The 55783-nt window shown below is 54.5% G+C and carries 60 protein-coding genes and 6 pseudogenes (2 of these 66 cut by a window edge); 14 read left to right on the top strand and 52 right to left on the bottom strand.

Annotated elements, in window-relative coordinates; translation table 11 throughout:
- The 3 genes from AP057_RS03015 to AP057_RS03005 form a co-directional block, all read right to left on the bottom strand.
- On the bottom strand, nucleotides 1-284 hold the 5' portion of the coding sequence (locus AP057_RS03015) for a globin (protein WP_053532175.1). The gene continues 130 nt to the left of window position 1, outside the view; the window shows 284 of its 414 coding nt (coding positions 1-284); it begins with the start codon at nucleotides 282-284; the stop codon falls past the left edge of the window.
- Between the two features lie 102 nt (nucleotides 285-386).
- The gene (locus AP057_RS03010; protein ID WP_055358028.1) at nucleotides 387-1010 is read right to left on the bottom strand and encodes a lytic transglycosylase domain-containing protein; all 624 of its coding nucleotides are present in this window, start codon (nucleotides 1008-1010) and stop codon (nucleotides 387-389) included.
- Nucleotides 1007-1597, bottom strand: a complete 591-nt coding sequence (locus AP057_RS03005) for a CYTH domain-containing protein (protein ID WP_055358027.1) — start codon at nucleotides 1595-1597, stop codon at nucleotides 1007-1009. Before AP057_RS03005 ends, AP057_RS03010 begins: the two co-directional genes overlap by 4 nt.
- A gap of 135 nt (nucleotides 1598-1732) precedes the next feature.
- Here AP057_RS03005 and AP057_RS03000 point away from each other — a divergent pair, with 135 nt between their 5' ends.
- The 6 genes and pseudogenes from AP057_RS03000 to AP057_RS02975 form a co-directional block, all read left to right on the top strand.
- Nucleotides 1733-2110: a hypothetical protein gene (locus tag AP057_RS03000; RefSeq protein WP_055358026.1), complete on the top strand. Its 378-nt coding sequence runs from the start codon at nucleotides 1733-1735 to the stop codon at nucleotides 2108-2110.
- 144 nt (nucleotides 2111-2254) lie between these two features.
- The gene (locus AP057_RS02995; protein WP_033010443.1) at nucleotides 2255-2893 is read left to right on the top strand and encodes a GTP pyrophosphokinase family protein; all 639 of its coding nucleotides are present in this window, start codon (nucleotides 2255-2257) and stop codon (nucleotides 2891-2893) included.
- Entirely contained in the window at nucleotides 2890-3705 is an 816-nt protein-coding gene (locus AP057_RS02990) for an NAD kinase (RefSeq protein WP_033010445.1), read from the top strand. Before AP057_RS02995 ends, AP057_RS02990 begins: the two co-directional genes overlap by 4 nt.
- A 156-nt stretch (nucleotides 3706-3861) precedes the next feature.
- Nucleotides 3862-4776 (top strand): RluA family pseudouridine synthase, encoded by a 915-nt coding sequence (locus AP057_RS02985; RefSeq protein ID WP_033010446.1) that lies wholly within the window; start codon nucleotides 3862-3864, stop codon nucleotides 4774-4776.
- A gap of 383 nt (nucleotides 4777-5159) precedes the next feature.
- Nucleotides 5160-6050, top strand: a complete 891-nt coding sequence (gene galU, locus AP057_RS02980; RefSeq protein WP_055358025.1) for a UTP--glucose-1-phosphate uridylyltransferase GalU — start codon at nucleotides 5160-5162, stop codon at nucleotides 6048-6050.
- Between the two features lie 54 nt (nucleotides 6051-6104).
- Nucleotides 6105-7070: pseudogene (locus tag AP057_RS02975) on the top strand (polysaccharide biosynthesis protein); the annotation flags it as partial.
- A 68-nt stretch (nucleotides 7071-7138) separates the two neighbouring features.
- Here the strand turns inward: AP057_RS02975 and AP057_RS02970 are convergent.
- The 3 genes and pseudogenes from AP057_RS02970 to AP057_RS02950 form a co-directional block, all read right to left on the bottom strand.
- Entirely contained in the window at nucleotides 7139-8326 is a 1188-nt protein-coding gene (locus AP057_RS02970) for an IS701 family transposase (RefSeq protein ID WP_047817716.1), read from the bottom strand.
- 847 nt (nucleotides 8327-9173) lie between these two features.
- The gene (locus AP057_RS02955) at nucleotides 9174-9611 is read right to left on the bottom strand and encodes a BrxA/BrxB family bacilliredoxin (RefSeq protein ID WP_049624851.1); all 438 of its coding nucleotides are present in this window, start codon (nucleotides 9609-9611) and stop codon (nucleotides 9174-9176) included.
- A 219-nt stretch (nucleotides 9612-9830) separates the two neighbouring features.
- Nucleotides 9831-10799 (bottom strand): annotated as a pseudogene (locus AP057_RS02950) (methylmalonyl-CoA mutase family protein); the annotation flags it as partial.
- A 218-nt stretch (nucleotides 10800-11017) separates the two neighbouring features.
- Here AP057_RS02950 and AP057_RS17725 point away from each other — a divergent pair.
- Nucleotides 11018-11152, top strand: a pseudogene (locus AP057_RS17725) (type II toxin-antitoxin system HicB family antitoxin); the annotation flags it as partial.
- 94 nt (nucleotides 11153-11246) lie between these two features.
- Here AP057_RS17725 and AP057_RS02940 read toward each other — a convergent pair.
- From AP057_RS02940 to yqiS, 11 genes are all read right to left on the bottom strand, one after another.
- On the bottom strand, nucleotides 11247-11831 hold the full coding sequence (locus tag AP057_RS02940; protein ID WP_011231854.1) for a Uma2 family endonuclease: 585 nt from the start codon (nucleotides 11829-11831) through the stop codon (nucleotides 11247-11249).
- Nucleotides 11832-11897: 66 nt separating this feature from the next.
- A complete protein-coding gene (locus AP057_RS02935; RefSeq protein ID WP_055358024.1) occupies nucleotides 11898-13304 on the bottom strand; it encodes a cell wall metabolism sensor histidine kinase WalK in 1407 nt (468 codons plus the stop codon).
- 2 nt (nucleotides 13305-13306) lie between these two features.
- Nucleotides 13307-13981: a response regulator transcription factor gene (locus AP057_RS02930; RefSeq protein WP_055358023.1), complete on the bottom strand. Its 675-nt coding sequence runs from the start codon at nucleotides 13979-13981 to the stop codon at nucleotides 13307-13309.
- Complete coding sequence (locus tag AP057_RS02925) at nucleotides 13978-14955, bottom strand: YncE family protein (RefSeq protein WP_055358022.1); 978 nt, start codon at nucleotides 14953-14955, stop codon at nucleotides 13978-13980. The genes AP057_RS02930 and AP057_RS02925 overlap by 4 nt, the downstream gene beginning before the upstream one ends.
- A gap of 118 nt (nucleotides 14956-15073) precedes the next feature.
- On the bottom strand, nucleotides 15074-16417 hold the full coding sequence (locus AP057_RS02920; RefSeq protein WP_055358021.1) for a dihydrolipoamide acetyltransferase family protein: 1344 nt from the start codon (nucleotides 16415-16417) through the stop codon (nucleotides 15074-15076).
- A gap of 37 nt (nucleotides 16418-16454) precedes the next feature.
- Complete coding sequence (locus tag AP057_RS02915; RefSeq protein WP_055358020.1) at nucleotides 16455-17438, bottom strand: alpha-ketoacid dehydrogenase subunit beta; 984 nt, start codon at nucleotides 17436-17438, stop codon at nucleotides 16455-16457.
- A gap of 16 nt (nucleotides 17439-17454) precedes the next feature.
- Nucleotides 17455-18450: a thiamine pyrophosphate-dependent dehydrogenase E1 component subunit alpha gene (locus tag AP057_RS02910; RefSeq protein ID WP_055358019.1), complete on the bottom strand. Its 996-nt coding sequence runs from the start codon at nucleotides 18448-18450 to the stop codon at nucleotides 17455-17457.
- Between the two features lie 67 nt (nucleotides 18451-18517).
- On the bottom strand, nucleotides 18518-19939 hold the full coding sequence (gene lpdA / locus AP057_RS02905; RefSeq protein WP_055358093.1) for a dihydrolipoyl dehydrogenase: 1422 nt from the start codon (nucleotides 19937-19939) through the stop codon (nucleotides 18518-18520).
- A 62-nt stretch (nucleotides 19940-20001) separates the two neighbouring features.
- Nucleotides 20002-21084: a butyrate kinase gene (buk, locus tag AP057_RS02900; protein WP_055358018.1), complete on the bottom strand. Its 1083-nt coding sequence runs from the start codon at nucleotides 21082-21084 to the stop codon at nucleotides 20002-20004.
- Between the two features lie 54 nt (nucleotides 21085-21138).
- Nucleotides 21139-22242 (bottom strand): leucine dehydrogenase, encoded by a 1104-nt coding sequence (locus AP057_RS02895; protein ID WP_033009431.1) that lies wholly within the window; start codon nucleotides 22240-22242, stop codon nucleotides 21139-21141.
- Between the two features lie 20 nt (nucleotides 22243-22262).
- Nucleotides 22263-23162 (bottom strand): phosphate butyryltransferase, encoded by a 900-nt coding sequence (gene yqiS / locus AP057_RS02890; protein WP_055358017.1) that lies wholly within the window; start codon nucleotides 23160-23162, stop codon nucleotides 22263-22265.
- 134 nt (nucleotides 23163-23296) lie between these two features.
- Between yqiS and AP057_RS02885 the strand changes: the two genes are divergently transcribed.
- Entirely contained in the window at nucleotides 23297-23545 is a 249-nt protein-coding gene (locus AP057_RS02885) for a DUF2627 domain-containing protein (RefSeq protein WP_033009427.1), read from the top strand.
- Between the two features lie 58 nt (nucleotides 23546-23603).
- Here AP057_RS02885 and AP057_RS02880 read toward each other — a convergent pair whose 3' ends face one another.
- Nucleotides 23604-24332, bottom strand: a complete 729-nt coding sequence (locus AP057_RS02880; RefSeq protein WP_033009425.1) for a glycerophosphodiester phosphodiesterase — start codon at nucleotides 24330-24332, stop codon at nucleotides 23604-23606.
- Between the two features lie 110 nt (nucleotides 24333-24442).
- Between AP057_RS02880 and AP057_RS15960 the strand changes: the two genes are divergently transcribed.
- The gene (locus AP057_RS15960) at nucleotides 24443-24595 is read left to right on the top strand and encodes a YycC family protein (RefSeq protein ID WP_064502501.1); all 153 of its coding nucleotides are present in this window, start codon (nucleotides 24443-24445) and stop codon (nucleotides 24593-24595) included.
- A gap of 128 nt (nucleotides 24596-24723) precedes the next feature.
- Here the strand turns inward: AP057_RS15960 and spo0A are convergent, their stop codons facing one another.
- The 6 genes from spo0A to dxs form a co-directional block, all read right to left on the bottom strand.
- Nucleotides 24724-25503, bottom strand: a complete 780-nt coding sequence (gene spo0A, locus AP057_RS02875) for a sporulation transcription factor Spo0A (protein ID WP_049626131.1) — start codon at nucleotides 25501-25503, stop codon at nucleotides 24724-24726.
- A gap of 290 nt (nucleotides 25504-25793) precedes the next feature.
- On the bottom strand, nucleotides 25794-27089 hold the full coding sequence (spoIVB, locus tag AP057_RS02870; protein WP_081106590.1) for a SpoIVB peptidase: 1296 nt from the start codon (nucleotides 27087-27089) through the stop codon (nucleotides 25794-25796).
- Nucleotides 27090-27276: 187 nt separating this feature from the next.
- Complete coding sequence (recN, locus tag AP057_RS02865; RefSeq protein ID WP_033009423.1) at nucleotides 27277-28998, bottom strand: DNA repair protein RecN; 1722 nt, start codon at nucleotides 28996-28998, stop codon at nucleotides 27277-27279.
- Between the two features lie 141 nt (nucleotides 28999-29139).
- A complete protein-coding gene (gene ahrC, locus AP057_RS02860; RefSeq protein WP_033016443.1) occupies nucleotides 29140-29589 on the bottom strand; it encodes a transcriptional regulator AhrC/ArgR in 450 nt (149 codons plus the stop codon).
- A gap of 80 nt (nucleotides 29590-29669) precedes the next feature.
- Nucleotides 29670-30518 (bottom strand): TlyA family RNA methyltransferase, encoded by an 849-nt coding sequence (locus AP057_RS02855; RefSeq protein ID WP_033009419.1) that lies wholly within the window; start codon nucleotides 30516-30518, stop codon nucleotides 29670-29672.
- Nucleotides 30519-30522: 4 nt separating this feature from the next.
- On the bottom strand, nucleotides 30523-32415 hold the full coding sequence (dxs, locus tag AP057_RS02850; RefSeq protein WP_055358016.1) for a 1-deoxy-D-xylulose-5-phosphate synthase: 1893 nt from the start codon (nucleotides 32413-32415) through the stop codon (nucleotides 30523-30525).
- 70 nt (nucleotides 32416-32485) lie between these two features.
- Between dxs and AP057_RS17255 the strand changes: the two genes are divergently transcribed.
- The gene (locus tag AP057_RS17255) at nucleotides 32486-32641 is read left to right on the top strand and encodes a hypothetical protein (protein WP_160331341.1); all 156 of its coding nucleotides are present in this window, start codon (nucleotides 32486-32488) and stop codon (nucleotides 32639-32641) included.
- On the opposite strand, the gene AP057_RS02845 is transcribed toward AP057_RS17255, so the two are convergent.
- The 20 genes from AP057_RS02845 to AP057_RS02750 form a co-directional block, all read right to left on the bottom strand.
- Nucleotides 32638-33531 (bottom strand): polyprenyl synthetase family protein, encoded by an 894-nt coding sequence (locus AP057_RS02845; RefSeq protein ID WP_055358015.1) that lies wholly within the window; start codon nucleotides 33529-33531, stop codon nucleotides 32638-32640. The two genes, AP057_RS17255 and AP057_RS02845, sit on opposite strands and share 4 nt — an antisense overlap.
- A 3-nt stretch (nucleotides 33532-33534) precedes the next feature.
- Complete coding sequence (locus AP057_RS02840) at nucleotides 33535-33765, bottom strand: exodeoxyribonuclease VII small subunit (protein WP_033009414.1); 231 nt, start codon at nucleotides 33763-33765, stop codon at nucleotides 33535-33537.
- Entirely contained in the window at nucleotides 33762-35108 is a 1347-nt protein-coding gene (gene xseA / locus AP057_RS02835) for an exodeoxyribonuclease VII large subunit (protein WP_055358014.1), read from the bottom strand. Before xseA ends, AP057_RS02840 begins: the two co-directional genes overlap by 4 nt.
- Before the next feature lie 10 nt (nucleotides 35109-35118).
- A complete protein-coding gene (gene folD / locus AP057_RS02830) occupies nucleotides 35119-35973 on the bottom strand; it encodes a bifunctional methylenetetrahydrofolate dehydrogenase/methenyltetrahydrofolate cyclohydrolase FolD (protein WP_033009410.1) in 855 nt (284 codons plus the stop codon).
- Nucleotides 35974-36059: 86 nt separating this feature from the next.
- Nucleotides 36060-36452 (bottom strand): transcription antitermination factor NusB, encoded by a 393-nt coding sequence (gene nusB / locus AP057_RS02825; protein ID WP_033016434.1) that lies wholly within the window; start codon nucleotides 36450-36452, stop codon nucleotides 36060-36062.
- Nucleotides 36453-36653: 201 nt separating this feature from the next.
- The gene (locus AP057_RS02820) at nucleotides 36654-37058 is read right to left on the bottom strand and encodes an Asp23/Gls24 family envelope stress response protein (protein ID WP_055358013.1); all 405 of its coding nucleotides are present in this window, start codon (nucleotides 37056-37058) and stop codon (nucleotides 36654-36656) included.
- 10 nt (nucleotides 37059-37068) lie between these two features.
- Nucleotides 37069-38424 carry an acetyl-CoA carboxylase biotin carboxylase subunit gene (gene accC / locus AP057_RS02815; RefSeq protein WP_049624623.1) on the bottom strand — a complete coding sequence of 452 codons (1356 nt, stop codon included), beginning with the start codon at nucleotides 38422-38424 and terminating at the stop codon, nucleotides 37069-37071.
- A gap of 15 nt (nucleotides 38425-38439) precedes the next feature.
- Entirely contained in the window at nucleotides 38440-38964 is a 525-nt protein-coding gene (gene accB / locus AP057_RS02810; protein WP_033016432.1) for an acetyl-CoA carboxylase biotin carboxyl carrier protein, read from the bottom strand.
- Between the two features lie 140 nt (nucleotides 38965-39104).
- Nucleotides 39105-39656 carry a SpoIIIAH-like family protein gene (locus AP057_RS02805; RefSeq protein ID WP_055358012.1) on the bottom strand — a complete coding sequence of 184 codons (552 nt, stop codon included), beginning with the start codon at nucleotides 39654-39656 and terminating at the stop codon, nucleotides 39105-39107.
- Between the two features lie 26 nt (nucleotides 39657-39682).
- The gene (spoIIIAG, locus tag AP057_RS02800) at nucleotides 39683-40321 is read right to left on the bottom strand and encodes a stage III sporulation protein AG (protein ID WP_033009400.1); all 639 of its coding nucleotides are present in this window, start codon (nucleotides 40319-40321) and stop codon (nucleotides 39683-39685) included.
- A 5-nt stretch (nucleotides 40322-40326) separates the two neighbouring features.
- Nucleotides 40327-40938 (bottom strand): stage III sporulation protein AF, encoded by a 612-nt coding sequence (spoIIIAF, locus tag AP057_RS02795; protein ID WP_055358011.1) that lies wholly within the window; start codon nucleotides 40936-40938, stop codon nucleotides 40327-40329.
- Nucleotides 40939-40948: 10 nt separating this feature from the next.
- Nucleotides 40949-42112: a stage III sporulation protein AE gene (spoIIIAE, locus tag AP057_RS02790; protein WP_055358010.1), complete on the bottom strand. Its 1164-nt coding sequence runs from the start codon at nucleotides 42110-42112 to the stop codon at nucleotides 40949-40951.
- A 12-nt stretch (nucleotides 42113-42124) separates the two neighbouring features.
- Nucleotides 42125-42520, bottom strand: a complete 396-nt coding sequence (gene spoIIIAD / locus AP057_RS02785; protein WP_055358009.1) for a stage III sporulation protein AD — start codon at nucleotides 42518-42520, stop codon at nucleotides 42125-42127.
- An 11-nt stretch (nucleotides 42521-42531) separates the two neighbouring features.
- Complete coding sequence (gene spoIIIAC, locus AP057_RS02780) at nucleotides 42532-42738, bottom strand: stage III sporulation protein AC (RefSeq protein WP_020960538.1); 207 nt, start codon at nucleotides 42736-42738, stop codon at nucleotides 42532-42534.
- Between the two features lie 16 nt (nucleotides 42739-42754).
- The gene (gene spoIIIAB / locus AP057_RS02775) at nucleotides 42755-43267 is read right to left on the bottom strand and encodes a stage III sporulation protein SpoIIIAB (RefSeq protein ID WP_033009392.1); all 513 of its coding nucleotides are present in this window, start codon (nucleotides 43265-43267) and stop codon (nucleotides 42755-42757) included.
- Nucleotides 43264-44181 (bottom strand): stage III sporulation protein AA, encoded by a 918-nt coding sequence (spoIIIAA, locus tag AP057_RS02770; protein WP_033016424.1) that lies wholly within the window; start codon nucleotides 44179-44181, stop codon nucleotides 43264-43266. Before spoIIIAA ends, spoIIIAB begins: the two co-directional genes overlap by 4 nt.
- A 60-nt stretch (nucleotides 44182-44241) precedes the next feature.
- Nucleotides 44242-44523: a YqhV family protein gene (locus AP057_RS02765; RefSeq protein WP_033009388.1), complete on the bottom strand. Its 282-nt coding sequence runs from the start codon at nucleotides 44521-44523 to the stop codon at nucleotides 44242-44244.
- Nucleotides 44524-44701: 178 nt separating this feature from the next.
- A complete protein-coding gene (gene efp / locus AP057_RS02760; RefSeq protein ID WP_033016423.1) occupies nucleotides 44702-45259 on the bottom strand; it encodes an elongation factor P in 558 nt (185 codons plus the stop codon).
- A gap of 27 nt (nucleotides 45260-45286) precedes the next feature.
- Entirely contained in the window at nucleotides 45287-46348 is a 1062-nt protein-coding gene (locus AP057_RS02755) for a Xaa-Pro peptidase family protein (RefSeq protein WP_033009385.1), read from the bottom strand.
- A 163-nt stretch (nucleotides 46349-46511) separates the two neighbouring features.
- Entirely contained in the window at nucleotides 46512-47042 is a 531-nt protein-coding gene (locus AP057_RS02750) for a YqhR family membrane protein (RefSeq protein ID WP_033016421.1), read from the bottom strand.
- 187 nt (nucleotides 47043-47229) lie between these two features.
- On the opposite strand from AP057_RS02750, the gene AP057_RS02745 reads away from it, so the two are divergent.
- Both AP057_RS02745 and AP057_RS02740 read left to right on the top strand, forming a co-directional pair.
- Nucleotides 47230-48159, top strand: a complete 930-nt coding sequence (locus tag AP057_RS02745) for a DUF1385 domain-containing protein (protein ID WP_033016420.1) — start codon at nucleotides 47230-47232, stop codon at nucleotides 48157-48159.
- A gap of 20 nt (nucleotides 48160-48179) precedes the next feature.
- Nucleotides 48180-48536: an SA1362 family protein gene (locus tag AP057_RS02740; RefSeq protein WP_049624626.1), complete on the top strand. Its 357-nt coding sequence runs from the start codon at nucleotides 48180-48182 to the stop codon at nucleotides 48534-48536.
- Between the two features lie 25 nt (nucleotides 48537-48561).
- Here AP057_RS02740 and AP057_RS02735 read toward each other — a convergent pair whose 3' ends face one another.
- From AP057_RS02735 to AP057_RS02725, 3 genes and pseudogenes are all read right to left on the bottom strand, one after another.
- Nucleotides 48562-49446: a patatin-like phospholipase family protein gene (locus tag AP057_RS02735; RefSeq protein WP_055358008.1), complete on the bottom strand. Its 885-nt coding sequence runs from the start codon at nucleotides 49444-49446 to the stop codon at nucleotides 48562-48564.
- Between the two features lie 88 nt (nucleotides 49447-49534).
- The gene (gene mntR, locus AP057_RS02730; RefSeq protein WP_033016413.1) at nucleotides 49535-49960 is read right to left on the bottom strand and encodes a transcriptional regulator MntR; all 426 of its coding nucleotides are present in this window, start codon (nucleotides 49958-49960) and stop codon (nucleotides 49535-49537) included.
- A gap of 127 nt (nucleotides 49961-50087) precedes the next feature.
- Nucleotides 50088-50345, bottom strand: a pseudogene (locus AP057_RS02725) (spore photoproduct lyase family protein); the annotation flags it as partial.
- A gap of 84 nt (nucleotides 50346-50429) precedes the next feature.
- Between AP057_RS02725 and AP057_RS02720 the strand changes: the two are divergent.
- Nucleotides 50430-50849 (top strand): hypothetical protein, encoded by a 420-nt coding sequence (locus tag AP057_RS02720; protein WP_014196330.1) that lies wholly within the window; start codon nucleotides 50430-50432, stop codon nucleotides 50847-50849.
- Nucleotides 50850-50893: 44 nt separating this feature from the next.
- Here the strand turns inward: AP057_RS02720 and AP057_RS15955 are convergent.
- From AP057_RS15955 to AP057_RS02705, 4 genes and pseudogenes are all read right to left on the bottom strand, one after another.
- Nucleotides 50894-51133: pseudogene (locus AP057_RS15955) on the bottom strand (spore gernimation protein); the annotation flags it as partial.
- Between the two features lie 50 nt (nucleotides 51134-51183).
- Nucleotides 51184-51252, bottom strand: a pseudogene (locus AP057_RS17720) (LysM peptidoglycan-binding domain-containing protein); the annotation flags it as partial.
- Between the two features lie 123 nt (nucleotides 51253-51375).
- Entirely contained in the window at nucleotides 51376-53949 is a 2574-nt protein-coding gene (locus AP057_RS02710; protein WP_049624630.1) for a vitamin B12-dependent ribonucleotide reductase, read from the bottom strand.
- A 252-nt stretch (nucleotides 53950-54201) separates the two neighbouring features.
- Nucleotides 54202-55038 (bottom strand): biotin/lipoate A/B protein ligase family protein, encoded by an 837-nt coding sequence (locus AP057_RS02705; RefSeq protein WP_055358006.1) that lies wholly within the window; start codon nucleotides 55036-55038, stop codon nucleotides 54202-54204.
- Nucleotides 55039-55247: 209 nt separating this feature from the next.
- Between AP057_RS02705 and AP057_RS02700 the strand changes: the two genes are divergently transcribed.
- Complete coding sequence (locus AP057_RS02700; protein WP_011231903.1) at nucleotides 55248-55622, top strand: rhodanese-like domain-containing protein; 375 nt, start codon at nucleotides 55248-55250, stop codon at nucleotides 55620-55622.
- Nucleotides 55623-55678: 56 nt separating this feature from the next.
- Here AP057_RS02700 and AP057_RS02695 read toward each other — a convergent pair whose 3' ends face one another.
- On the bottom strand, nucleotides 55679-55783 hold the 3' end of the coding sequence (locus AP057_RS02695) for an ROK family protein (protein WP_055358005.1). The gene runs 1083 nt beyond the window's last position; 105 of the gene's 1188 nt are visible here — the last part of the coding sequence; its start codon lies off the right edge, out of view; the stop codon is at nucleotides 55679-55681.

The following is a 55783-nucleotide window of genomic DNA, read 5'->3' as shown; positions in this document are numbered from 1 at the left end:
CGCATGCAGGCAAGCCATGCTTCCGCCCGCTTCGGCGTGATTTCAAAGCGGAGATGGCGCGCCCTCAGCATGGGGTGTCCATGCTCTGCCGTGTAAAGAGGGGGGCCGCCTAAATATTGTGTTAAAAACTGTTTTTGCTTGCGGGCGGTTTCCGTCAAATCGTCAGGGAAAATGGGCCGCAAGTCCGGATGCGCGGCCACGCGACGGTAAAATGCTTCGACAAGTTTCGCAACCTTCTCCTCTCCGCCGATCGCCTCATAAAGAGTTTGCCATTGTTCACCCATCGCGGATGCTCCTTTTGTTTGAAAATCATTCGTTGTCGTTTGATTGCTATTTTATCAACAGCACGCATGGATCTCAAACAAAGTGACTCGAGCGCCGCTCGTTTATGTGCGGTAGCTTTTTAACACGCGTTCGACATACGCCCGCGTTTCGGCAAATGGCGGCACGCCCCCATAGCGATCGACGTGCCCGGGCCCGGCGTTGTAGGCGGCTAAGGCGAGAGTGATATTCCCGTTGTACCGGTCAAGGAGCTGGCGCAAATATTTTACGCCGCCGTCGATGTTTTGCGCCGGATCAAGCGGGTTGTGGACGCCGAGCATTTTTGCCGTGCTTGGCATGAGCTGCATGAGTCCAAGCGCTCCAGCCGGGCTTTTCGCATCGGGACGGAAATTTGACTCATGGCGAATGACGGCGCGGATGAGCTGCGGGTCAACGTCGTATTTTTCCGCTGCCGCCGCGATGAAAGCATCGATGGAAGAAGATGAGTTGGTTGCAGCACCCGCTTCATGTTCGAGCGGGGCGCTGCGATGGCCGGCGGGCGCCGGGGGCTGACCGCTTAGGGCAGCTTGAGGCGCCTCGGCAGAAGATTCCTCACCGCGGCTGAGCGATTCGGCCAGCAAACTTGAAAACAAGGATGGCACCGGCGATGGCAACAGGCTGGAGCGTCCGGTTGAGAACGCATGGAGCGCCTGCCATTCGATGAGCAGCTTTAATGGCGAAACGGTCATCGTCTTTCCTCCATTTCTTTCATGCGGGCGTAAAAGCGGGCGATTTTGTTTGGCGCCGGGCGGCGCGGGATGCCGAGCGCCTCAAGCAGGCGCAAAAACCGCTTTTCACCCGCTTCCACGTGATCCACTTCATACTCAAGTTCGTAATCTTCACTTTGCAAGTAGAAGTTGCGGTCAAGGAAAAGCGTACCGCCTTCGTACGGCCATTGGGCGCGTTCGGTGACAAGAGAGCCGAAATGGCGCACGTTGGATGGATCAATGCCCAGTTCCGCAAGCAAGGCCGCGATCGTTCCGTGCAGCGGCACGCCCGTGAGCAGCGCCTCCGCTTCGGAAGGGGTGAGCGGCACGTGCGTCTCGAGAAGCGCCCCATCCGCCCGCGTTTGTTTCAGCGTCAGCGTAAACCGCCCTTCTTTCGCCCGGATGCGCAGCGCTGCCGCCCGTTCTTTTAAGGCGAATGACGGAGTGTCAAAGTAATAGTTTTCCTGGCGGAAGAAAGCGCCATCATCCAACCGGAAGGCGGCGCGGACGGCCGCAAATTCCGCTGCCGTTAACAAGTTTTTTAATTCGATTTCGATTTCTTGATGCATCGTGAATCCCCTTCAGACAGGATAGTCGTCTCCTTCTATTATCAGCTGTTTTTCGGCGAATATCAATTATTTCGCCCGCATAGGCTGAATATGGTAAAATAAAGGGCGGATGGTTGGTGTGGAAGGAGAGAAAGCATGAACGAAAAATGGATCGTCGAGCGGGCAGAGCGAAAAGACGGCCGGCTCTGGCTGAAGGTTGATGATGCGCTTGTTTTGCCCGCCGGTGTTATGCCGAAGCGCCATATGCTTGTTGACTCAGATGCATTGGCGTTTGTGTATATATTGGAAACCGAGGATCGCTTTCTATATGTCATGGTTCCGAAGCCGTGGTGGCCTGAGCTAAAGGCGGCGCTTGACGCCAAGGAGCCGGTCTGGCTTCGATGTGGAGAGAGGACGCTTGAGCTTGAACAGTTTCACGATGAACTGTCTTATTTGCTTGAAAATATTCGCGGCAACGCCAACTATGGCGAGGCGCTTGAACGAGCAGTACAAGAGATGTTTTTTACCGGATGAGCCGTCCGGTTGCCTGCCTTTGGGCGTGAGGGGAGGCGGAGCGCGCCCAAGGCCGCTTACCGTCAAAGCGGCGCTGGGAAGGTGCGGATGCTTTCTCTTGGCCCAGGCTGTCAGGAAATTGAAAATAGATAGGCAGGTGGTACGATGGTAAACCATTGGGATTTGTTTTTAGCCCCGTATAAGCAGGCAGTCGAAGAGCTGAAAGTAAAGTTGCGAGGCATTCGCGCCCAGTTTGAGATGATTGAAGCGCACTCGCCGATTGAGTTTGTCACCGGACGCGTGAAGCCGGTTGCCAGCATTTTAGACAAGGCGCAAAAGAAAAACATCCCGCTCGACCGCCTCGAGGAAGAGATGCAAGATATTGCAGGACTGCGCATCATGTGCCAGTTTGTCGACGATATTAAAACGGTCGTCGAGCTGCTGCGCCAGCGCAACGATTTTACAATCGTCGAGGAGCGCGACTATGTCACGCAAAAGAAAGAAAGCGGCTATCGTTCATACCACCTCGTCATTCGGTATCCGGTGCAGACGATCCGCGGCGAGAAAAATATTTTGGCGGAAATTCAAATCCGCACGCTGGCGATGAACTTTTGGGCGACGATCGAACACTCTCTGAACTACAAATACAGCGGCCGCTTTCCGGAAGATATTAAAGCCCGGCTGCAGCGCGCGGCGGAGGCTGCCTACCGCCTCGATGAGGAAATGTCGAAAATCCGCGTTGAAATTCAAGAAGCGCAGGCCGCCTTTTCACGAAAACAAGAAGCAAAAGGGGAAGGACAATGAAACGAACTGATGCGCCGCTGGCCTTCGCCATTACGTCAAAAGGGGATGATGTGTCGAACGCCCTCGCGCAGAAGATGAAGACGTATTTGCTTGATTTTGATTTGCGCTATGATGAGGAAGCGCCGGATTTGGTCATTTCCGTCGGCGGGGATGGAACGCTGTTGTACGCGTTCCATCGCTATTGCCATCGGTTGGACAAGACGGCGTTTGTCGGCGTCCATACCGGCCATCTCGGCTTTTATGCCGATTGGGTGCCGGAAGAAATCGAAAAGCTCGTGATTGCCATCGCCAAAACACCGTATCAAGTGGTGGAGTACCCGCTGCTTGAGGTGACGATTCGTTACATTAACGGTGGGCGCGAGGCGAAGTATTTAGCGCTCAACGAATGCACGGTGAAATGTGTGAGTGGGACGCTCGTCATGGATGTTGAAATTCGCGGTGATTTGTTTGAGCGGTTCCGCGGCGACGGGCTGTGCATTTCCACGCCGACCGGGAGCACGGCCTATAATAAGGCGCTCGGCGGGGCGATTTTGCACCCGTCGCTCGAGGCGATTCAAGTGACGGAGATGGCATCCATCAACAACCGCGTGTTTCGGACAATCGGTTCGCCGCTCGTGCTGCCGGCGCACCATACGTGCTTGCTGAAGCCGGTCAACCATATCGATTTTCAAATTACGGTCGACCATTTGTCACTGTTGCATAAAGAAGTGAAGTCGATTCAATGCCGGGTGGCCGATGAAAAGGTGCGTTTCGCCCGCTTTCGGCCGTTTCCGTTTTGGCGGCGGGTGCGCGACTCGTTTATCGCCGACTGATGGAAAACCCGCCTCCTTGGTTAGGCAACGCTTCCCGTTTGCGGCGAGGTGATGGTCTTTTGGCGCGGATGCCGATTCCGTTTTAGCGGCGCCAAAGGAAAGTGGATGGAACACGATGAGCAAGACGGAGATTTTTGATCAGAAAGGTGACGAACATTGCCGCCGTTTACCATGACCTTTTCCATCGATGAACAGCACGACGGAAAGCTGCTGCGCCAGTTTTTGCAAGAGAACGGCATTTCGCGGACGGCGCTTACCGATATTAAATTCCATGGCGGGGCGCTGTTGGTTGACGGTCGGCCCGTCACCGTCCGCCATGTGCTGCGTGCCGGTGAGACGCTGTCGGTTGTGTTTCCGCCGGAGCGGACGAGCGATTGGATGGATCCGGAAGAGATGCCGCTTCATATCGTGTACGAAGATGATTACATCCTTGTCGTTGACAAACCGGCCGGGTTGGCCACGATCCCGTCGCGCCATCATCCGGGCGGAACGCTTGCCAACGGCCTGCTGCACCATTACCGAAGGCAGCGGCTCGATTCAACCGTCCATATTGTGACAAGATTGGACCGCGACACGTCCGGGCTTGTGCTCGTTGCCAAGCACCGCCACGTTCACCATTTGTTGTCCACGCTCCAGCAAAAAGGGAAGGTGGCGCGCACATATGAGGCCATTTGCCACGGCGTCATGGTTGATGACGAAGGGACGATTGATGCGCCGATCGGCCGCCGGGGAGACAGCATCATCGCCCGCGAAGTGCGGGAGGACGGCAAGCCGGCGGTCACTCATTTCCGGGTGCTCGAGCGGCTTCGCGGCTATACGCACGTGTCGCTGCAGCTTGAAACCGGACGTACGCACCAAATCCGCGTCCATTTGGCTTATGTTGGCCATCCGCTCGCTGGGGATGACCTCTATGGCGGGAGTCGGGAGATGATCGACCGCCAGGCGCTCCATAGCCGTCAGCTCTCGTTTTTCCATCCGTTTGCGCGCCGCTGGTTGACATTTGCCGCTCCGCTTCCCGGGGACATGGCGCATCTCATTGAAACGGTGCGCTCGTCAACTACCCCCACTTAGCTAACGCTTGAAGTGGGGGCTTGCAACTCCCCAGAAGTACAAGCGGACTTCGTCCTCCTTCCTTGACTTGGGGTTGCATCAGGGCAGGTTGACAACTACCCAACGACGCAGGTCATGCCTGCATCGTTACCGATTCTCTCGGTGTGTCTGTTGGCAGTACTTGGCTTCCACACACAACAGACGGAYCTACGCTCGATGTTTTACGGTTACAACGTTTCCTGTAACCAACTCCATACATCGAGTAGCCGTGATTGGAGTGCCTTTATTGAACGGTTTTCTCCACGCCTTTATTATATCATACACAAAAGAAAGGGGGGAACGCGCATTCCTCTCCCACTTACTCCCTTTGGTCGTTGAAGTGGGAGTCTCCTGCGCGAAATAGGATGAAAAAAGTACGCAAAGCGATCATTCCAGCAGCGGGGCTCGGCACAAGATTTTTGCCGGCAACGAAAGCGATGCCGAAAGAAATGCTTCCGATTGTTGACAAGCCAACGATTCAATACATCGTTGAAGAAGCAATCGCATCAGGGATTGAAGATATTATCATCGTCACAGGAAAAGGAAAACGCGCCATCGAAGACCATTTCGACAACGCGTTTGAACTTGAACAAAACTTAATTGAAAAAGGCAAATACGACTTACTCGAAAAAGTAAAAGAGCCATCGAAAGTCGACATTCACTACATTCGTCAAAAAGAACCGAAAGGGCTCGGCCACGCCGTCTGGTGCGCGCGCAACTTTATCGGCGACGAACCGTTTGCCGTTCTGCTTGGTGACGACATCGTCCAAGCGGAAACGCCGTGTTTAAAACAATTAATCGATCAATACGAACAAACACTTAGCTCTGTGATTGGCGTCAAAAAAGTACCTGACAACGAAACGCACCGTTACGGCATCATCGATCCAATTGAACAACACGGACGCCGTTACCAAGTCCGCCAATTCGTCGAAAAACCAGCACCAGGCACCGCACCGTCCAACTTAGCGATCATGGGAAGATACATCCTCACACCAGAAATCTTCCTCTTCCTTGAAAAACAAGAAACCGGCGCCGGCGGCGAAATTCAACTGACCGACGCGATTCAAAAATTGAACGAAATCCAGCGCGTCTTCGCCTACGAATTCGAAGGCAAGCGCTACGACGTCGGTGAAAAGATCGGGTTTATTAAGACGACGATTGAGTTTGCGTTGCAGAATGAGGAGTTAAGAGACGATTTACTCGCATTTATGGAGAAAATTATTGCGGAAACAAAACAAAATACGAATGCATCATAACGAGCCATGGCGAACATGGCTCGTTATCTATTATACGAAGGGAGACGCAGTGCGTTGGCATATCGAAAACGATTAACGTTTTTAATAATATTGGACTCATTAATCGTGTTAACGGCGATTTACGTCAGCTTGTTTACGATTCATCCAGGAATACAAATCTGGAAATACAAATCGGTTCTGTTATCGGCGTTAACGCTGCTTGTCAGCCATCATTCTTTTGCGTTTATATACCGTTTGTACCATAAAGCGTGGGAATACGCGAGCATCGGCGAATTAACGGCGATTATTAAGGCGGTCACGTTTTCGATTATCACAACAGCGATCGTGCAATTTTCCGCCTTTCAAGATATTTATGTCCGCGCGTTGATGATTACATGGATGATTCATATTATTCTCATCGGCGGTTCGCGGTTTGTCTGGAGAGTGTTCCGCGACCGCTACATAAGACCAAACGCGAATAAACGGCGGACGCTCATTATCGGTGCGGGAGCCGCGGGAACGATGGTGGCGCGGCAGTTAGTAAACAATCCAGAAGCGGAACTGAAGCCAATTGCGTTTATTGATGATGATCCTAATAAACAAAAATTGCAGTTTTTTAACATTCCTGTGATGGGAACGACGAAAGATATTGAAGATGTCGTTCGCGCGCTGAAAATTGAACATATCATCATTGCGATTCCTTCATTGACAAAAAAGGAACTGAATCGCATTTTTGAACAATGCGCGAAAACGAAAGCAAAAACGCAAATTGTTCCGAAACTTGAAGATATTGTGACCGGGAAAGTATCTGTCAGTCAATTCCGCGATGTCCAAGTGGAAGACTTGCTTGGCCGCGAGCCGGTCGAACTCGATATTGAAAGCATCTCCAGCTATATCGAAAACAAAGTCATTTTAGTCACGGGCGCCGGCGGTTCGATCGGATCGGAAATTTGCCGGCAAGTATGCCGGTTTAACCCGAAAAAAATCGTTCTTCTCGGCCACGGCGAAAACAGCATTTATCAAATCGACATGGAACTCCGTAATCAACTGTAGATGAGCATTTTTCATTACAATAATTTCCATGGTTAGAGAGACAAACAGGGTACCCCTTACGCGATACGGAGCTGTTTTTTGATCACATCAATGGGAATATCTTGCTTTGCAGCGTCATAAATAAACTCGACGACGCTGTGGTCTTTCCGCGACCGAAGAAGCTCCAGCCCGGTGGAGAGGTTTTGTCGGGATTCGGCGATGCTGTACACGCAGGAGAGCAGCACCACCGCCCAATACCGTTTCACCGCCCGAATGTGGCGAACGCGGTATCCATCCAGCTTCAGTTGATCTTTCGCCTGCCGGAAAAAGCACTCGATCGTCCAGCGCTGGGCGTAGTAACGCAAGATGTCTTCGTCCCCGAGTTCCCGGTCGGTGCTCAAGATGCAATGAAGATGTTCCGGCGCCATCGGCTGATCCGCCTTCCAAGCCAGCAGCACCACCGCGTCATCGAGGCCATGGATGGCCCCCTCATAGCGATACACGCGATAACGCTCCTGCCCCACCGTGACGAGGCGGGTGTCTTTGGACTCGATATAGCGGGCAAACTGCTTGGCTTGGATGGCGATGCCTTTCGGGTAGAGAATCCGGTTCGTCTTGAGCATCGCGATGACATGGAATCCCTGTTTCAGACAGGCTTCGATGAGCTTCTTAGACGGATACCACGAATCCATGAGCACATACACCGGCTGAGCCCGCTTCACCTTGAGCGAGGAAAGCATCTCGATCGCCAGGTCGATCTTGCTTTTTCCCGCTTTCTTGTCATACAGGCGGAACGCAAATGGGAACGCCTGCGTGAAGGTGTGCACCATCAGCCAAACGAGCGAATGCCCCCAGACCGATTGATGATCTTTATGCGAGTAGTGCCAGTCGCACCCTTGAATGGCGTGCACAGCCCGTGACGAAGGCTTTGTTTTTTGGCAAATCGTATCATCAATCGAAACAAAAAGGGGTTGATTCTTCCGTTTGGCCAGTCGTTCGACCTGGGAAAGGATCCACTCTTGAAGCTTCCCAAGCAGCCTTTCCTCGTTCCAAGGGCTTTTCGTGAAAAAGTGACTGAGCGTCGTTCGATGATTCGGATGAAAGCTCCAGTAATGAATATCAGTCAATGTTCCCGAGAATCCCTTGGTGGTCAAGGCATCGACAATATGAATGAGATGCTTGATGACCGGTTTGGAAAGCTGCAGCGTCAACCCCAGCGTGAAGAAAAACTTGTGGATTCCTTGGTGATGTGCTAATCTATTCATGAGACATGAACCTCCTTGTGGATAGTTGGTGGTACATCTATTCTAACCAAGGAATCGGGTTCATGTCTCCTTTTTTGTTTAGTTGTCAATTTATGTCAGTGAATTTGCTCATCTACAGTTTTTGTATATCTTCTTCGCCCGCGAAATACGCCATCAGCCGTTCAAACACGGTCGGGCTCATTCCATACATCACGGTCGATCACTTCTTCTTTGATGTTTTGCAGTAGCGTTTCGATTTCATGGACATATTCATTCATCTGAAATCAAACATGCCTACTTCAGAAAACAGTGAACAGACTAAATCACTTCTAACGATATTTCATGTAGCATATCGAGATCTTGCGTCTGGCAAGATGGGAGGAGCTCACCGTAGACACTTATATTTACTTTCCGCTGTGGAAAAGCCTCAACATGAATTGATTCAATTCTCGCCATATAACGCCCATTATTTTGAATAAGGTTAAACATAAACTCGCTATAGAAAGCAGGAATATACACGTTCATAATAAAATACATACTTATCCCCATCGTGTAATAAGTTTCCAATATGATATCGCTGCCGAGTACATTCATTTTGCCAAATTAACCAAAGCACAAAAGGGCGCATCGCTTATTTCACCTCCATATACCAATTTACGAGCCATTCTTTTCGATACAGTAATAATTTTAATACCGATTCTTTGTAAATTTTACTCATGACATTTTCTGAAACACCATCTAAAACAGTTGTGACTTGTTGCTCATTTATTTGACTGATACGATCAATTTCCTTCTTCATTTCTATTATCACAAACAATAATGGTCATGCAAAAACCCGAAGTCCCTTTTCGAACTTCGGGTTCTCCTTTCACACTTCCTCGCAATATTCGTCAAACAGCGCCTGCAGCTTTTGCACGACGGCGACCGGTTCGTGCCCTTCGATGTCGTGGCGGTGGAGCATGGCACACAGTTTTCCGTCTTTTAACAACGCGAACGACGGCGAGGACGGCGGCTCGCCGACAAAATACTCGCGCGCGCGGGCCGTTGCTTCTTTGTCTTGGCCGGCAAAGACGGTCACCAAATGGTCCGGGCGCTTGTCGTAGTAAACGGCATGGGCCGCTGCGGGACGGGCGATGCCGCCGGCGCAGCCGCATACGGAGTTGATGAGGACAAGCGTGGTGCCCGGACGGCGGAATGCCGCATCGACGTCTTCCGGCGTACGCAGCTCTTCAAATCCGGCTTCGACCGCTTCACGCCGCGCTTGTTCGACGATGTCGTGATAGAGCGGAAATTGAAATTGGAACATCTCAACACCTCCTTCGGTTTGCCTTTATCATATCATACTTCGCCGCCGAGGCTCCGTTCGTATGCTTCAATCAGCTCGCGGACGGCGGCGGGGACCGGCTTGGCGCCGGAAATGACGCTGTTCTCGAGCATCGGAAGCTTCTCTTTCACGATCGGGTCGGCGAAAAAGCGCGTTTCGATATATTCTTTATCATGGCGTGCATCCAGTCTTTTTGCTGCTGGCGGCGGCGCCGTGCTCATACAAAAACGCGTAGTCTTGCGGCGGGATGACGCCGCCGACAAAAACGAGAATGTCGCCGCGGCCGAGTTTTTCAAGCTCCGCCACAAGCTGCGGCACGAGCGTTTTATGTCCACCGGCGACCGAGCTGATGCCGACAGCGTGCACGTCGTTTTCGACCGCCTGGCGCGCCGTTTCTTCCGGCGTTTGAAAGAGCGGGCCGATGTCGACGTCAAACCCTAGATCGGCAAACGCTGTGGCGACGACTTTCGCCCCGCGGTCATGCCCATCCTGCCCCATTTTCGCAATCAAGATGCGCGGACGCCGCCCTTCCAGTTCGGCGAACTGCTCCACCCGCCGCTTCACCCGTTCGAGCTGGGTTTCGTTTTTGTATTCCGAGCTGTACACGCCGCTGATCGAGCGGATGGCGGCGCGATGGCGACTCGCCACTTTTTCGATCGCATACGAAATTTCCCCGAGCGTCGCCCGGACGCGCGCCGCTTGGACGGCCAGCTCAAGCAAGTTCCCTTCGCCCGTTTCCGCCGCTTTTGTAATGGCGGCAAGCGCCGCTTCGACCTGCTCGCTATCGCGCGTCGCCTTGAGCTCGTTCAGCCGCTCGATTTGCCGCTTTCGCACGGCGGTGTTGTCGACTTCCAAAATGTCGATCGGTTCTTCTTTGTCCGGGCGGTATTTGTTCACGCCGATGATCGTTTCCGCTCCTGAATCGATGCGCGCTTGGCGGCGGGCCGCCGCTTCTTCGATGCGCATTTTCGGGATGCCCGTTTCAATGGCTTTCGCCATCCCGCCCAAGCTTTCGATTTCTTCGATATGCGCCCACGCCCGTTTCATCAATTCGTTCGTCAACGCTTCGACGTAATACGAACCGGCCCACGGGTCGATCGTCCGGCAAATGCCCGTTTCTTCCTGCAAGTACAGCTGTGTATTGCGGGCGATGCGCCGTGAAAACTCATCAGCGAGTCCGACATCTTTGCGACATCGCTCATTCCGATCCCCCTTTGCCTTCCAGACATAAGAAACCGCTTTCTTTTCAAGCCGCACCTTTCCCTCTCGAACCCGTCTGCTCAGAACGAAACGCTGATGACGCTTCGTGTGAAAAAAAACGGTTTCTATGTTTATTGTAGTACATCGGCCGCGTTTGGACAATGAACAAAAAGGCAAACAACTTGCTGATGCCACCATTTCGCCATGAAATGGAAAACAAAGCGGTCAAAAAAACATGAACGATCCCGAAATGGCTCGATGACTTGGCGAAACAACACCATCTCAACGATTCACAAATCCTCCAAGAAGCCCTGAAAAAACATGAAAGGAAGAGGGCGTTGTTGCATGCTCTCTTGGACGATGCTCCCTCGTCCCCCTCCAAATCGCCGCTTAGCGAAAATCTCAACTGCCATTTATTCATTGGAAAATGTTTCGCAAATCGATCACGAAATCCTTCAATACATGAACCAAAACGGCGTCATCCCGGTTGTACACTCCATGAAGTTCCAATCTTCCTGTTTTTCCGCGCAAATACACTTCCACCACTTGATTCGCCGGGTCAACGATCCAATATTCCTTCACCCCGGCCCGCTCGTACGCGATCCGTTTGTCCATCCGGTCGATTTTGGCCGTGGCGGGGGACAAGATCTCGACGACCAAATCCGGAGCCCCGACAATGCGGTTTTTTTGAATTTTGTTTTTGTCGCAGATGACGACAAGATCGGGGCATACCCAGTTTCGGACGTTTTCATCCATCCATCCCTTTCGATGATCTTCGAAAAGATACACATCGATCGGGGCGGCCAACACGCGGCAATCCTTCCCACGAAGATGCATCCCGAATTCAATGGAAAGTTGGAGCGAAACGGATTGATGTTCCGGTGTCGGCGACGGCGCCATGCTGATGATGTTCCCATCCAACACCTCGCACCGTTTTCCTTCCGGCCATGTCGCATACTCTTTGTAGGTCATAGGGGCCTGTTCCTTTTCCGGTGAACCCATATCCTCCACCTGCCTCCTAATTTTATATTGATTATACACCATCCATTCCTGTATCTTGAACGATGTTTATTCCTCTTCCCGAACGAGCGGCAGGCGGACGAATACGGTCATCCCGCGTCCAAGGTCGCTGTCGAACCGAATCGAGCCGTCATGAAGAGAGACGATTTGTTTGACGATGGCAAGCCCCAAGCCGGTGCCGCCTTCTTTGCGAGTGCGGGCGCGATCGACGCGGAAAAAGCGCTGGCCGAGAAACGGGAGCTGGTCTTTTGGAATGCCTTTGCCCGTATCTTGGACGACAAGCTCGCCTTCCGCTTCCGAAAAGCGGGAAAGCCGCACCGTCACCACACCGCCTTCTGGGGTGTAGCGGATGGCGTTGTCAAGCAAGTTGCGCACGACTTGTTCGAGCCGGTCGGCGTCGCCGTTGACGATGATGTCATAGTCCAACTCGCACGCCAGCTCGATCCGCTTTTGCGCGGCGATCGGTTCGTACGTGGCGATGACATCTTCGATCACTTGGGCGAACGCCACCGGCGCGCGCTCGAGCGGCACGCTTTGCCCTTCAAGGCGCGCCAGGTCAAGAAGATCGCGCACCAGCCGCTCCATCCGCTCCGTTTCGCGGTGGATGAGGCGAAGGTACGCCTTTTCTTCCTCCTTCGTTTTCGCGAGGCCAGCAAGGAGCGCTTCGCTGTATCCTTTCATATAGCTGAGCGGCGTGCGCAGCTCATGCGAGACGTTCGCTAAAAACTCGCGCTTCCGCTCGTCTTCTTTGGCAATGGCGTCCGCCATTTGGTTGAACGCCTCCGCCAGGCGGCCGATTTCATCATCGCTCCGCACGGGGATGTCCGCTTCGTAGCGTCCTTCCGCCATGCGTTCTGCCGCTTGTTCCATCGCTTGGAGCGGCTCGGTCATCTGCCGCACCATCCGTCGGCCGACAACCAAAAGCGCGGCGGCGAATATGGCGGCCAACGGCCAAAACGCGGCGGCCGCCCGCTTCGTTGCTTCCTGAACGTCGGCTAACGGCAAATACAAGTAAATCGCTCCTTCAAGCCGCTTGCCGTCCAAAAGCGGAACGACGACCGCCATCACGCGGCGGCCGAACCGCTTTTCGTATCCCGTTTTGACAACAGGCTTCCCGGCTAACAATGTTTCCCGGTCGCGGCCGCTGACTAACGCGTCATAGTGGACCGGAAACGGAAAGCAGGCGCTCAGTTCGCGCGGGTTGTCAATCAACAAGATCGTGGCCGTTGATTTTTCGTCATACCATTCGATTTGACGGCGATATGCCTCCGTCACCGCCCCGCCGTGATAGTCGCGGGCGAGGCTCGTCCCTTCCGCGATCAACGTTCGCTCAACTTCTTTCATGTACACCGTCCGGTAAAAATAATTGAGAAGACCAAAAGAAAACGCCAGCGTCACCACGACCGCGGCGCCGATCGACAGCCATAGTTTTTGTCCTAACCGAAGCCGTTTCATGTTCATCCCTCAAACTTGTAGCCGATGCCCCAGACGGTTTGGATGTGGCGGGCGGCGTCTTTCAGCTTCATGCGCAGCGTTTTCACATGCGTATCGACCGTGCGGGCGTTTCCTGTATAATCATATCCCCACACTTTGACGAGCAAATCGTCGCGGCTGAACACCTGGCCTCGGTGTTTTGCCAAAAACAGCAGCAGCTCAAACTCCTTCAACGTCAGCTTCACCGCCTCGCCGCCAACGGTCACGGTTCGTCCTTTTTCGTCGATGGCAAGGTCGCCAAATTGCAGCCGTCCGTCGTGCTCGCGGACGCGCTGCACCCGGCGCAGCACCGCCTCAAGGCGGGCGATGAGCTCTCCCGGGCTGAACGGTTTGACGATGTAATCGTCGCCTCCCAGCTTCAATCCTTTCACTTTGTCCCATTCTTCGCCAAGCGCGGTCAAAAACAAAATCGGCACGTCCGACTGCTCGCGGATGCGGGCGCAGACGGCGAATCCGTCCTGTTTTGGCATCATGACGTCCAACAGCACGGCATCAACCGGATGTTGCGAAAGCAGCACCAGCGCTTCTTCCCCGTCCCCTGCTTCGAGGCAGCGAAAGCCGGCGTTTTCCAAATACATGCCAACGAGCAGGCGCATTTCTTCTTCATCATCGACGATTAAAACGGTTCGTTCGCTCATGTTCGTCCCTCCCGAATGAATAGTTGCAGCGGGCCGTCTCCCGTCTTCCAACGGACAAGCGGACGCAACGTCGCCTCATCGACCACGATGATTTCATCGCTGTCATAGCTCGCGATATACAAACGACCGAACGCCGCTTCCATCGCAAATGGATTGGCGCCGACAGACGTCGAAGCGAGTTTCTTTCCATCTAGGGAAAATTGGTAAACTGTGTTGGAGCCATGGCTTAGCACAAACACGCCGCGGCCTGTTTCGACGAAATCGACCGGCATGACCGGAGCGGCGATCGTCCGGAGCAAGCGGCCGTCTTGCAGTGAGTAGACATGAATGTTCGTTTCCACACGGCTTCCGCTGCCGTGCCCGCCGACCCACAGCTCCTCTTGTCGCTCGCGCACCACTCCGCCCAAGGCGAACTTCGGCACGGCGAACGAACGGATGACGCGGCGGCGGTCCACATCGATGATCCACGTCCGTTCGTCTTGAAAATCGATCACATACAACCTCGTTCCAGCGTGATTGACCAGCAGCGTCATCGGGGAGCGTCCGACCGAAAGGCGGGCGATCTCTTTCCCGTCCCGGCTCACAACGCGCACCGCGTGATGGGTGCTGTCGCCAAAAAACCACGTGCGGCCATCCGGAGATGGAGCAGCGCTCACAATGCCGCTTCCTATTTTCCATTCGCCAAGCAGCTTCCCGGTCGCGAGATCGTACCGATAGACCCCGTCAAGATCCCGCCCGTACAAAAAAAGCGTCCGGCCGTCTGGGCTCAACACCCCGCCTTGAAACGGCTGATCAATGTTCCAGCGGGCGATTTTGCCGCCATTTTTCGCGTTCAAAAAGGTGACCGTTTCCGCTTTGACATCGAGACTGATGACGACCGACAGCGAATCAGCGATCGGAGGAAACGATGTCTTCGCGCAGCCGCTTAGCATAAAGAACAAACTCAACAGCATCCATACGCTCTCTCGTTTCATCTCGAGTTTCTCCTTCACCTATTCGTTTCTGCCCCCATTATACATCACATTTGTGAGAGAAGTTTGAAATCACCCCATGCAAAAACCCCACCGCCAACCGATGGCGATGGGGGAATCGTTAATAAATCGGCGTGTTGTCTTTGTTCATATTTTCCAAAATCGCTTTGACGCGGGCGAGGAAGCGTCCACAAATGAGGCCATCCAAGACGCGGTGGTCAAGCGACAAGCATAAGTTGACCATGTCGCGGATGGCGATCATGCCGTTTTTGACGACGGGTCGTTTGACGATCGTTTCCACTTGCAAAATGGCCGCTTGCGGGTAGTTGATAATGCCCATCGACTGCACCGAGCCGAACGCGCCGGTGTTGTTGACGGTGAACGTGCCGCCCTGCATGTCTTCCGGGCGCAGTTTGCCGGCGCGCGTTTTTGCCGCCAGTTCAGCGATTTCACGGGCGATGCCTTTGATCGTTTTTTCATCGGCGTGCTTGATGACGGGCACGAACAAGGCGTCATCCGTCGCGACGGCGATCGAGATGTTGATGTCTTTGCGTTGAATGATCTTATCGCCCGCCCACGTCGAGTTCAGCTGCGGGAATTCTTTCAGCGCTTGGGCGACCGCCTTGACGAAGAAGGCGAAATACGTCAAATTGAAGCCTTCACGCCGCTTGAACTCGTCTTTGATGGCATCGCGGTAGGCGACAAGATCGGTGACGTCGACTTCGACCATCGTCCACGCGTGCGGCGCTTCGTGTTTGCTGCGGAGCATGTTCGCCGCAATCGCCTTGCGCACCGGGGTGACCGGAATTTCGATGTCGCCCGCTCCGGCTTCGACGTTCGGGGCCGCTGGTTTGATCGGCGCTGCCTGCGGCGCGGTTGGCGCGGCCGCGGCAGACGGTTGAGCCGCCGCGGCGGCCGGGGCCGGCTGCTCCGTTCTCGGTTCCGCTTTTGGCGCCGCTTGTTCCGCCGCCGGTGCCTCTCCCGCTTTCGGAATTTGGCCGGACTCAATGAGTTTGAGCAAATCTTTGCGCGTCACCCGCCCGCCAAGGCCGGTGCCTTCGACTTGTTCGAGGTCAATGCCGTGTTCCTGAGCCAAGCGGAGCACGGCCGGCGAATAGCGGCCGTTGTTTGCCCGGCCGGCCTTTTTCGGAGCGGCTGGCTTGGCATTGTCTTCTGCTTTCGGCGCTTCATCCGCCGGCTTCGCTTCCGAAGCCGGTGCAGCGCCTTCGACTTCGATCGTGCAAATCGGCGCGCCGACCGGGAGCGTCTCCCCTTCTTTGGCGATCAGCTCGCGGATGACGCCGGCAAACGACGACGGAATTTCCGCGCTCACTTTATCGGTGATGACTTCAGCGATCGGGTCGTATTTGTTCACTTTGTCGCCCGGGGAAACGAGCCATTTGCTGATCGTGCCTTCCGTGACGCTTTCCCCGAGCTGAGGCATCGTCAATTGTTCGATGGCCACATCGATACCCTCCTATCTTGGCTGCAATGTCTTCGCCTCAAAACGCCGCTAATTCGCGCATCGCTTTTTCGACTTTTTCTGGATTGATCATAAAGAATTTTTCCATCGTCGGCGCATACGGCATGGCCGGAACGTCCGGGCCGGCGAGGCGCATAATCGGCGCGTCGAGATCAAACAAACAATGCTCCGCGATAATGGCGGCGACTTCGCTCATGACGCTGCCTTCTTTATTGTCTTCCGTAATAAGCAGCACTTTCCCCGTTTTGCTCGCCGCTTCGATGATCGCTTCTTTGTCAAGCGGGTAGACGGTGCGCAAATCGAGCAGATGGACGGAAATGCCGTCTTGTGCGACGCGTTCGGCCGCCTGCAAGGCAAAATGGACGCACAGCCCGTACGTGATGACCGTGATGTCCTCTCCTTCACGCTTGACATCAGCTTTGCCGATCGGCAATACGTAGTCGTCTTCCGGCACCTCTCCTTTAATGAGGCGATAGGCGCGTTTATGCTCGAAAAAGAGCACCGGATCTTCATCGCGAATCGCCGCTTTCAATAATCCTTTTACATCATACGGCGTCGACGGCATGACGATTTTCAGCCCCGGCTGGTTGGCGAAAATCGCTTCCACCGATTGAGAATGGTACAGAGCACCGTGAACACCGCCGCCGTATGGGGCGCGGATGACGATCGGGCAGTTCCAGTCGTTGTTCGAGCGGTAGCGAATGCGCGCCGCCTCCGAAATGATTTGGTTGACCGCCGGCATGATGAAGTCGGCAAACTGAATTTCCGCGATCGGGCGCAGACCGTACATCGCCGCGCCGATGCCGACGCCGACGATCGCCGATTCGGCAAGCGGCGTATCAATCACGCGCTCTTCGCCAAACTGCTCGTACAATCCTTGCGTCGCTTTGAACACTCCGCCTTTTCGGCCGACGTCTTCTCCTAACACAAACACGCGCGGGTCGCGCTCCATCTCTTCGCGAATTGCCATCGTGACCGCATCAATATAGGAAATAACAGGCATCGTCAAATCCCCTCCCTTACTCCTCGGCATACACGTAGCGAAGCGCGTGCTCCGGCTCGGCGTACGGCGCCTTCTCCGCGTAGTCGGTCGCTTCGTTCACTTCCTTCATGACGCGCGCTTGAATTTCTTCATCCCGTTCATCGGTCAAAACGCCCGTTTCTTTCAAATAGTTGGTAAATGTGATGATCGGGTCTTTGGCGCGCGCCTCGGCGAGCTCTTCTTCCGTCCGGTAGACGCGATGGTCGTCATCCGACGAGTGCGACGTCAGCCGATACGTCACCGCTTCAATCAACGTTGGCCCTTCGCCGCGGCGGGCGCGGTCGGCCGCTTCCTTGACGACGCGGTATACTTCAAGCGGATCGGTGCCGTCGACCGTATAGCCCGGCATGCCGTAACCGACAGCGCGGTCGGACACTTTTTCGCACGCGAGTTGTTTCGAAATCGGCACGGAAATGGCGTACTGGTTGTTTTCGCACATGAAGATGACCGGAAGCTTGTGAACACCGGCGAAGTTTGCCCCTTCATGGAAGTCGCCTTGGTTCGACGACCCTTCGCCAAAGGTGACAAAAGTGACAAAATCTTTCTTTTCCATTTTCGCCGCTAACGCAAAGCCGACCGCATGCGGCACTTGCGTCGTCACGGGCGAGGAGCCGGTGACGATCCGGTTTTTCTTTTGCCCGAAATGGCCAGGCATTTGCCGGCCTCCGGAGTTCGGGTCTTCCGCCTTGGCGAACGCCGCCAGCATCAATTCTCTCGCCGTCATGCCAAATGTCAGCACAACCCCCATATCGCGGTAGTACGGCAGTACATAGTCCTTCGTCCGATCGAGGGCGAACGCCGCGCCGACTTGCGCCGCTTCCTGCCCTTGGCACGAGATGACGAACGGAATTTTTCCGGCGCGGTTTAACAGCCACATCCGCTCATCGAGCTTGCGGGCGAGAAGCATTGTTTCATACATTTCCAACACCGTGTCATCGCTTAATCCGAGCGCTTGATGACGGTTTTGCGCCATCACAACAACCTCCCTTAGATTCACATAGTCAACCAATGATCACGCGCCAAGCTCATGCCGCCACGAACTAAAAATGAATCGCTTTGCCATCGACCGCCAGCGCCGCTTCCGCCATGGCCTCTGACAGCGTCGGATGCGGGTGGATCGCATGGGCCACTTCCCACGGAGCTGCATCAAGCACGCGGGCGAGCCCGGCTTCGGAAATCAAATCGGTCACGTGCGGCCCGACCATATGGACGCCAAGCAGATCGTCCGTGTTCCGGTCGGCGATGAGTTTCACAAACCCTTCCGCCTCACCGAACACAAGCGCCTTGCCAATGGCTTTAAACGGAAATTTGCCGATTTTGACATCATAGCCTTTCGCTTTCGCCTCTTGTTCGGTTAAGCCGACCGCCGCCGCTTCTGGACGGGTGTAAATGCAGCGGGGCACCATCGAATAGTCAATCGGCGCTGGATTGCGCCCGGCCAAATGCTCAATGGCGACAATCCCTTCATGGGCAGCGACATGGGCCAGCTGCAGGCCGCCGATGACATCACCGATTGCGTAAATGTGCGATTCTTTCGTTTGGCCGAACTCGTTTGTTTGAATATATCCCTTCTCCACAACAATTTCGGTGTTTTCAAGACCAATTCCTTCAATGTTCGCCTGACGCCCGATGGAAACGAGCATCTTGTCGGCCGCAAACGTTTTCCGCTCGCCTTGATGCTCCGCTTGGATCGTGACGCCGTTTCCTTTCTCGAGCGTTTCCGTGAGCACCCGCGCCCCTGTGACGATGTTGACGCCGCGGCGGCGGAGCAGTTTTTCCATTTCTTTTGAGACATCTTCATCTTCTGTCGGCAAAATGCGATCGGCATACTCAAGCACGGTGACCTCCACACCGAAATCGTTGAGCATCGACGCCCATTCCATGCCGATGACGCCGCCCCCGACGATCAAGATAGACGACGGAAGCACCTCCATTTGCAGCGCCTCATCCGATGTCATCACGAATTCGCCGTCCGGCTCAAGCCCCGGTAGCGTGCGCGGCCGCGAACCAGTGGCAATGACGACGAATTTCGGGACAAGCATTTCGTTTTCGCTGCCGTCGTTCATCTCAACCGACACCGTCCCCGGCAGCGGGGAAAAGATCGACGGGCCGAGCAGGCGGCCGATGCCGGCGTACACATCGATCTTCCCTTTTTTCATCAAATGCTGCACACCTTTATGGAGCTGGTCGACAATCGTCGCTTTGCGCGCCTGCACTTTCGCGAAATCAAGGCGCACATCACCGGCGATGACGCCAAACGCCTCGCTATTTTTCGTTTGCGCGTACACTTCCGCACTGCGGAGCAGCGCTTTGGACGGAATGCAGCCGGCGTGCAGGCACGTGCCGCCGAGCTTCCCTTTTTCGACAACCGCCGTTTTCAAGCCGAGCTGCGAGGCGCGAATAGCGGCCACATAGCCACCTGTGCCGCCGCCGAGAATGACGACATCGTATTCTTTTGCCATCTTGTCTTCCCCTTTCTCATCCGTTGCCGCATCAATGCCGGACTGAAACCGGCGAAGCCGCTTCACCCTGAATACGTTTTTTCCTCTTCTTCGCCGCGCAGGACGCGAAGCGCCCCTTCGGCAAGCGCCTGCAGTTCGTTTTCGCCCGGATGGACGATGACATCGGCGATCCATTGCACGCGGCGAGTGATTCGTTCGACAAACGATTTGCCATACGCCAACCCGCCGGTCAAAATGATGGCGTCCACTTTGCCCGCCAATACGGCGCTTGCCGCGCCGATTTCTTTCGCCACTTGGTACGCCATCGCCTCATAGACGAGCTTGGCCTTTTCATCGCCGGCTTCGATCATGTTCTCGACTTTCACCGCATCGTTCGTGCCCAAATACCCGACAAGTCCGCCTTGACCGACGAGCATGCGCATCACTTCCTCGCGATAGTAGTCGCCCGAGAAGCATAGCGCCACCAAATCGCCGGCCGGCACCGTCCCGGCACGCTCCGGGCTGAACGGGCCTTCGCCGTCAAGCCCGTTGTTCACGTCCACCACCCGCCCTTGCTTATGGGCGCCGACCGTGATGCCGCCGCCCATATGAGCGACGATCAAGTTCAGTTCGTCATACCGCTTGCCAAGCTGCTTGGCGACGCGGCGCGCGACCGCTTTTTGGTTTAGGGCGTGGAAAATGCTGCGCCGCTCAATGAGCGGAAAGCCGCTGATCCGGGCGATTGGCTCAAGCTCATCGACGACGACCGGGTCGACGATAAACGCCGGGATGTTTAAGGCCGAGGCGATCTCATGCGCCAAAATGCCGCCGAGATTGGAGGCGTGCTGTCCCGAATAACCGCGGCGCAAATCTTCAAGCATTGCCTCATTGACGCGGTACGTCCCGCCTTCGATCGGGCGGAGGAGTCCACCGCGGCCGCAGACGGCGTTCAACTTCGATAAATTGATCCCTTCTTCATCGAGAGCTTGCAAAATCGTTTGTTTACGAAACTCATACTGATCCGCAATCGTTTTATATTGCCGAAGCACCTCCGCCTCGTGGCGGATCGTTTTTTCGAGCAATGGCCGTTCGTTTTCAAAGACGCCGATTTTCGTTGACGTCGAACCTGGATTGATCGTTAAAATGCGGAACTTCTGCTCTTGCATCGTTGTCGTCCCTCCGTCATCCGCCGGCGGGGCGGAGGCCGCCCCGCGCCGCTGTTAGCGGGCGCGACGGCGGCTTAAAATATGGTGACCATTTTGCAAAAATTGACTGCGCGCTTTGCGCATCGTTTCAATCCGTTCTTCCGCCATCCGGTCGGCGGCCACATACGTTGGAATGTTGTCGCGCTTGGCGATGGCAAACACTTTTTCGATGTTGTCATAAATTTGCTCGATTTTTTTCATCGCCCGTTCCCGATTGTAGCCGTACAGTTCGTCCGCGACATTGATGACGCCGCCGGCGTTGATCACATAATCCGGGGCATAGACGATGCCCATTTCATGGATGATGTCGCCATGGCGCGGCTCTTTCAGCTGGTTGTTCGCCGATCCGGCGATCACTTTCGCTTTCAGTTGCGGAATCGTTTGATCGTTGATGATGCCGCCGAGCGCGCATGGAGCAAAAATGTCGCACTCCACGCCGTAAATGTCGTTCGGGTCGACCGCTTTCGCTCCGAATTCCTCGACCGCGCGCGCCACCGCTTCCTTGTTGATGTCAGTCACGATGAGTTTCGCTCCTTCTTCGTGCAAATGGCGGCACAAATGATACGCGACATTGCCGACTCCTTGGACGGCGACGACTTTTCCTTCGAGCGAATCGCTGCCGAACGCCTCTTTTGCCGCCGCCTTCATGCCGCGGTATACGCCGTAGGCGGTCGCCGGCGATGGGTTGCCGGATGAGCCGAATTCGGGCGAAATGCCGGTGACATAGTCGGTTTCTTGATAGATGATATCCATATCGGCGACGGTCGTGCCGACGTCTTCCGCCGTGATGTAGCGGCCGTTCAGCCCTTGAATGAAGCGGCCGAACGCCCGGAACATCGCTTCGTTTTTATCTTTGCGCGGGTCGCCGATGATGACCGTTTTGCCCCCGCCCAAGTTGAGGCCGGCGGCCGCGTTTTTGTACGTCATGCCGCGGGCGAGGCGCAAGGCGTCTTCAAGCGCTTCTTCTTCCGAATTGTACATCCACATGCGCGTCCCGCCGAGCGCCGGGCCGAGCGTTGTGTCATGAATGGCAATGATCGCTTTCAAACCCGATTCTTTATCTTGGCAAAACAGCACTTGCTCATAATCGTAAGTTTCCATATATTTGAACAATTCCATCTCAGATGGCCTCCTTCTTTTCATTTCACTGCCGAACAGATGGCGAGCGCCAACGAATACAGTTTGCTTTCCGCCGAGTCGGCGCGCGACGTCAAGACGATCGGCGCCTTCGCCCCGGCGATGACCGCGCCGACTTTGGCTTTTGCAAAGTAGACGAGCGACTTGTACAACATGTTGCCGGATTCAATGTCCGGCACGAGCAAAATATCAGCCTGTCCAGCCACTTCGCTTTCAATTCGTTTATGCTTCGCCGCCGTCATAGACACTGCATTGTCCAAGGCAAGCGGCCCGTCAAGCAGGCAATGTTCGATTTGTCCCCGCTTTTGCATCATCGCGAGCGCCGCTGCATCGACGGTTGCCGGCATGGCCGGATTGACCGTCTCCACCGCCGCCAGCGCCGCGACTTTCGGACGCTCGATGCCGATGGAACGCGCCACGCTGACGGCATTGTTCACAATTTGCACTTTTTGCTCGAGATCGGGGGCGATGTTCATGGCCGCGTCGGTCACGATGATCAGCCGTTCGAACGCCGGCACGTCAAACACCGCGACATGGGACAACACCTTTCCTGTGCGCAGCCCGTATTCTTTGTTCAAGACGGCTTTCAGCAAGGTTGCCGTCGGTACGTGCCCTTTCATTAAGGCATCTGCTTCATTCAAATGAACGGCGCGCACCGCCAGTTCGGCCGCTTGGGCGACCGAATTGGTGTGAACGATGTCGACATCGGCAAAACGCGCCCCCCCTTTTTCTTTGAGCAACCGTCCGATTCGCTCCCGGTCTCCGTACAGCACAAACCGGCCGAGGCGATGCTCGAGCGCCATCGCCACCGCTTCGATCACTTCCTCATCCTCGGCGGCGGCCACGGCCACCGTCCGACCTTGACATTGACTTGCTTCCTCGATTAATGTGTTCGACTTCATCGTCTGCACCAACCTTTTCTGCCAATCCGTCGAGGCAGTTTTATCATACCCGCTTTTTCGTTCCTTGACAAATGACGGATAACGGTTATGATAATCGGTGAAGTGATTTCTGCTAGGAAAGGGACGCGATCGCGATGGGGCGAATGATTGCGCTGTTCATTTTAGTCGTTCCGGGGCTGGCGGCGGCGCTCGGCATTAAATGGATGCGCGATGCGTTGTTTGGCATCATGCAGCCGCCGTTTGCCGCCTTATGGCTGCAATTTCTCGCCGGGCTTGTGCTGTTTGCAGCCGGGTTGGCGTTTATTGGCGGGTTTTTGCTGCACCGCGACCGAAAACGGAACAAAGTGCAGGCGCGTTTTCAACGAAAACGAAAAACGCCTTGATTCGGAATTGGAAACCATCCATTTCAAGGAAAGCCAAAAAACGCCTTAACGGTTTTCGTTAAGGCGTTTTCTCTTTCCATTCCTTCGCTTGACGCGGATAGTCGGTGAAAATCGCATCCACTTTATAGGCGAACATCGTCTTCGCCGTTTTCGGCTTGTTCACCGTAAAGGGCCGGACTGCGACGCCGCGGCGCCGCGCATCCGCGGCGAAGTCCGCCGTCACCGTTCGGTGGTACGGATGCACCCCGCCTGCGTTCATCGCCTGCACATACGTCCACGGGTCATAGAGCGGCTCCATATAAAGAAGCGCCGTTTCGATCTCCGGCGCCAACTGGCGGCAAAGACGCATGCTGTTATGGTTGAACGATGAGAAAATCGTCCGGTTCTCGAGCCCATAGCGGCGCACAACGGCGATCACCTTTTGCTCAAGCCTTTCATAAGCCACGAGGCTGTTTTTCAGCTCAATGTTGACTAAAAGCCGTGTCGGCGCCAGCCAGGCGAGCACTTCCTCGAGATGGGGAATCGGGCAATGGCCGTAACGGCCGTCCCATTTCGCTGCTGCGTTGAACTTGCGGAGTTCGCGGTATAGGATGTCTTTGACCCAGCCGCTGCCGTCCGTCGTCCGGTCGACCGTTTCGTCATGAATGACGACCGGTTCGCCGTCTTTCGTCAGCTGCACATCGAGCTCAATGCCATCCGCCCCCGCCTTCAGCGCTTCTTCAAACGCTGCCATCGTATTTTCCGGGTGGGTTCCCGCCGCTCCGCGGTGGGCAAAAATATATGTCATGCCGTTTCTTCCTTTCCCATATAATTCGCCATTTGGCCGACAAAGCTGGCCGAATGCGGCAGTGATCGGTTATACTAAAAGTAATGTATGAGGCACTGGAGGGGAAGATGATGCAGCCGCTGAAAATTTCCTTGGAGACGGCGCAAAAGCTGGCAAAAGCGCTCGGCGTGCCGATCGAGCAAGTGATGCACATGCCGCCGCATATTTTGATGAAAAAATTGCTCGAACTTGAGAAAAAGGAAACAGAGCATGACGAACCGTAGCGGCCCGCCCTCATCAACGGGTGGCTTGGCGTTTCGAGTAGGCGCCCGGCCGCAAAAAAGGCCGGCGCCAAAAAGCCGGTCAACCGCTTTTTCGGCCCGCCTCTTTTGCCTTCACCGCGTTCCGCCCTTTATGACGCTTTATGCTCAAGCCGCAGTTTGTCGGCCACCATGGCGATGAATTCGGAGTTGGTCGGTTTGGCTTTCGAGACGCTGACCGTATAGCCGAACAGCGATGAGATCGAGTCGAGATTGCCGCGGCTCCAGGCGACTTCGATCGCATGGCGGATCGCCCGTTCGACCCGGCTTGCCGTTGTGTTGTATTTTTTGGCGATGTCCGGGTACAGCACTTTCGTGATCGAGCCGAGCAGCTCGATGTCGTGATAGACCATGGCGATGGCCTCGCGCAAATACAAATAGCCTTTAATGTGGGCTGGAACGCCGATTTCATGGATGATGCTCGTAATGCTCGCGTCCAAGTTTTTCGGCTTGTTGTCGCGCACTTGGGGCGCCGGGGCTGCTTTCCTCACAACCGGCGTCGTTTTACCGTAAACTTGCCGAATATGGTGGGCTAAGTTTTCCATGTCAAACGGCTTTAAAATGAAATAGGAAGCCCCGAGTTCAACCGCCTTTTTCGTCACGTCTTCCTGGCCGAACGCCGTCAGCATAATGACATTGGGCTGATGTTCGAAGCCGGCGCGGATTCTCTCCAAAACAGCCAGTCCGTCCAAATGCGGCATAATGATGTCCAACAGCAAAATATCCGGCCGCTTTTCCTCAAGCATCTGCAGGCAGTCCTGGCCGTTGTACGCCGTGCCGATCACTTCCATGTCCGGCTGGCTCGAAATATATTCATCAAGCAATGACACCAATTCGCGATTATCGTCGGCAATACACACTTTAATGCTCAACTTGATCGTCCTCCCCCACATTTTCTTCCTATGTAACTTTCCGTTAACGTACATTCGACAACAGCAGCAAAAAATCCTTTTCTTTTTCACAAATTAATGCAAAATAAAAATTATAGCAAAAAATGAGCTCTTTAGACAATATTCGTTTTTTTAACCATGTATTTGTCGAAAAATCTTTACATGTTCCATTTTAACGGATGTTTCACCAAATATCTATGCCCAATCGGCAAAATATTTGCCGTCTTTTTTGAAAAATTTTTGGGCTGCAAAAAAAGCGAGCTGACTCGCGGTCAGCTCGCCTTTTTTTGACGGCCATATAGATCGATTCCTGCTTCTTGCAGCATCCATTCAATATGGACGCCGTATCCCGATGTCGGATCGTTGACAAACACATGCGTCACCGCACCGACAAGTTTGCCATTTTGAATGATCGGGCTGCCGCTCATGCCTTGAACGATGCCGCCCGTTTTCTTGAGCAGGCGCGGATCGGTGACGCGGATGACGAGTCCTTTTGTGGCTGGAAACTTTTGTGGAACGTTGCTGACAATTTCAACATCAAATTGCTCCACCTTGTCGTTTTCGACCACTGTCAATATTGTTGCCGGTCCTTCTTTCACCTGGCTGGCCAAAGCGATCGGAATCGGTTTCGTGAATGGGCTGTCCGGCAATGGCTTTGTCAGTTTACCAAAAATGCCAAACGGACTGTTATTCGTCACCGTGCCGATCATCTCTTCGCCATCGGAGAAGCGGGCTAACTTTTCGCCTGGATTGCCGCTCGTCCCTTTTTCAATGGAGGTGACGGTCGAGCGCATAATTTGCCCATTTTGCACCAAAATCGGCTTTTTCGTATCCATGTCGGAAATGACATGGCCGAGCGCACCGTACGTTTTCGATTTTGGGTCATAGAACGTCATCGTCCCGATGCCGGCGGCGGAATCACGGATATACAAGCCGATGCGGTACACGTCGTCATGCTTGTCTTTCAGCGGAACGAGCTTCGCTGTGACGGAGTGCTGATCGCGCAGAATGGTGAGATGAAGCGGTTTTCCGGTTTTGCCGGCTTCCTCAATGAAAGGGGAGAGATCGCTCATGTTTTCAATTTTTTGCCCGTTAATGGCGGTGATCACGTCGCCGATTTGGATGCCGGCCGCCTCCCCCGGGGACTTCTTTCCGTTTTCTGTTTCGACTAAGTGGTAGCCGACCACAAGCACCCCAACCGTATTGAGTTTGACGCCGATCGATTGCCCGCCGGGGATGACTTTCAGCGTCGGTAGCACGTTGACATCCACTTGTTTAATCGGCATTCCGGCGACCTGCAAAACCAACGTTTCTTCTCCGCGCTGTTTCGCCTTTACAGACCACGAACCGTTTTTTTGCTCAACATTGAGCGTTTCGGGAGCGTTTCGGTCATGGACGGCCGCTTGCACCGGAAGGGCTGACGCCCGAAATTCGACCGTATCGCCTTCAAACAGCACAAGCTGCTTTGGAATTTGCCAATATTCTTTCATCGGTTTGGCAAAACCGATCGCCATCAGCATGCCTAGGAGAAGCACTCCTGCTATGTTTCGGGCCATTTCTTTCTTCAATGTCGTTCACTCTCCTCGCTCCCGCCTACACCATACAAAAACGGTTACAGTTTTAATTTTGCCTGAACAGGGGAAAATATAATCGCAACGCTTATAAAAAAAGCTGCCCGGATTGGATGGACTTTCATCCGGGCAGCCCATTGCCTCGCAGCGGGGGCAACGGCCCGACGGGGGACGGACAGCAAGGCTATCGCTTCATTTTCGCCGCCAGCTCGAGCAGCTCTTTGGCATGCTGCTTCGTCAGTTCGGTCATCTCCACGCCGGAAATCATCCGTCCGATTTCCTTCACCTTCTCCTCCTCATCGAGCTTTTTCACGGCCGTTTTGGTCCGCGTTCCGTCCGTTTCCTTCACGATCAACAGATGCGTGTCCGCCATGGCGGCGACTTGCGGCAGGTGGGAAATGCAAAGCACTTGCGACTGGCTGGCGATACGGTAAATTTTTTCGGCGATCGCCTGGGCGACCCGGCCGCTGACGCCGGTGTCGACTTCATCAAAAATAATCGATGTCACGCCTTGGTGTTTCGAAAAAATCGTCTTCAATGCGAGCATAATGCGCGACAGCTCGCCGCCTGAAGCAGTTTTGGCAAGCGGCTTCAGCGGCTCGCCGACGTTCGTCGACAGGTAAAATTCGACAACATCGATGCCGTCTTCCGCAAATTTGACCGGCACGCCGTCGACCAGCGGGGCGTCGAGCGGACCTTCGCGTTTGGCGAAGACGATGTCAAACTGCGTTTTTTCCATGTACAAATCTTTCAATTCTTGCTGAATGCGCTCAATCAGCTGCCGGGCGTACGCCTGGCGGATGCTGGTCACCTTTTTCGCCTCGGCAAGCAATTTGCCGGTCACGTCGGCAAGCTGCCGCTCGAGGTCGTGCACATGCATGTCGCGGTTTTCAATCGTCTCGATTTCTTCGGCGATCGCTTCGGCATACTGCAAAATATCGGCGATCGTCGCTCCGTACTTCCGTTTTAATTGCTGGATTTCCGCGAGGCGGCTTTCAATGGCGTCAAGCCGCATCGGGTCGTATTCAAGCTCCTCAAGTTGGTCGCGCAGCCTATACATGACTTCCTCGAGCAAATAGTAGCTGTTGGCCACCATTTCATGCGCCTCTTTAAGTTCCGCGTCCATCGCAGCGACGTCCTCGAGATGGCCCATCGCCTGGCCGACCGAATCCAAGCCGCGTCCTTCGCCGGCGAGCGCTTCGTAGCTATGCTGAATGGCTTGATAAATTTTTTGGAAATTCACAATCCGCACTTTTTCTTCCATCAGCCGCTCGTCTTCGCCAATCTCGAGCCCGGCTTGTTCGATTTCGCGCAGCTGAAACGTCAGCAAATCGAGCCGATGCGCCATTTGCTGCTCATTTTCACTCAGCTTTTTCAACTTTTTTACCAACGCTTCACGCTCTTCATACAGAGCGCGATAACGCGCCAGCGCCGCCGCCGTTTCCGCGCCGCCAAACTCATCGAGAAGCGGCAGATGACGGGATGGATCCATCAGCTCTTGATGCTCATGCTGACCGTGAATATCGACGAGCGTCGAACCGATGTCGCGCAGCACGGCGGTGGTGACGAGCTTGCCGTTGATGCGGCAGATGCTTTTGCCGCTCGCCAAAATGTCGCGGCGGAGCACCACCATCCCATCGCTGACATCAACGCCAATGTCCGCACATTTTTGGCAGCATGGATGGCGGTCGTCATCAAGCAAAAACAGCCCTTCAATTTCGGCCTTCTCTGCGCCGAAACGGACGAACTCAGACGAACCGCGCCCGCCGATGAGCAAATGAATGGCGTCGATGATGATCGACTTGCCGGCCCCTGTTTCGCCCGTCAACACCGTCAGCCCTTTATCAAACGACAACGAGAGCGATTCGATAATCGCGAAATTTTTAATCGACAGTTCAGCGAGCATTCCATCCTCCCCTTGAACGCTGGAATGGCGCCTGCCTTGTCCAGGCTGCCTTAATGATAAAACACGTGTTCACATCCCAACAAAGGACCGTCCCCGTTTGTTCCTCTCTCTGACGCAGAGGAAAGTCGGGCCGGTCCTCGGTTAAAGCATGGACAGCAGCTGGTTCGACACTTTTTTGGCGTCTTTTGGCGTCCGGCAGATGATTAAACACGTATCGTCGCCGCAAATCGTACCGACGATTTCGTCCCAGTCCAAGTTATCGAGCAGAACGCCGATGGCGTGGGCGTTGCCCGGCAGCGTCCGCAGCACGAGCAAGTTTCCGGTTCCGTCAAGCTTAATGAACACGTCAACGAGCGCCCGCTTCAGTTTTTGCAGCGGGTTGAAGCGCTGATCGGACGGAAGGCTGTACTTATAGCGGCCGTTGGCCATCGGCACTTTGACAAGCTGCATCTCCTTAATGTCGCGCGAGACGGTCGCCTGTGTGACGTTGAAGCCGGCTTCCCTCAGCCGGTCGACCAGCTCGTCTTGCGTCTCGATGTCGTTGTTCATGATAATCTCGCGAATTTTAATATGCCTTTGCCCTTTGTTCAAATCGCGCCACCTCCTCGTTCCCTAAGATGCGCAGTCGCGGCTCCGTCCGGCTGGGGGCGGGACTTCTTTCCGACGGTTGCTTAGGCGCCGTTTTCTTCCCCCTCTTTAAGGCTGAGGCGGGCGTGCGCTTCGCTGACGACGTCTGCAATCGGCTTGGCGAGCCGGTTTTCGCCTTCCCGCTCTTCGCCGGAATAGACGGCATGAAGCAAAAACTCGATATTGCCGTCGCCGCCGGTGATCGGCGAGTACGACAAATGAAGAACATCGAACCGTTCCGCGCAGGCAAACTGAACGATCGACTCCAGCACGTCGCGATGAACGGCCGGATCGCGGACGATTCCTTTTTTGCCAACCTTTTCTTTCCCTGCTTCAAACTGCGGTTTGACAAGCGCAATAACATCGCCGCCTGGAACGATGACCGTCTTGACGACCGGCAAAATGAGCCGAAGTGAAATAAACGACACATCGATGACCGCCACTTCCGGCAGCCCTTTTGTAAACAAATCCGGCGTCGCGTAGCGAAAGTTCGTCCGCTCCATGACGACGACGCGCTCATCTTGACGCAGCTTCCAGGCAAGCTGGTTGTAGCCGACATCGACCGCATAGGACAGTTTCGCTCCATGCTGCAAGGCGCAATCGGTGAAGCCGCCGGTCGAGGCACCGATATCGAGGACAATTTTTCCTTTAACGCTGATCTGAAATTCGCGCAACGCTTTTTCGAGCTTCAAGCCGCCGCGGCTGACGTACGGGAGCGGGTTGCCTTTCACTTCAAGCGGGATATCCGTTGGCACTTTCTCTCCGGGCTTGTCGAGCCGGATGTCGTTCGAGTAGACGAGGCCGGCCATGATCGCCCGCTTCGCTTTTTCACGCGTTTCCGCCAGCCCGCGTTCAACAAGCAGCACATCGAGCCGTTCTTTTTTCCCTTTCATCGTCTCAAGCCCTTTTCTGTTTTCTTGGCGCCATCGTTTTAATGCGGTCAACGATATGCGCGGCTGTCAGCCCAATTTCGCGCAGCAGCTCGCTGACGCTTCCGTGCTCAATAAACCGGTCAGGGATGCCCATCCGCTCGATCACCGCCTGATGGTAGCCGCGGTCATGGGCAAATTCAAGCACGGCGCTGCCAAAGCCGCCCTGCAGCACAGCTTCCTCGATCGTCAAAATCGGCAGGCGGCTTTCGAGCAGTTCAAGCAGCACCGCTTCGTCCATCGGCTTAATAAAGCGGGCGTTGACGACTTTGACCGAGACGCCTTCTTTCGCCAATTGGTCGGCAGCCTCAAGCGCCATGGAGATCGTTGTCCCAAACGTCAAGATCGCCGCATCGCGGCCATCGCGCAGCACTTCCCACGTGCCGATCGGAATCTCTTTCAGCTCCTCGTCAAGCGGAACGCCCAGGCCGTTTCCGCGCGGGAAACGCATGGCAATCGGCCCGTCATCGTAGCGGATAGCCGTATACACCATGTGCTGGCCTTCATTTTCATCTTTTGGCATCATCAGCACCAAGTTCGGCACATGGCGCAAAAAGGCGATGTCAAACACCCCCTGGTGCGTTTCGCCGTCGGCGCCGACAAGCCCGGCGCGGTCAATGGCGAAAAAGACGTTTAAGTTTTGCCGGCATACGTCATGGACGACTTGGTCGTACGCGCGCTGCAAAAACGTCGAATAAATGGCCAAAAACGGTTTCATCCCTTGCGTCGCCAGCCCGGCCGCCAGCGTCGTCGCATGCTGTTCGGCAATGCCGACATCAAACATCCGATCCGGAAATTCGCTTGCAAACCCTTCCAGCTTCGATCCGACCGGCATCGCCGGCGTAATGGCCACGATGCGCGGATCCGTGCGCGCGAGCCGGCGCACCGTTTCGCTGACAAGCGCGCTCCACGACGGCCCGGCTTCCTTCGTTTTCACAAACGCACCAGTTTCAATTTTGTACGGGCCGGTGCCGTGCCACGTTCCCACTTTGTCGTTTTCCGCCGGACTGTAGCCTTTCCCTTTTTTCGTGATCACATGCACGAGCACCGGACCTTTCATTTTCTTCGCATAACGCAAATTTTCAAACAGATCCTCAAAATCATGACCGTCCACCGGTCCTAAATACGTAAACCCGAGCTCTTCGAAAAACACGCCGGAAACGAGCAAGTATTTTAAACTGTCTTTCAAACGTTCGGCCGTGGCCGCCAGCTTGCCGCCGACCGCCGGGATGCGCTTGAGCAACAATTCAAGCTCATCTTTCACCCACTGATATTTGCCGGCTGTTCGCAACCGTCCGAGGATGTTGTGCAGCGCCCCGACGTTCGGGGCGATCGACATTTCGTTGTCATTTAAAATGACAATCATATCCGTTTTTTCATGGCCGATATGGTTGAGCGCCTCGAGCGCCATGCCGCCGGTGAGCGCCCCGTCGCCGATGATCGGCACGATGTATTCATCCGTCCCTTTTAAATCGCGGGCGATCGCCATGCCCATCGCTGCCGACAGCGACGTTGAGCTATGGCCTGTTTCCCAGACATCGTGCTCGCTTTCGCTCCGCTTCGGGAAGCCGGACAACCCCTTGTACTGGCGGAGCGTGTCGAACTCAGCAGCGCGACCCGTCAAAATTTTATGCACATACGTTTGATGCCCGACATCCCAAATGAGTTTGTCTTTCGGGCTGTCAAACTCCCGGTGCAGGGCGATCGTCAGCTCGACGACCCCTAAATTTGGGCCGATGTGTCCTCCCGTTTTGGACAGCTTTTCAATTAAAAACCGCCGAATCTCGGCGCTTAACTGTTTCAGTTCCGGAATGGACATCGTTTTTAACACGCGCGGATGTTCAATTTTCGTCAAATCCAAATGAGATCACTCGCTTTCATTCGGTCATTCTCCGAGCCGATTCCCTAGAATACAGGTAGTATTATTATACATGATTCGCCGCGAAAAATCGACTTTTGCCGCCAACGCCGGCCTTGGCGCCACTGTATGGCCGCGGCGCGAAGATGAAAGACCTATCATGGGGCGGAAGCAAAAAAGCAACACAGCCGCCCTTGCTCCGAAGCAAGGGCGGCCGTTCCGCTTTTAATGGTCGCGGGCGGCGACCAGTTCGCAAATATAGGCGAGCGCGGCGCCGTCAACGTCGGCGTGCCGTAAATGGCGCTGCGCCGCCTCGATATGGAACGCCAACTTTTCCTTCGCGCCGGCAAGCGACAGCAACGCTGGATACGTCGCTTTGTTGTTGCTTTGGTCGCTGCCGACCGGCTTGCCGATTTTTTCTTCTGCCCCTTCAATATCGAGAATATCATCGCGAATTTGAAAGGCAAGGCCTAGATGGGCGGCAAATTCGTCAAGCTCCCGCGTTTGCCGGGCATCAGCGCCGCCGATCAAGGCGCCGGCGTGCACGCTGTATTGCAGCATTTTCCCGGTTTTATGCCGATGGATGTATTCGAGCTCCGAAAGCGTCAGCGTTTTCCCCTCTCCTTCCATATCGGCTACCTGACCGGCGACCATCCCTTCCGGACCGGCCGCTTTCGCCAGCCGTTCGATGAGCCGAAGCCGGACGGAAGGAGGGATGCGCTCATCGTCGATTTCGGTGATCAATTGAAACGCGTACGTCAACAACCCGTCCCCCGCCAAGATGGCCATCGCCTCGCCGAACACTTTATGGTTCGTCGGCTTGCCGCGCCGCAAATCATCGTTGTCCATGCTCGGCAAATCATCATGGATCAAAGAGTACGTATGGATCATTTCAATCGCGCAGGCGACGGGCAATCCGACCGCCGGGTCTTTGCCGAGCGCCCGAACGGTGGACAGAAGCAGCAACGGACGGATTCGTTTGCCGCCGGCCTCCAATGAGTACGCCATCGCCTTTTTCAGCTTCGCCGGCCCTTCTAAGCGCTCTATATAACGGGAGAGCGCTGTTTCCACCGCCTGTTTTTGCTCGTTGAGAAACTGTTCAACTGAAAGCTGCGCCACCGCTTACTCCTCCTCCGGCGAAAAAGGCACGAGCTGACCGTCTTCGCGCAACATATACTCGAGCTGTTTTTCGACGTGCTGCAGTTTATCATGGCAAAGTTTCGACAGCTTCATGCCTTCTTGAAAAAAGACGATCGCCTCTTCAAGCGGCACATTTCCTTCCTCGAGCCGTTCGACGATTTCCTCAAGCTTTTTCATCGCTTCTTCAAACGTCAGCTCTTTTTCTTCGCTCATATTGTTTTCTCCTCCACTCCCGTCACTTGACAATCGACTTGTCCGTCTTGAATCCGGATGGACAGGCGCTCGCCGACCTGAAGCTGGCCGATTCGTTTGACAAGCTCGCGTCGCTCATTGTACACCAAACTGTAGCCGCGCTCCATGATGCGGAGCGGACTGAGCGCCTCAAGCCGCGCGACATGGGAACGAAAGCGGAGCGCATGGCGCTCTAAGGCGGTGCGCATCGCTTTTTCAAGCGCGCCGGCAGCCGCTTTTTGCCGCTCCTTCATCCGCTCAAGCTCGGCCGCCGGGTGATGGCGCCACAGCCGCAGGCGCAGCTCACGCCATTGTTGGCGCTTCTTGTCGAGCAACCGTTCGCGCTGGCGGGCGAGCCGGTCGAGCAACACGTCAAGCTGCTGCTCTTTTTGTTCGTACAGCCGCCTTGGATAGCGGAAAGCGTACGATGCTTGAAGCCGCCGCAACCGTTCCTGGCTGGCAGCGAGCTGTTCTTTCATGGCGCGGATCATCCGCCATTTCCGCTCGGCGAGCCGCTCAGTCAGCTCCCCGACGTGCGGCGCAGCCAGTTCTGCTGCCGCCGTCGGTGTCGGCGCCCGCAAATCGGCGACAAAATCGGCGATCGTAAAATCGGTCTCATGGCCGACGGCGGAAATGACCGGCACGCGCGAAGCAAAGATGGCGCGGGCGACGATTTCTTCGTTAAACGCCCACAATTCTTCAATCGAACCGCCGCCGCGGCCGACAATGAGCACGTCAACCCCGCCGAACTCATTTGCCCGCTCGATGGCGCGCACGATTGACAGCGCCGCCCCGTCGCCTTGGACGAGCGCCGGAAACAAAATGATTTTCGCAAGCGGATAGCGGCGGCGGATCGTCGTCATAATGTCGCGCACCGCCGCTCCGGTCGGCGATGTAACAACGCCGATGCAGCGCGGAAACGCCGGAAGCGGCTTTTTATGGACGGGAGAAAACAGCCCCTCCGCCTCGAGCCGTTGCTTCAGCTGCTCATACGCCAAATACAGGCGGCCGATGCCTTCCGGCTGCATTTCTTTTACATATAGCTGGTAGTTCCCATTCGGCTCATAGACGGAAATTTCCCCACGCACAAGCACGTTCATCCCATCTTCGGGACGGAACGGCAAATGTTGATTGTAGCCGGCAAACATAACCGCGGCAATGCGCGCCTGGCTGTCTTTTAAGGTAAAATACATATGGCCGCGCGAATGCTGCTTAAAGTTGGAAATTTCACCTTTCACCCATAAATCGCGCAAATGCGGGTCGACGTCAAATTTGCGCTTAATGTATTTCGTCAGCGCCCCGACGGTGACGTATTTCACTTCCATCGAAACCGCCTCACTTCACGGCGAGCTGCCGGGCCGCTTCGATCGTGTTGTGCAACAGCATCGTAATCGTCATCGGACCGACCCCTTTTGGCACCGGCGTGATATAGCCCGCCACTTCTTTGACGGCGTCAAAATCAACATCGCCGCACAGTTTGCCGCTCTCCAAACGGTTGACGCCGACATCAATGACGACAGCTCCCGGTTTGACGTGGTCCGGACCGATGAGACGCGCCTTGCCAACCGCGACGATCAAAATGTCAGCCTGCCGCGTGACGGCCGGCAAATCAGGCGTTTTCGAATGGGCGTAGGTGACGGTCGCATGCTCGCGCAAAAACAGCTGGCCGACCGGTTTGCCGACGATGTTGCTCCGGCCGACGACGACGACATGCTTCCCGGCAATGTCGATGCCGGCAGATTTGACCATCACAAGAACGCCATGCGGAGTGCACGGAAGAAACGCCGGCTGGCCGATCATCATTTTCCCGACGTTGATCGGGTGGAAGCCATCGACATCTTTTTCCGGGGCGATCGTTTCAATGACCGACCATTCGCGGATATGCTCCGGCAACGGCAGCTGCACTAAAATGCCGTGCACCGCCGGATCGCCGTTCAGTTCGCGGATTTTCGCCAACAGCTCCTCTTCGCTGATGGACGCCGGAAATGTGTAAAGAAATGAACGAATGCCCACTTCAGCGCACGCTTTTTGCTTCCCTTTCACATACGAATGCGACGCCGGATCGTCGCCGACAAGAATGACGGCCAGCCCCGGCTCAACGCCGCTTTCCTTCAACTTCGCTGTTTCTTCCGCCAACCCGGCGCGAATCGTTGCGGCCAGTTCTGCTCCGCTGATGATTTGTGCTGTCATCGTATCTCGTTCCCCTCTCCTTGTTCGTCCATCCATATCGGTTTGCCTGACTTGACGCCGAAAGCTTGCGCAGCCGGCGGCCTGTCCTATTTTTGCAGCGCCGCCTTCACTTTCGAAAGCACGCCGTTGACAAAACTCCCGGATTTCCAATCGCCGAATTTTTTCGCCAGCTCGACCGCTTCATCGAGGCTGACGCTCACCGGCACATCGTCGACATACTTCATCTCATACGTCGCCATGCGCAAGATGGCGCGGTCCACATTGGCCACCCGCTCAAGCGTCCACTTTTCCAAATTGGCACGCAACAGCTCGTCAATTTCCTCCTGGTGCTCGACGACGCCTAGTACAAGCTGGCGCAAAAATGGATCCGCTTCGCTGCTTCCTGCCACATTGGCCAGCGCCTCCTCCGGCGGAATGTGCCCGACGTCGATTTGAAACAGCGCCTGCAGCGCTTTTTCCCGCGCTTCATGCCGCTTCATTGCCTTCCCCCCTCTCTAAATACGAACATTTATATTAAAATCTTATCATATTTTTCGGAAAAAGCCAGCCCCTTCCCGTCGCCCGTCTTGCTGCCGATTTTACACCGCCGGCTCCGCTGATGGCCTCGTTCATTACAATAACAGACTTTGACGAAAAAAACAAAAGGCGGCTGCTCCGAAAGCAGCTGCCTTCTGTTTTTGTCACCGTTGTTCGACGGTGTCGTGCTCCTGTTTTCCGCTTTCAAACTGAATGCCGACGATGTGCACGTTTACTTCGCTCGTTTCCAAGCCGGTCATGTTCCAAAGCGCCTGGCGCACGTTTTCCTGCACCTTTTTCGCCACGTTCGGGATCGACGCGCCGAACTGGACGAAGCAATAAAGGTCAATGACAACCCCGTCATCGCGCAAATCGACTTTGACGCCTTTGCCGTGATGCTTTTTGCCGAACCGCTCGGCAACGCCAGCGGCGAAATTGCCGCGCATTTGCGCAACGCCATCGACTTCGCTGGCCGCGATGCCGGCGATCACCTCGATCACTTCCGGTGCAATTTCGACTTTGCCAAGCCCGGTGTACTCCTGTTCGGAGTTAAACATATGTTCAGACATGGGGCACCTCCTATTCCGCCTTCATAATATCATATAACTCCAAAAACTTCGTATTAAACTCGCCGCTTTGGAATTTCTCATGCTCCATTAATTTTATGTGAAACGGGATCGTCGTATGAATGCCTTCAATGACAAACTCCGAAAGAGCCCGTCTCATGCGGGCGATCGCCTCCTCACGCGTCGGCGCGTGAACGATTAGTTTGGCGATCATCGAATCGTAATACGGCGGAATCGTATAGCCCGGGTAGGCGGCGGAATCGACGCGCACGCCCGGACCACCCGGCGGCAAATACATGGCGATTTTCCCCGGCGACGGCATAAAGTTTTTCGCTGGGTTTTCCGCATTGATGCGGCATTCGATCGCCCAACCGTTAAAGGAGACGTCCTCTTGGGTGAGCGACAGCTTTTCACCGGCAGCGACGCGGATCTGTTCTTTTACTAAATCGACACCGGTAATGAGCTCGGTGACCGGGTGCTCCACCTGAATGCGCGTATTCATTTCCATGAAATAAAACTGTTTGTTCCGGTGGTCATAAATAAATTCGACCGTGCCGGCGCCCATGTAGTTGACCGCCTTGGCCGCCTTGACCGCCGCCTCGCCCATCCTCCGGCGCATGTCGTCGTCAAGGGCCGGCGACGGCGCTTCTTCGACAAGCTTTTGCAGCCGGCGCTGGATCGAGCAGTCGCGCTCTCCTAAATGAATGGTGTTGCCATATGAATCGGCGAGCACTTGAATTTCGACATGGCGGAAATCTTCGATATACTTTTCAATATAAACGCCAGGGTTGCCGAACGCCGTCGCCGCTTCTTGCTGGGTGATGTTGATGCCTTTGACGAGCTCTTCTTCGTTGCGAGCGACGCGAATTCCTTTCCCACCGCCGCCGGCCGTCGCTTTGATGATGACCGGGTAACCGATTTCAGCGGCGATCGCCCGCGCCTCCTCAAGACTTTCAATAACGCCGCGCGAGCCCGGCACAATCGGCACACCCGCTTCCCTCATCGTCTCGCGGGCGATGTCTTTAATCCCCATTTTGGCGATCGCTTCCGGGCTCGGGCCGATGAACGTGACATTGCATTCGCGGCACAGCTCGGCAAACGCCTCGTTCTCCGCCAAAAAGCCATAGCCCGGGTGAATGGCGTCACAGCCGGTCAACGTGGCAACGCTCATGATGTTGGTGAAATTCAAATAGCTGTCTTTCGAGGCGGTCGGCCCGATGCAGTACGCCTCATCCGCCAGCTGCACATGCAAGGCGTCGCGGTCAGCCTGCGAAAAGACGGCGACCGTCTCAATGCCGAGCTCCCGGCAGGCGCGAATAATGCGGACGGCGATTTCCCCGCGGTTCGCCACCAACACTTTTTTGATCATCGTCCGTTCTCTCCCTTATTCAGGCTTGACCAAAAACAACGGCTGACCGTATTCGACGAGCTGGCCGTTTTGCACGAGCACCTCGACAATTTCGCCATCGACTTCCGCTTCAATTTCATTAAACAGCTTCATCGCCTCGATGATGCAAACAACCGTATCTTTTTTCACTTTGTCGCCCGGCTTCACATACGGCGGCTTGTCCGGCGCCGGCGCTGCGTAGAACGTGCCGACCATCGGCGATGTAATTTGATGCAAGTTGCCTTCCACAGCCGGCTTTGCTTCTTTGGCCGCCGTCGGTTCCGTTTCCGGCGCCTGCTTCACTTCCGAAGCCGCCACTTGGACAGGCGCAAGCGCCGGGGCCGCCGTCGGTTCGACCGCTGCCACTGCCTGTGCGGGCGCCGCCGGTGCGGCTGCCGGTGCAACGGCGACAGCAACCGCTTTTTTCATATGTACTTTCGTTTCTCCTTGCTCATATACAAATTCATCGATTGAGGATTGATCGACCAACCGAATCAATTCGCGGATTTCTTGAATTTTCATCGTTCTCACACCTTTCTCCAAGTGTCAGCCCGTCTTTTGCAGGCGGTGATCAAACGTATTCATAACGATTATACACACAACTGCAGGGCAAACGAAAGGTTTTTATGCAAAAAAAACTGCTCTGGCAAAGAGCAGCGCGTTCATCCGGCCGGCTGGAACTCGACGGTGACATATTGGGCATCCGGAATTTCTTTTTTCACCATATGAATGACTTCATTCGCCGATTTAGATGAGCTTTGTTTCGCTTTGATCGTCACGCGCACTTGGTTGTCATCGGCGCGCACGAGCACGTCTTCATACCCGCCTTTCGATTTGATGAGCGTCTCCAACGTTGCTTCTTTTTCGGACAATGCTTGCAATTTTTCAATTTTGTCGAGCGCTTCACTTTTTTCTTCCTCCGTCGCGTTCGCTGAAGCGACAATGGCGTTCAGCTCATCGCGCAGCCGGCTCCGTTCATCCTCAATTTTCATGCGCAGCGCTGTAAACAAATCATCGCCTGCGGTTGACGGCTCCTCTTTCGTTCCAGTCTCTTCCACCGCTACGCTTGGTTGTTTGGCCGGCTTTTCTGTTTTCTCATTCGCGGTGAGCGCCGGGCTGTTGCCCATCTCTTTCGGCGCCGTGACATAATACACCGACAGTACGACTACTAAGCTTAGCATCGTCAACAGCCATACCGTTTGTTTTTTCAACATGGCGATCTCCTCTCCCCTTACTTGAGTCATTTTTTCGGCAAGACCGCGACGCGGTAGCTCGGAACGTTTAACACGCGCGTCACCGCCTCGACGATCCATTTTTTAATTTGCAAGTTGTCGGCCCCTTTGGCGACGACAAGCACACCGCGAATATCCGGCTTTTTCGTGGCGACAACAAGCGGCGTTTCCTCGTCGCCATTGCGGATGATGATCACTTCTTCGTTTGTCGACTGATTTTCAATCGTCCGTTTTCCGCCTTCCTTGTCGCTTTCTTCGGTCGTTTGCTGCTGGGTCGAGCGTTTTTTCTCAAACAGCTTCAGCTCGGTTGAGTCAAGGTTGACGACAACGGTGACATCCTCAACCCCTTCAATTGCTTCGAGGGCGGCTTTCAACTCCTTCTCGTACCGTTCCTCATAGGCGGCGATCACTTTATCCTTTGTCTCCTTGCTCGACAAAAACGCTGGCTCGGACGGGGATTCCGGCTGATTGGCGGAAGGCTTGGCTTCGGCATCGTCTGCGCTACCCGCAAAGTGACTCGCCGCCATGAGCGCCACACCGGCCAGCAGCAGGACAACGACATATGAGAACGGCATGTGTTTTCGCGCCCCTTCCCCGTTCCCGTCTTTGGGCGGGGAAGAAAGAAACCGTTTGAAAAACGAGAGCATCCCCCCTATTCCCTCCCTCTAAATTGCACGGCAATTTTATTTTCATCGACTTCCCATTTGCCGGCGAGAAAGGCGCGCACCTCTTCAGCCAGCGAGGCATCGCTCTCGGGCAAAGCCGGCGGCTTTATTGTATCGATGACAACCGGCTCCACCGCGCTGGAAGGGCGTTGTTTCAAAAGCGCCACTTCAATCGTCTTGATGTCCTCTGGCATTCGCCAATTTTCGTTGTGATCGGCGTAAACTTTGACATCAGCCTTCAATCCATACTTTTCCATCAACTCCCCGTTTACGTCGTTTTCGAGCTGGACAGCCATTTGTTCTAAAATATATGCGCGTTGTGAAGCTTGTATTTCTTTTTTCTGTTGTTCCATTTGATTTTTTATCTCCTCTTCCCCCTTGAAGCCGTCGGAAAAACGGGCAAGTGCTGAAGCGACAAGCTGATCCGGATCCGCCGAAGCCATCCGGAGCACCGGCGTCAACATAATTAGGAGAAGCAAAAGTCCGACGACCATTTTGACATATTTTTGCATCGTCCCGGACGGCAGCAAAAAATCGATGATGATGGCAAACAACAAAAACAAAATGATGTTCGTCACCCATTCAATCACAAGCTGCATAACGTTCCTCCTAGCGGACCATCATCGTAATATTCCCTGCCATAACCATGACGGTGAGGCTGAAGAAAAACATGAGCGAGACGATCAAAAGCGCCGCGAGCACATAGGCGATGCTTTTGCCGATAATGTTGAGGCAAGACAGCACCGGACTGCCGCCAAGCGGCTGCAACAGCGCGGCTGATAGTTTGTAGATGATGACGATGGCGAAAATTTTCACCGCCGGAAAGATGGCAATCATCAACAACACAGCCACCCCGACCAATCCGACCGCATTTTTGAGCAGCATCGAAGCGGCAACGACCGTATCGGCTGCATCAGTAAACAGCTTGCCGACGACCGGGATGAAGTTGCCGGTGACAAATTTCGCCGCCCGCAGCGCCACCCCGTCCGCCACCGCCGCTGTTGCCCCCCGCACCGACATAACGCCAAGGAAAACCGTCAAAATGAGGCCGAGCAAACCGAGGGCGGCCTTGTTCAACAAATCGGCAAGCTGGGTCGCCTTGTACCGGTCGCTGAGCGTGCTGACGACGCTTAAAAGCGCCGCTAGCAACAGAAGCGGGAGCGTGACATATTCCACGACAACGCCGGTTGTGTTCATCAAAAACAAAATGATCGGATGGAAAAACGCCGCCGATACGACGCCGCCGGAGGAGGCGAGCAAGGCGAGCAAAAGCGGAACGAGGGCGATGATAAAATGGCTCATCGTCCGCACCGCCTCGAGCGCATAGCCGGTTGCAAGGCGGAAGCTGTTTAAGGCGAGCAACAACAGCACCATGTAGACGACGGCATGGGCGATTTTGCTTACCTCCTGCTGGGCGAACGCGTTTTGCAGCGATTGCAGCACGGTGCTGAAGACAGCGAGCAAAATGAGCGTCCCAAGCAGCTTCCCGTTGACTTGCAGTTCATAAAATAAATAACGGGCGAGCGCTTTCAGCCACTCGACGGGCGACCATTGCCGGTCGCCGCTTAAAAAATCGGAGAGCGGCCCCTTTTCGCTTTCCGGCAAAAAGCCCCCATACTCATGGACGATCGTTTCCCAATAACGGCGGATGTCGCTGACATCCAAATGAGCGAGCTGCTCGCTGACGGACGGCCCATCGCTCGCAGCTTGTACGACGAACGGGCAAAAAAAGAGAGAGAGCAACCCCGCAATGAGGAACGCTGTCCGCTTCAATCCGTTCCCTCCTTATCGCGCCGCCGGAATGAGGCTGATGACCGCTTCAATGATGGCAGTCAAAATTGGGACGGCGAGCGCCAAAATGACGATTTTGCCGCCGAGCTCAATTTTGGCGGCGATCGCCCCTTGGCCGGCGTCTTTGGAAATTTGCGCGGCAAACTCGGCGATGTAGGCAATGCCGATAATTTTCAACATCGTTTCCAAGTACACCATTTGAATGTGGGCGCCTTCCGCCATCTCCCGCAGCGTCAGCAAAATATTGCTGATTTGGTCAACAAGCAGTAAAAAAATGGTGCAGCCGACAAAAACGGTCAATAAAAAGGAGAGGTTTGATTTTTGTTCTTGCAGCAGCACAACGAGGAATGTCGCCACCAACCCGAGGCCGACGATTTGCAAAATGTCCATGGCCTCTCCCCCTATCCGCGGAACAAAAAGACATCTTTAATTTTTTGAAACAAATCGCTTACAATCGAAGCGACCATAAACAAAATATAAATAAAGCCGAGCAGCGTCACCCACTGGGCGTATTCTTTCCTTCCCATCTGGTCGAGCACCGTATGCAAAAACGCGATGACGATGCCGACGCCGGCGATTTTTAAAATGATATCGACATCGATGCCCATTCGTCCTGCCTCCTGTCTACATGAGTAAAATGACGAGCAGCAGCCCGGCTAACACGCCTAAACTTTTCGCCATTTTGCCATAGCGCGCTTGATCGTCCAGCGCCTCCGCTTCCTCCCGCTCAAGATGGGCGAGCGCCAAGGCGATTTGCTGTTGCTGGGTGAGCCGGTCATACTGGCCGAGCGTGGCGCCAAACTGTTTCATCACTTCCCACTCTCCTTGTTTGAGCGCGGTCTTCCCCCATACAGCCCGCAAGCTTTTTTCCCATGCTTCGGCCACGCTCGTTTCACACGCATGCAACGCCGCCGCAAACTGGGCAAACAGCTCGCCAATCGGAGCGGCCGTCTGGCGGGCGATATGCTGAGATGCCTCGGCAAGCGGCGTATGTCCGTACATCACTTCCGCTTCGAACGCCCTGAGCGCCGCTTTCAGCTGGCGAAGCTGGCGCGGCCGTTCGTACAAGGCGCGGGCGGCTGCCATCCCCATCCAAGTGGAGGCGGCAAGAATCAACAAGGCGCCTAGCCACTTCATCGGCCCGCCACCGCCCGCTCGTACAGCACGGCGCCGTTGGCGTCAACAATGCGCCGGATGAAGCCGGGATGCGGGACGTTCGTCAACTCAATAAACCGTTCAAACACCCGTTGCTCCATGACCGGACGCAGCGTCGGCCGCTGCCAAACATCTCGAACGGTGCGCCCGTGCACGGTCGTCCATATCGAAACGCCTGCATTCGCCGCCTCCAGCACCGCTTCGCTGTCTTCCTCGCGCCCAATTTCATCCACAATCATGACATCCGGACTCATCGAGCGAATCATCATCATCATCCCTTCCGCTTTCGGACAAGCGTCCAACACATCAAGGCGTGGGCCGAACGAAAATTGCGGAATGCCTTTCACGCAGCCGGCGATTTCCGACCGCTCGTCAACGATCGCTACCTTTTGCGCCGGAATGCGCCCAGTTCCGCTGCTGATCAGGCGCGCCGCGTCGCGCAACAGCGTCGTTTTGCCGGTCTGCGGGGAACCGATGATCATCGTATGGCGCCAGCGCCCATCATACACATACGGAATCAGCGGATCGGCAATGCCGATTTGCTCTTTGGCAATGCGGATGTTAAAGGAGGCGACATCGCGGATGGCTTTCACCTTGCCCCCTTCTGTAACGACTTTGCCGGCGAGCCCGACGCGATGGCCGCCTTCAATCGTCATAAATCCACGCCTCAGCTCCTCTTCGACGGCATAAATCGAATAATGGCTCAACTTGTTGAGCAAGTACACGCCGTCCTCTTTCGTCACTTCATATGGCAGCAAGCGGGCCTTCCCATCGACGATCACTTCAAGCGGCCGGGAAATACGGATGCGGATTTCTTCGATGCTGCGCCCCCAGGAAGGCATCTGCTGCAGCACAGCGGCGATCGTTTTCGGCAAAATTCCCCATACCGCTTCCATGGCCCTCCCCCTTTTTGGTGGACTAGTCTATATGTATGGGCGGAAGATGCTGTTTATGCCTTACTTGTAAATGCCGAACAAAATGAGCGCCACCCCGAGCGCGATGAACGCGAGCCGAGAAAACGAAAGCTCATCCGCCAGCGAAAGCAGACCGATCGCCATCGTTACGATCAGCACAGTCGGGCCGACAGCAGCGAGCACGGCGTTAATGGCGAGCGCCTTTCTTACATCATTAAAGACCAACATCAGCAGCGCTGCACTCAGTTCAATAAGCGCCGACAACATTCGCATGCCCGCCATCGCCAAAACGGACGAATCGATCGATCGCAGCCAATGTTTCATGTGTCCCTCCTCAAATAGAGATGGATTAGTACAAACGTATGCGGGAACAAGCCGTTTCAGAAGAAGTTTTTGCCGGTGAAAACGGGGATGGACAACGAAGCAGGACGGGGCACCTTTGGCGCATAAAAACAGCACCGGCCCGGAACATTCCGGATCAGTGCTGCCCTTGTTCAGGTTCTTACGCCCGTGACACGTATGTGCCGTCAGCCGTATTGATGATGAGGGTGTCGCCTTCGTTGACGAAAAATGGCACTTGAACGACAAGGCCGGTTTCAAGCTTGGCCGGTTTCGAACCGCCGGAAGCGGTGTCGCCTTTAATGCCCGGCTCGGTTTCAACAACTTTCAGCTCAACGGTATTCGGCAGCTCGATGCCGATCGTTTCGCCCTGGTACATCATGATGAACACTTCCATATTTTCTTTCAAAAACTTGAGCTCATATTCGATTTGCTTTGCCGGCAGCTCAATTTGCTCATATGTTTCCATGTCCATAAAGACGTGTTGATCGCCGTTGGCGTACAAATATTGCATTTTGCGCGTGTCAATTTGCGCCCGGTTCACTTTTTCGCCGGCGCGGAACGTCCGCTCTTGAATGGCGCCGGTGCGCAAATTTCGCAGTTTCGAACGGACGAACGCCGCACCCTTGCCCGGCTTGACGTGCTGAAACTCAAGGACGCGCCAAATCTCGCCGTCGACCTCGATGGTAAGTCCTGTGCGAAAATCGTTGACTGAAATCATTGCCCGAAATCCTCCTCACGCTATCCGTTATAAAATGATCAGTTCTTTCGGCGAATGAGTGAGCGCTTCGTTCCCATCGGCGGTAATGACCGCATCATCCTCAATGCGCACCCCGCCGAGCCCCGGGATGTAAATGCCGGGCTCGACCGTCACAACCATGCCCGGCTCCAGCACCGCATCGGAGCGGGCCGAAAGCGTCGGCCCTTCGTGAATTTCAAGGCCGATGCCGTGGCCGGTTGAATGTCCGAAATAATCGCCATACCCTTGTTCGCGAATATAATCGCGCGTCAGTGCGTCAGCCTCTTTGCCGGTCATGCCCGCTTTGATCCCGCGCATGCCGCGCCGCTGCGCTTCAAGGACAATGCCATAAATCGTTTGCAGCTCAGCGCTGACTTGGCCGACGGCGACCGTCCTTGTCAGGTCGGAACAATATCCCTTGTAGTAAGCCCCGAAATCAAGCGTGACGAGTTCGCCGCGCTCGATCGTTTTTTCGGACGCCACCCCGTGCGGCAGCGCCGAACGGTAGCCAGAAGCGACGATCGTATCGAAGGAGGACGAAGACGCCCCTTGTTTGCGCATAAAAAATTCAAGCTCATTCGCCACTTCAATTTCTTTGACGCCCGGACGAATGAACGACAAAATATGAGCAAATGCAGCATCGGCAATTTCCGCTGCTTCCTTTAATATCTTAATCTCTGCTTCCGACTTAATCAAGCGCAACTTTTCCACGACATGGGATGTCGGCGCAAGCTCGGCATCAATCGCCTCTTCATACGCCTTGTACGCCGCATACGTCACATGCTCCTGCTCAAAGCCGAGCGTTTTGATCCCGAGCCGCTTCACTTGTTTCGCGATTTCATCGACGATCGGTCCGCTGTGCTGGACGATTTCAAATCCTTCAACTTGCTTGGCCGCCTGCTCGACATAGCGAAAATCCGTAATAAAGACCGCCCCTTGGCGGCTGACAAGCGCAACGCCGGCGGTGCCAGTGAATCCGGTAATGTAGCGGCGGTTGCAGCCGTTTGTCACCAACAGCCCGTCAAGATGCTGCTCTTCAAGCAACGCTCGAAGCCTTTCCAGCTTTTCCATGTTTCATTCTCCTCTGCCCATGAATATTGTAATACAAAGGCGATGTGATACGTTGGCGGTTGCCGATGCGCGAGATCGGCTGCGCCTAAAAAATATGGAAACCTTCTTTATTTTACCATGATCGCAGCAGTTTCCGCCATATGCGCCTGCTTTGGCCGACAGCTTAGCTTCCTTCCTTGGCCGCCTGCGGTTCAGCGCTTGGCGACGGCCGGTTCATTTCCTGCGCCTCGAAAGAAACCGAATACCCGACAAACACGCCGTACAAAATGTACAAGCAGAGCGTTGTAATGACCGTATTCGTCTCTAAATCCGCAACCGGCTTCACGTTCGGAAACAGCGGATTGAGCAAATAAAACACCACTACCCAAAGCGCAGCGCCATACAACATTCCCGCCCACATGCCGCGGATGTTCCTTAGCAGTGCATAGTAAAGAAGCGCCGCCGCAATGGAAATGATGCCGATCAACACAATAGCCGCATAATTGCCGGCTTTGCCGTATTTCCAATCGCCGGCGACCCACGGGATGAGAACCATGTTCGGACTGATTTCGCTGAAGTTGAAAAAGTAAGCCAAATAGCCCATCAAGCTCCAAAACACCCCGCCGACAAATCCGGTGATAATCGTTTTTTGCACGAGCGTCATCGGCCGTTCCGTTTTTTCTTGCTCCAGTTTTCCTTTCTGTTCCGCCATCATGCTACACCTCCTTGTCTGTTAGTATGACCTGCAATTTGCCGCCCCATGAATCAAGCAAAAAAATGACCGCCTCTGTGTAAATAATGGATTTTTTGGAAATCATAACAGTAACATCAACCTAGAGGGTTCCGGACGTTTCTTGTAGAATAAAATAATAAACATAAAAAAATAGGTTGGTGTTTGCCCGATGAAACAAGAGAAACCGTTATACGGCGGCCAGGCGGTTGTCGAAGGGGTCATGTTTGCCGGCAAAACGCATTCTGTCACCGCCATTCGCCGCACCGATGGAACGATCGAGTACTTTTCCGCACCGCGCCGCGCCAATCCGACGCTGGCCGCCTTCAAAAAAATCCCGTTTGTCCGCGGCATCGTCGCCATTATTGAAGCGAGCGCAACCGGGGCCAAACATTTGCAGTTTGCAAGCGAACGGTATGACGTCGCCCTAGGGGAAGAACAGACGGAGGCCGAAAGCAGTTCCAACCTGACGCTGATTCTCGGCGCCGCCGCGATCGGCGTGCTCTCGTTTTTGTTCGCCAAAACGGTGTTCACGCTCATCCCAGCGTTGCTCGCCGCCGCTTTCAAGCCGCTCATCCCGGGAAAAACGGGGCAAATTTTGCTTGAAGGGGCTTTTAAGCTCGCCTTATTGCTCGGCTACATTTACTTTATTTCCTTGACGCCGCTTGTAAAACGTGTCTTTCAATACCACGGGGCGGAACATAAAGTGATCAACGCCTATGAAGCAGGCTGGCCGCTCACTGTCGAACATGTCCAACGCGCCTCGCGCCTTCACTACCGGTGCGGTAGCAGCTTCATTTTATTTACCGTCATCGTCGGCTTGTTTCTGTATTTGTTCGTGCCGACCGATCCGCTTTGGCTGCGGATTGTGAACCGGCTCGCCTTAATTCCGGTCGTGCTCGGCGTTTCGTTTGAGGTGCTGCAGTTTACAAATAAATGGAGGGACATTCCGTTGCTGCGCTGGCTGGGCTATCCCGGTCTATGGCTGCAGCGGCTGACGACAAAAGAGCCGGACGACGACCAAGTGGAAGTGGCCATCGCTTCGTTCCAGCAGCTTCTTCGTTTAGAGGCGGAAGCGGAAGCGAAAAAAGCGGTGCAGTAATCGTAAAGGGGGTGGATTCATTGCGGCACAGGGCTGTTCACCCGCTCGCCGGACTTATGATTTTGCTTGGGACGCTTGGCATTGTGTATACCCTTTTTGCCCATCCGACGGTGCTGTTTCGCCAGCTGTTGTTTGTTGCGCTGTTTGCAGCCGCGATTTATCTCTTTTACCGTTTCGTCTACCAACGCCGCACTAGCAAAGAACGATTGTCGTATCTAAAAGCGGTGCGGCAGTCGAAAAAGCTTCATCCCCGCTCCGCGCACAAGCAACCGAAGCCGGCGAAACTAAAACGGCCGTTGAAAAAGCGAACGGCGACTCCGCATTTGACCGTCATCGAGGGCAAAAAAGGCAAAAAAAAGAATCGGGCTTCCTTTTAGCTTGATTCTTTTTTGTTTTGGGCGCTCAAAACGCCCACCGCTGCAAAAACTGCCGCGCCCGCTCGCGCCCATAGTCAATGAGACGCCGGCGCGCTTCCAGGTCGATGGAAAAATCGGTCGCAAGAACGTTTTCCACCGGCAAAAAGATGATGTTTTTTTCATGGCGGCGCGAAATATAGCGGGCGTCATGCGCCTCTTTCATCGCCTCAAACAACGCTTCGTACAAATCAAGCGCGTTGGCAATGCGCCGTTTCGGCCGCTGGCCGGGCTTGGCGCTCAATTGAACGCCGAGCACCGGCCGTTTTTTCGTTTCTTTTTCTTCATCAAAGAGAAACAGCGGAAAGTTGCTGAGCACCCCGCCGTCAACGATGAGGGAGGTACCGTCCCGTCCGTGAAGGCGGACCGGCTCGAAAAAGTACGGAATGCTCGTGCTCATCCGCACCGCCTTGGCGATCGAAAACGAGCCGGGGTCAATGCCGTATATCGCCAAATCATCCGGCAGCACGACGATGCGCCCGTTCGTCACATCGGAGGCAACGATATACAAACTGTCAGCTGGTACATCCCGAAACATACGCACTCCGCGGGCAGCGAGCGCCGATTCGATCCACTGTTCAAACACGTTTCCCTTATAAACTCCTAAACGCCAATATAGGCGCACCCACTTCCAAACAGAAAACGGAACCCACGACGCCCGTTCATCCAAAAACTGCTCCAGCCTAAGCTCCTCGAACAACTGCGTCATCTCACGGGCGGTGTATCCAGCCGCCAGTAGCGCAGCAAGCAGCGCCCCGGCGCTCGTCCCGGCAAGCCGCTTCCAGCGCAGCCCTTTTTCTTCAATGGCCTCATACGCCCCCAGCAACGCAAACCCTTTCACTCCGCCGCCGGAAAAGACGAGATCAATGTCCATCGCGCCTCCCCTTTCTCGCTGTTTATATATATATGTAAGAGAAAGAAAAGGCGTTTAGTACGAAAAACAAAAAAGAGCAAGCAGTCGCTTACTCCCCTTGCTCATTGCGCTTTTGCACGTCGCGCAGCGCCTCAAGACGGCGTTCGTCCTCTTGAAAATATTGCACCAAATCGCCAATCCGGTCGATGGCGTTCCAACTCAAATGGTGTTCAATCCCTTCCACATCGCGGTAAATGTTTTCTTCGTTGACGCCAATGAGGCGAAGAAACTGCTCAAGCAGCTCATGGCGGTACACAAGCCGTTGGCCGATTTTTTTTCCTTTCGGCGTCAAGACAAGGCCGCGGTACTTTTCATACACCAAATATTCATCTTTATCGAGCTTTTGCACCATTTTCGTCACTGAAGAAGGGTGAACGGACAACGCTTCCGCGATGTCCGAAACGCGGGCATAGCCTTTTTCTTCAATCAACAAGTAAATTTGTTCAATATAATCTTCCATGCTCGGTGTCGGCAACGTTTGTCCCCTCCTGCAACGTTTGCCTGCCGCCAGCAAATCCCCCGGCCTATACCGTCACTCCGATGCGTCGGCCCTTTTGGCAGACAAAAAGAGCAATCATTTCTATTGTACCATAAAAGGGGCATTACGTAAAATACTGCACCTCAGCCGCCGGGAAAAAGCGGGCAATGTACGAACGCATCGTTTCCTCCAGCTCCTGCGCCTCCTCGTCACGATACACGTATTTGCCGATGCCGTACCGCCCCCACTTATACTTGCGCTTCGATTCGTCCAAATCGAGCTTGGTTTTCGGGTAACGCTGCTCGATGACCCGCTTGGCCGGCTTGGTAAACCGATGCTGGATGAGCTCAAACGTCAAACTAGATAAATCCACTCCTTTCAAAACATTCGTACTCCTTTGCGATTTGCCATGACAGCTCATAAACGCAATGATACAATAAAACTAAGCTGAAAGGGGGGATGCAGAATGTCTCACGAGCTTGTCGAATTGCTTCGCTCAGTGCTGAAAGAGGAGTTGCAGCCGATTCATGAACGCCTCGACCGACTAGAAGCCGGACAACAGCGCCTCGAAGAACGGCAACAACGCCTCGAAGAACGACAACAGCGCCTCGAAGAACGACAACAGCGCCTCGAAGAACGACAACAGCGCCTCGAAGAACGACAACAGCGCCTCGAGGAAAAGTTGGACCATTTCATCATCGAAACGCGCAGCCATTTCAAAAAAATCGAGGACGAGCTGGCTGAGCATCGGCGTATGTTCGAGATACTGTCACATGATTGGCGTAACGCGAACATTGCGATTGAATATTTAAATCATAAGATCGGCCAGCACGATCTGGAAATGTATCAACTCAAAAAGCGGCTCGAACTCCAAGAAACAAAATAAAAGCGTATGCCCGATGACCGGCGCATACGCTCTAACTGCTTAGCTTACCCACGCTTGCGAATGCGGAAATTGTCTTCCAACAGCACCCAGTTTTCCGGATACGGATACCCGAGCACCCAGTAGCTGATTCCGCGCAATCCGTATTCTTTCACCAATTCAAATTTCGCCAACGCGCTGCGGGCGTCTTCAAACCATACTTCGTGCTGGCGGCCTTGCTCGTCCGTGTACCGGTAAAACGGCGAGGCGGCCGCCGCATCGTATTGGATGGACGCCCCGTAGCGAATGGGGCTAGCCGGTTCGGGTCGCTCAGTTCATTGGCAGCGACAATCCGCTCGAGTGGAACACCGTAACGCTGAGCCAACTGCCAAAGCGTCTCCCCGCGCTTTACGACATGAACAATCATGACGCTCCCCCTTTCGTTCCCTCCTTTTACCACTATATCTTGGCTTTTTCCTTTTATGTAAAAAAACGCCGGTTCCTCTACGGAAACCAGCGTTTCATCCATCCAAACCCATCCGTATCACCATTACAGGCCGCACTTCAGCTGGGCGCCGCAGTTCGTGCACGTGTTGCAGCCGCCGATCTCTTCGACCGTTCCTTCGCGGCAAATCGGGCAAATGTTGCCGATTTCGGAGCCGATCGTCACATCGGTGGCGCGCACATCTTGAATCGTATCGACAAGCACGACGGCGCGTTTCGTTTCTTTTTCCTCTTGTTCTTCTGGAAGCAGTTCTAGCTGTTCTTCGATCCGGTTTTCTTCCGCTTTCAACGTTAACACTTGCTCATCGCGGCTGCCGTCGACGTAGACGGTGCCGCCTTTCGCGCCGCCGCGCCATAAACGCTCGTACACTTTTTGCACTTGCTCGACGGTGTAGCCTCTCGGCGCGTTGACCGTTTTCGACAAGCTCGAGTCGACCCAGCGCTGAATGATGCATTGCACATCGGCGTGCGCTTCCGGCGGCAAGTCCATCGCCGTCACAAACCAAGGCGGCAAATGGTTCGGGTCGGCTTCCGGATGTTTGTCCAAATATTCTTGGACAATGTCCGCTTTCACTTCGATAAATTTGCCCAAGCGCCCGCTCCGGTAGTACGAGAACGAGAAGTACGGCTCCAGCCCGGTTGAGACGCCAACCATCGTTCCCGTCGATCCTGTCGGCGCCACCGTCAGCAAGTGTGAGTTGCGGATGCCGTATTTCAAAATATCTTGGCGAATGTCATCCGGCATCCGTTTCATGTAACCGGTGTTGATGAACGCTTCGCGTAGCTTTTGCGTTTCTTCTTCCGTTTCGCCGACCAAAAACGGGAAGCTGCCTTTTTCTTTCGCCAGCTCGATCGAGGCCCGGTAAGCGGTCGTGGCGATCGTGCGGAACAGTTCGTCCACAAGTTGATTTCCTTCCTCGGAGCCGTACGCTTTTTCGCAGTAAATGAGCAAGTCGGCAAGCCCCATGACGCCAAGGCCGATGCGGCGCTCGCCGAGCGCCTGTTTTTTGTTTTCCTCAAGGAAGTATGGCGTAGCATCAATGACGTTGTCTTGCATCCGCACCCCGATTTCAACCGTACGCTTCAGTTTTTCATAGTCCACGACTTTCCGCTCTTTGTCCACCATGTTCGCCAAGTTAATGGCGGCCAAGTTGCAGACCGAATATGGCGCAAGGGGCTGTTCCCCGCACGGATTGGTCGCCACGACTTTTTGTCCGTACGCGCGAGCGTTCGTCATTTCATTGGCATTGTCGATGAAGAAAATGCCCGGCTCGGCTGAATACGTCGCACAAATGTTGATCAACTTCCAAAGCTCGCGGGCGCGGATTTTCCGGTAGACGCGGACGCGGTAGCCCATTTGTTCCCATTCGCGCACATCGCCGACTTCATGCCATTTTTCATTGTAAATGCGCATTTCTTCTTCAGAATACGTTTCTACGTCCGGGAAGCGCAACGCGTATTCTTCGTCCTTTTCGACCGCTTCCATGAATTCTTTCGTCAAGCAGACGGAAATGTTCGCACCGGTCAAAAAGTCCGGGTTGTGCACCGTGTATGTACCGCCGGTGCGCAGTTTTTCTTCGGCATCTTTGATAATTTCCTCTGTGAAGCCGCCGTAGTCAGGCGCGTTTTTGTACCGGACGATCGCTTCGTACATCGTCCGCTCCCGCTCGGTGAGCGGCGTGAATTTCAGTTTGTCGCGCGCTGCTTTTTTGATGCCCTCGTCTTCCATATTTTCAAGCAGGTAGCGCAAAATGCGCGGGTTTTGCATTTTCGAGACGATGAATTCGATAATGTCCGGGTGCCAGTCGGCCAGCATAATCATTTGGGCGCCGCGGCGGGAGCCACCTTGCTCAACAAGGTGGGTCAGCTTCGCAATGTCGTCAAGCCATGAGACCGACCCGGACGATTTGCCGTTCACCCCGCGCGCAAGCGTATGGCGCGGCCGCAATGTCGAGCCGTTCGTCCCAACGCCGCCGCCGCGGCTCATAATTTCCATCACCTGCTTCCGATGTTCGGAAATGCCTTCGCGCGAATCTTTCACAAACGGCATCACATAGCAGTTGAAATACGTCACTTCCTTGCCTGAACCCGCCCCGTACAACACGCGGCCGGCCGGAACAAAATTCAAGCTGGCGAGCTCTTGATAAAACTTTTCGAACCACTCTTTCCGCTTTTCTTCGGTCTTTTCCACCGCCGCCAGCCCGGTCGCATTGCGCTTGGCGATTTGCTCATAGAAAATCTCGAGCGGCTTGTCGATAATGTCGAGCGATCGAAGGACAATGCCGGTTTCCGCCTCCTCGCCTTCGAGCACGTGCCGGTATTCGTCTTCAATCAACACGCGCGCTTTTTTCGCCTCCCAGTCAATATCGACGATAAAACCGAGACCGCGGGCTGGGAATTTCGGGTCCTCCTTGATCGTCAACACAACGAAATCGCCCGGTGTGAGCGTCAGCTTTTCCGTATCCTTAAACGAATAACGGTCCAACATGACCAAACGGGATACGCCTTTATGGGTGATGTGCATATCCGGCGTAATCGGATGCACTTGCGGAAATAGGCGGATATCCTCGTTCAGCTTGTCAATATTGATTTTCATTTTTTCGGACGACGCCACCGTCATTCTCCTATCTCTCCTCTTTTATATAATTATATAATCTCTCATGTTTTTGCCAATGTTGCCCTGTCTTCTCTACCTTACCATATCAAACAGAAAAAAACAATATATAGTATGATTTTTACGAAAATCATACTATATATTGTTATTTAGAACAAATCATTTCGTTTTTGTCAAGCAAAAAAAGACAAAAAACGGCGAAAAACGGACCAGCCATGCCGTTTTTGCCAAAACAGGAGCGATGTTCCATATTGCCGCCTAACGCTTAAAGTTCCATTCATCGCTTTCGTATTTCGTCCGCGCCAGCTCTTCAACGTACGCCAACTCTTCGGCGGTGAGCGTGTACGGTTCCAATACGATGTTCAATCCTTTTTTAAATCCTTTGTAAAACGCCTCTTTCGCTTCCTCGATCGTCACCGTGCGGCTCGTCAACTCATTGATCGCGACGGCTTTCTTTTTAAAATCGCGCTGCAGACGCTCTTTCACCCGCTCGTTTGGATATTTAAACAAGCTGAACAGCAAGTCTTCGTCCAAATCGAGCAAAATCGAACCATGCTGCAAAATGACGCCTTTTTGCCGCGTTTGCGCACTGCCGGCGATTTTCCGCCCCTCAACGACAAGTTCGTACCACGACGGTGCGTCAAAGCAAACAGCCGAGCGCGGGCTGCGCAAATCCGCTTTTTCTTCTTCTGTTTTCGGCACGGCGAAATACGCGTCAAGCCCAAGGAAGCGAAATCCTTCCAAAATGCCCTGGGAGATGACGCGGTATGCTTCTGTCACCGTCTTCGGCATCGCCGGGTGCGACTCGGAGACGATGACGCTGTATGTCAATTCTTTATCGTGCAGGACGCCGCGCCCGCCGGTCGGCCGACGGACAAAGCCGAGGCCGTGCCGTTTGACCGCGTCTAAATCAATTTCTTTCTCCACTTTTTGAAAATAGCCGATCGACAACGTCGGCGGATTCCAGCCGTAAAAGCGGATCGTCGGCGGAATTTTTCCTTCGCTGTGCCAATCGAGAAGCGCCTCATCGAGCGCCATATTGAACGCCGGCGGGCAATAGCCGGAATCGATAAAGCGCCATACTTCTTTTGCCATCGTTCCACCTTCTCTATTGTTCCATACTCTAAACGCTGCGGCGGCTTGTCCACCACCGCCAAGGGGCGGGACGCTTTTGGCCGCCTTTATTAGTTTAGCAAACAACGCCGGTGAAGGAAAGAAAAATGGCATTGCGAAAACCTCTTTGCTTCCCGGCGGCGACTTTATATAATAGGAAATAGCAGACGAAGCGAAAGGAGGCATGACGGGTGGAAGCATTGCTCATTATTCTCGGCGCAATCATCGTGTATTCCGTCATTACGTACTTCTGGCAGAAGAGAATTGTCAAAGCATTGACAGAGGAAGAGTTCCGCGCCGGTTATCGAAAAGCGCAACTCGTCGACGTCCGCGAACCGGACGAGTTTGCGGCTGGACATATTTTAGGGGCGCGCAACATCCCGCTGACCCAACTGCGCATGCGCATGAAAGAATTGCGCAAAGACCAGCCGATTTATTTATATTGCCAAAACGGACTGCGCAGCGGGCGAGCCGCGCAAATGCTTTACCGGAAAGGGTATCGCGATTTGTACCATTTAAAAGGCGGATTTAAAACGTGGACCGGGAAAGTGAAGAAAAAAGCGTAGCCCGTTAACCAAAAAGGCGCTCTGCCCAAACAGGCAGGCGCCTCTTTTCGCATGCGCTAGACCGCCGCAAATTCCGGCGGCAGGACGACCGCCTCAAGCACCGAAGCAGCCGCGCCGATGGCGCAGCTTTTCTCTTTCAGCTTGGAGGAGATGATGGACGG

This window comes from Geobacillus sp. Sah69, assembly GCF_001414205.1.
Classification (GTDB): domain Bacteria; phylum Bacillota; class Bacilli; order Bacillales; family Anoxybacillaceae; genus Geobacillus; species Geobacillus stearothermophilus.
Note: the sequence above shows the minus strand (reverse complement) of the source record. Positions and strands in the feature narration are given on the sequence as shown.

Excerpts from the sequence above, each read along its gene's own strand:
- buk (WP_055358018.1), bottom strand. The coding sequence starts at position 21,084 with ATGCAAGAGCAGAAGTTCCGCATTTTAACGATCAATCCAGGTTCGACG.
- galU (WP_055358025.1), top strand. The coding sequence starts at position 5,160 with ATGAAAAAAGTACGCAAAGCGATCATTCCAGCAGCGGGGCTCGGCACA.
- AP057_RS02930 (WP_055358023.1), bottom strand. The coding sequence starts at position 13,981 with ATGAGCGAACGAACCGTTTTAATCGTCGATGATGAAGAAGAAATGCGC.
- AP057_RS03000 (WP_055358026.1), top strand. The coding sequence starts at position 1,733 with ATGAACGAAAAATGGATCGTCGAGCGGGCAGAGCGAAAAGACGGCCGG.
- accB (WP_033016432.1), bottom strand. The coding sequence starts at position 38,964 with ATGAAAATTCAAGAAATCCGCGAATTGATTCGGTTGGTCGATCAATCC.
- AP057_RS02970 (WP_047817716.1), bottom strand. The coding sequence starts at position 8,326 with ATGAATAGATTAGCACATCACCAAGGAATCCACAAGTTTTTCTTCACG.
- AP057_RS03005 (WP_055358027.1), bottom strand. The coding sequence starts at position 1,597 with ATGCATCAAGAAATCGAAATCGAATTAAAAAACTTGTTAACGGCAGCG.
- lpdA (WP_055358093.1), bottom strand. The coding sequence starts at position 19,939 with ATGGCAAAAGAATACGATGTCGTCATTCTCGGCGGCGGCACAGGTGGC.
- AP057_RS02925 (WP_055358022.1), bottom strand. The coding sequence starts at position 14,955 with ATGAAACGAGAGAGCGTATGGATGCTGTTGAGTTTGTTCTTTATGCTA.
- yqiS (WP_055358017.1), bottom strand. The coding sequence starts at position 23,162 with ATGAAGTCGAACACATTAATCGAGGAAGCAAGTCAATGTCAAGGTCGG.
- AP057_RS02755 (WP_033009385.1), bottom strand. The coding sequence starts at position 46,348 with ATGGAAAAGCTGGAAAGGCTTCGAGCGTTGCTTGAAGAGCAGCATCTT.
- AP057_RS02820 (WP_055358013.1), bottom strand. The coding sequence starts at position 37,058 with ATGTCTGAACATATGTTTAACTCCGAACAGGAGTACACCGGGCTTGGC.
- AP057_RS17255 (WP_160331341.1), top strand. The coding sequence starts at position 32,486 with ATGATTCGCCGCGAAAAATCGACTTTTGCCGCCAACGCCGGCCTTGGC.
- AP057_RS02885 (WP_033009427.1), top strand. The coding sequence starts at position 23,297 with ATGGGGCGAATGATTGCGCTGTTCATTTTAGTCGTTCCGGGGCTGGCG.
- AP057_RS02895 (WP_033009431.1), bottom strand. The coding sequence starts at position 22,242 with ATGGAATTGTTCAAATATATGGAAACTTACGATTATGAGCAAGTGCTG.
- spoIIIAA (WP_033016424.1), bottom strand. The coding sequence starts at position 44,181 with ATGGAAGCGGTATGGGGAATTTTGCCGAAAACGATCGCCGCTGTGCTG.
- AP057_RS02705 (WP_055358006.1), bottom strand. The coding sequence starts at position 55,038 with ATGGCAAAAGAAGTATGGCGCTTTATCGATTCCGGCTATTGCCCGCCG.
- AP057_RS02745 (WP_033016420.1), top strand. The coding sequence starts at position 47,230 with ATGAAACAAGAGAAACCGTTATACGGCGGCCAGGCGGTTGTCGAAGGG.
- efp (WP_033016423.1), bottom strand. The coding sequence starts at position 45,259 with ATGATTTCAGTCAACGATTTTCGCACAGGACTTACCATCGAGGTCGAC.
- AP057_RS02735 (WP_055358008.1), bottom strand. The coding sequence starts at position 49,446 with ATGGACATTGATCTCGTCTTTTCCGGCGGCGGAGTGAAAGGGTTTGCG.
- AP057_RS02915 (WP_055358020.1), bottom strand. The coding sequence starts at position 17,438 with ATGCCTGTTATTTCCTATATTGATGCGGTCACGATGGCAATTCGCGAA.
- AP057_RS02805 (WP_055358012.1), bottom strand. The coding sequence starts at position 39,656 with ATGTTGAAAAAACAAACGGTATGGCTGTTGACGATGCTAAGCTTAGTA.
- AP057_RS02720 (WP_014196330.1), top strand. The coding sequence starts at position 50,430 with ATGTCTCACGAGCTTGTCGAATTGCTTCGCTCAGTGCTGAAAGAGGAG.
- AP057_RS02750 (WP_033016421.1), bottom strand. The coding sequence starts at position 47,042 with ATGATGGCGGAACAGAAAGGAAAACTGGAGCAAGAAAAAACGGAACGG.
- AP057_RS02765 (WP_033009388.1), bottom strand. The coding sequence starts at position 44,523 with ATGAAACATTGGCTGCGATCGATCGATTCGTCCGTTTTGGCGATGGCG.
- AP057_RS02990 (WP_033010445.1), top strand. The coding sequence starts at position 2,890 with ATGAAACGAACTGATGCGCCGCTGGCCTTCGCCATTACGTCAAAAGGG.
- spoIIIAB (WP_033009392.1), bottom strand. The coding sequence starts at position 43,267 with ATGAAGTGGCTAGGCGCCTTGTTGATTCTTGCCGCCTCCACTTGGATG.
- xseA (WP_055358014.1), bottom strand. The coding sequence starts at position 35,108 with ATGGAAGTGAAATACGTCACCGTCGGGGCGCTGACGAAATACATTAAG.
- spoIIIAF (WP_055358011.1), bottom strand. The coding sequence starts at position 40,938 with ATGCAGCTTGTGATTGAATGGGTGACGAACATCATTTTGTTTTTGTTG.
- AP057_RS02880 (WP_033009425.1), bottom strand. The coding sequence starts at position 24,332 with ATGACATATATTTTTGCCCACCGCGGAGCGGCGGGAACCCACCCGGAA.
- AP057_RS02940 (WP_011231854.1), bottom strand. The coding sequence starts at position 11,831 with ATGGGTTCACCGGAAAAGGAACAGGCCCCTATGACCTACAAAGAGTAT.
- accC (WP_049624623.1), bottom strand. The coding sequence starts at position 38,424 with ATGATCAAAAAAGTGTTGGTGGCGAACCGCGGGGAAATCGCCGTCCGC.
- AP057_RS02995 (WP_033010443.1), top strand. The coding sequence starts at position 2,255 with ATGGTAAACCATTGGGATTTGTTTTTAGCCCCGTATAAGCAGGCAGTC.
- AP057_RS02935 (WP_055358024.1), bottom strand. The coding sequence starts at position 13,304 with ATGAAACGGCTTCGGTTAGGACAAAAACTATGGCTGTCGATCGGCGCC.
- folD (WP_033009410.1), bottom strand. The coding sequence starts at position 35,973 with ATGACAGCACAAATCATCAGCGGAGCAGAACTGGCCGCAACGATTCGC.
- nusB (WP_033016434.1), bottom strand. The coding sequence starts at position 36,452 with ATGAAGCGGCATGAAGCGCGGGAAAAAGCGCTGCAGGCGCTGTTTCAA.
- spoIIIAG (WP_033009400.1), bottom strand. The coding sequence starts at position 40,321 with ATGCTCTCGTTTTTCAAACGGTTTCTTTCTTCCCCGCCCAAAGACGGG.
- AP057_RS03010 (WP_055358028.1), bottom strand. The coding sequence starts at position 1,010 with ATGACCGTTTCGCCATTAAAGCTGCTCATCGAATGGCAGGCGCTCCAT.
- AP057_RS02910 (WP_055358019.1), bottom strand. The coding sequence starts at position 18,450 with ATGGCGCAAAACCGTCATCAAGCGCTCGGATTAAGCGATGACACGGTG.
- spoIIIAD (WP_055358009.1), bottom strand. The coding sequence starts at position 42,520 with ATGGACATTTTGCAAATCGTCGGCCTCGGGTTGGTGGCGACATTCCTC.
- AP057_RS15960 (WP_064502501.1), top strand. The coding sequence starts at position 24,443 with ATGCAGCCGCTGAAAATTTCCTTGGAGACGGCGCAAAAGCTGGCAAAA.
- AP057_RS02955 (WP_049624851.1), bottom strand. The coding sequence starts at position 9,611 with ATGTTCCAATTTCAATTTCCGCTCTATCACGACATCGTCGAACAAGCG.
- recN (WP_033009423.1), bottom strand. The coding sequence starts at position 28,998 with ATGCTCGCTGAACTGTCGATTAAAAATTTCGCGATTATCGAATCGCTC.
- spoIIIAC (WP_020960538.1), bottom strand. The coding sequence starts at position 42,738 with ATGGGCATCGATGTCGATATCATTTTAAAAATCGCCGGCGTCGGCATC.
- AP057_RS02840 (WP_033009414.1), bottom strand. The coding sequence starts at position 33,765 with ATGAGCGAAGAAAAAGAGCTGACGTTTGAAGAAGCGATGAAAAAGCTT.
- AP057_RS02855 (WP_033009419.1), bottom strand. The coding sequence starts at position 30,518 with ATGAAAGGGAAAAAAGAACGGCTCGATGTGCTGCTTGTTGAACGCGGG.
- AP057_RS02710 (WP_049624630.1), bottom strand. The coding sequence starts at position 53,949 with ATGACGGTGGCGTCGTCCGAAAAAATGAAAATCAATATTGACAAGCTG.